Origin of the sequence: Streptomyces sp. DSM 15324 (assembly GCF_001514285.1) — a bacterium.
In the GTDB taxonomy this organism is placed as follows: domain Bacteria; phylum Actinomycetota; class Actinomycetes; order Streptomycetales; family Streptomycetaceae; genus Streptomyces.
Map to the genome: position 1 here is coordinate 1 of NZ_KQ949024.1, position 50,189 is coordinate 50,189.

Consider the following 50,189-nt stretch of genomic DNA (forward strand, 5'->3'; position numbering starts at 1 on the left):
CGACCCCTCCACCGCCGCCCTCGTGGCCGCGTACCGCGAACTCAGGAAGTAGTGAACTGACATGCAGCTCGGTCTCATCGGTCTCGGCAAGATGGGCGGCAACATGCGTGAGCGGATCCGCCGCGCGGGCCACACCGTCGTCGGATACGACCGCAACCCCGAACTCTCCGACGTCGAGGACCTCGCCGAACTCGTCGAGCAGCTCGAAGCGCCGCGCATCGTCTGGGTGATGGTCCCGGCCGGCGCCCCCACCCAGTCCGTCGTCGACGAGCTGGGCGACCTGCTCCAGGCGGGCGACGTCGTCGTGGACGGCGGCAACTCCCGCTGGACGGACGACGAGAAGCACGCGAGTGAACTCGGCGCCAAGGGCATCGGGTTCGTCGACGCCGGGGTCTCCGGCGGTGTCTGGGGGCTGCAGAACGGCTACGCCCTCATGGTCGGCGGCGACAAGGAGTACGTCGACCGGCTCCAGCCGATCTTCGACGCGCTCAAGCCCGAGGGCCCGTACGGCTATGTCCACGCGGGCAAGGTCGGCGCCGGGCACTTCTCGAAGATGGTCCACAACGGCATCGAGTACGCCATGATGCAGGCCTACGCCGAGGGCTGGGAGCTGCTGGAGAAGGTCGATTCCGTCACGGACGTGCGGGAGGTCTTCCGCTCCTGGCAGGAGGGCACCGTCATCCGGTCCTGGCTGCTCGACCTCGCGGTCAACGCCCTCGACGAGGACGAGCACCTCGACAAGCTGCGCGGCTGGGCCCAGGACTCCGGCGAGGGACGGTGGACGGTCGAGGCCGCCATCGACCACGCGGTGCCGCTGCCCGCCATCACCGCCTCCCTCTTCGCGCGGTTCACGTCCCGCCAGGACGACTCCCCGCAGATGAAGATGATCGCGGCGCTGCGCAACCAGTTCGGCGGCCACGCCGTCGAGTCGGCGAAGGAGTAGCCGGCCGTGGGGGATCTGCTGCTGGTCCGTCACGGCGAGACGGAGTGGAGCAGGTCGGGGCAGCACACCAGCTGGACCGACCTGCCGCTCACCGAGAACGGCGAACTCCAGGCGAAGTCGCTCGCCCCGTTCTTCTCCCGCCGGACCTTCTGCCTGGCCCTGACCAGCCCGCTCGGCCGCGCGACGCGCACCGCCGAACTCGCCGGCATCGGCGGGGCGGTCGCCGCACCCGACCTGCACGAGTGGGACTACGGCGGGTACGAGGGCATCACCACCGTCGAGATCCACCGCGACCGGCCCACCTGGGACCTGTGGACCGACGGGGTGCCGCCCGGCACCGACGGTCACCCCGGTGAGTCGCCGCAGGACATCGGGCGGCGTGCCGACCGGGTGCTGTCCCGGGTCGACGCGGCGCTCGCCGACTGCGGCGGGGACGCGGTGCTCGTCGCCCACGGCCATTTCCTCCGGGTCCTGACGGCCCGTCGGCTGGGACTGCCGCCCGGGCAGGGCCGGTTGTTCCAGCTGGCGACGGGAACGTACAGCAGGCTGTCCACGGAGCACGGGTGGCCCGTGATCGCGGAGTGGAACGTCAGGCCGTAACCGGTTGACACCGTTCAAAGGGCCCGCCAGAGTCGCGGCTGATGGAGATCGACGATCCGACACCGGCCGAACAGCGTGTCTGGCGGGCCTTCGCCACCGGCACGGAGGTGGACTTTCGCGACGGATCCGACGACTGGGGACCCGAACGGACCGTACGGGCCACGGTGTTGCGGGCCCTGCTCCTCAACGGCCCCCGGGAACAGGGGGAGACGGCGGCCCTCAAGGTACGGGGCGCCCGTGTCACCGGTGCGTTGGAGCTGCGGTACGCGAGCGTCGACAGCGTCGTCCATCTGACCCACTGCCGCTTCGACGAGGCGCCCGACCTCATCGGCGCCCATCTGCGCTACGTCAGCATGCGCGACTCGGACATGCCCGGGCTGTCGGTGACCCGGGCCCGGATCGACGGCAGTCTCCGGCTGACCCGCTGCCGTTTCGGCGGGCCGGTGCGCCTGGACGGGGCGCAGATCGCCGGTGCGCTGTTCCTGGAGGAGGCCGAGGCCGGCGACGCGGACACCGACCGGCCGGCCCTCCATCTGCACCGGATCGTCGTCGAGGACGACCTGTGCGCCCGCGGTCTGCGCGCCCGGGGCCTGATCCGGCTCGACGGGGCCGTCGTCGCCGGGTCGCTCGACCTTCAGGACGCCGAACTCATCAACCCGGACGCCCATGTCCTTCAGGCCGACGCACTGGAGTTGGGCGCCAACCTGCTCGGCCGGCGGCTGAGCACGCGGGGCCGGATCGACCTGCGCGGGGCCCGGATACCGGGCCGGGTGGACCTGTTGCATGCCCGGCTGTCCAACCCCGGCGGCACCGCCCTGCGGGCCAGCAGCTGTGTGATCGGCGAGCTGTGGCTGCGCCGGGGCCCGCGGGTGGAGGGCCTGCTGAATCTGCGGCGGGCCGAGATCACGCAGCTCAGCCTGGAACCGGAGATGCTCCCCGACCAGGTGCGGCTGCTCGACCTCACGTACACCTTCCTCACCCCGCACGTGCCCGCCGAGGACCGGCTGCCCATGCTGGAGCGGGACGGCCAGGGCTTCGACCCGCACGCATACGAACAACTGACGGCCGCATACAGGAGGACCGGCGACGACCACGCCGCCCGGGTCGTGCAGCTCGCCAAGCAGCGCCGCCGGCGGTCCACGCTCCCCTGGCACGGGCGGCTGTGGGGCCACCTCCAGGACGCGGCCGTTGGCTACGGGTTCCGTCCGCTGCGCGCCGCCGTCTGGCTGCTGTCCCTGCTCGCAGCCGGTTCGATCGTGTACGCGGGGCACCCTCCGCCGCCGCTCAAGGCGGACGAGGCGCCCGAGTTCGACCCCGTCTTCTACACCCTGGACCTGCTGCTGCCGGTGATCTCGTTCGGGCAGGAGGGCGCGTTCGCGCCGAGCGGCTGGTACCGGACGCTGTCGTACGTCCTCGTCGTCACGGGCTGGATCCTGGCGACGACGGTCGTCGCGGGCGTGACCCGGACGGTCAGCCGCCAGTGAGCCGTCCGCCGCGCGGCGGACGGGCAACGGGTCGGCGGCCGGGAGGCAGGCCGGCTTGTGACAGGTCAGCGGCGGCGGGTCAGCGGGCGGCCGGTCAGCGGGCGGTGTGCTGTGCGGCGAGCCGCACCGGCGCGTTAACGGCGCCGTAGCCCCGGTAGCCGCCGTCGCGCTGGACGAGTTCGAAGAAGACGCGGCCCACGGTGCGGGTGTAGCAGTGCCGGAAGGTACCGTGCGCGTCCCGGTCGTAGAGGATGCCGAGGTCCCGGTAGGTCTCCAGCTCTCCGTCGGCGAACTCGAAGCGGGCGGCGAGGTCGTCGTAGTAGTTCGCGGGGATCGGCAGCAGACGTCCGCCGGCCGCGGTGAAGCGGCGGGCGGCGGCGACCACGTCGTCGGTGGCCAGCGCGATGTGGCGGGCGTGCGCGGTGTCGTCGCCGGGGGCGGCACCGACGGTGAGCGGGAAGCGTACGGTGCCGTCGCCGCTGGTCACGGCCCGGCTGCGGAGCAGCCCGTAGGGGTCGGCGACGTCGACGCTCTCCTGCGCGTCGAGGCCGAGGACGCCGCGGTGGAAGAGGACGGCCTCGTCGAACTGGTGCCAGGGCTGGGTGAGCGCCACATGGTCGACGCGCAGGGCGCCGGGGGGTGCAGGGGTGTGCGGGTCGTCCTCGAAGTCGGCGCGCCAGTCGGGCAGGCCGGGGCGGTGTGTGGCGCACAGGAAGAGTTCGGTGCCGTCGGGGGCGGCGACGGCGTCGAGCGGGGCGTCGTCGGCGGCGCGGCGGCGGGGCAGGACGGGGGCGAGGAGGGCCTCGGCGCGGCGGGCGGCGGCGGCCGGGTCCGGGGACTCCAGGCCGATCGCGGCGAGGGTGGTGCCGTCGACGGGGGTCCCCCCGGGCGAGCGGAGCCGGGCATGGGGCAGGGCGGTCGGTCCGGTGTTGACGAGGATCCGGGCGTCGCCCTGCTCCCACAGGTCGACGGGCTTGCGCCGGTGGCGGGCGGTGCGGGCGAAGCCGAGGCGGCCGAGGAGCGCGCCGACGGGTTCCGCGTCGGGGGTGACCAGCTCGGTGAAGGCGATCCCGGTCGGGGTGGCCGGGGCGGGGAGGGCGGCGACGCCGACCTCCTCCTGGAGCAGCAGCAGGGAGCGGCGGGCGTCGACGGCGGTGGGGCCGGCCGCGGCCTGGCGGAGGACGTCGTTGAAGACTTCGAGCGAGAGCGGGCCGTCGTATCCCGTATGCAGTACACGGCGTACGAGATCCACCACGTCGAATCCACCCTGCCCCGGGAAGCAGCGGTGGTGGCGGCTCCACTGGAGCACGTCCATGCCGAGCAGCGGGGCGTCGGCCAGCTGTAGGAAGAAGATCTTCTCGCCGGGGATGTCCTCGATGCCCTTGGGGTCGGAGCCGCGGGACAGGATGTGGAAGCTGTCCAGACAGGTGCCGAGGGCGGGATGGCCGGCGGTGTCGACGATGTGCCAGGCGTGGTCGTACGTGCTGACGTGCCGTCCCCAGGCGAGCGCCTCGTAGGCGACCCGGACGCCGAAGTCCTGGGCGAGGTCGGCGAGCCGGGCGAGCTGCTCGGCGGCGAGGGCGTCGTCGTCCTCGGCGAGCGGGGAGACGCTGGAGCAGACCAGGACGGTGTCCGCGCCGAGCCGGCCCATCAGCTCGAACTTGTGGCGGGCGCGGCGCAGATTGCGGGCGAACTCGGCCTCGGGGACGGCCTCGACGTCGCGCATCGGCTGGTACAGGTCGATGCTCAGCCCGAGGTCCGCACAGCGGGCGCGCACGTCCTCGGGGGTGAGGGGGCTCGCGAGCAGGTCGTTCTCGAAGATCTCGACGCCGTCGAAGCCGGCGCGGGCGGCGGCCGCCAGCTTCTCGGTGAGGGATCCGCTCAGGGAGACGGTGGCGATGGACGTACGCACCTGGGCACCTCGTGGTTCGTTCTGGTCGTTTCGTGGGGGGCAGCGGCGGGACTGCCGGGAGACAGAGGGCAGGGAGGCAGGGGGCAGGGCGGCAGGGGCAGGGCGGCAGGGGGCAGGGAGGCCGTGGCTACTGCCGTGGCTACTTGGGGGCGGGGACGGCGCCGGCCAGTTCGGCGATGTCGGCGAGCATGCGGGCGCTGTCGGGTTCCCGCCCGGTGAACAGGCGGAACGCGTCCGCCGCCTGGAAGACGGCCATGCCGCCGCCGTCGAGGGTGGCGCAGCCGAGGGCGCGGGCGGTGTGCAGCAGTTCGGTCTCCAGGGGACGGTAGACGACCTCGGCGACCCACAGCTCCGGCCGCAGCAGCGCGGCGGGGAAGGGCAGGCCGGGGTGGGCGGCCATGCCGGTGGGGGTGGCGTGGACGACGCCGTCGGCGTGCGCGAGCAGTCCGGGCAGCCGGTCGAGTCCCGACGCGGCGGCCCGGCCCTCGCCGAAGTGACGGTTCAGGGCGTCGGCGAGCCGCTCGGCCCGCTCGGGCAGCGCGTCCGCCACGGTGACCCGGCCGGCGCCGAGGGTGAGCGTGGCGTGCGCGACGGCCGCGCCCGCGCCGCCCGCGCCCAGCTGCACGACCCGCTCCAGCGGGACGTCCGGCAGTCCGCGCGCGAATGACGCGGCGAAGCCGGTGACGTCGGTGTTGTGGCCCACGGCCCGGCCGCCGTCCTCGAAGACGACCGTGTTGACCGCGCCGAGCGCCTCGGCCTGCGGGGACAGCGCGTCGAGGTGCTCGATGACCAGCTGCTTGCACGGGTGGGTGATGTTCAGCCCGTCGAAGCCAAGGTCACGGGCGGCCCGCACCAGGTCGCCGACCGCCTGCGGCGCGGCGCCGAGGACGTCGAGGTCGATCAGCCGGTAGAGATAGCGCAGCCCCTGCCGGTCGGCCTCCCGTTCGTGCAGTGCCGGGCTGAGCGAGGGGCCGATCCCGGAACCGATCAGACCCACGAGATACGAGTCCTTGGTCACGTCCTTGGTCACGGAGGACCTCCTGAGCGGCTGGCTAATGTACGAACTGGTGAGTTAGTCATAGCACCCTGGCGGGCCCACGGGGAAGCCCCTCTCGCCTCACGGGACGGGAACGGCTCCTAGAATCGCTGCACCGCAGCCACGCCGCCCGAAGGAATCCGATGACCAGCGTCGACGAACCGGAACGATCCAACGGGCGCACACGCGATGCCGCCCGGACCCGGGCCGAGATCCTGGACGTGGCGACCCGGGAGTTCGCCCGCGTCGGCTACGCCGGCGCCCGCGTCGACGACATCGCCGCCCGCACCAGCACCACCAAGCGGATGATCTACTACTACTTCGGCGGCAAGGAGCAGTTGTTCACCGCCGTCCTGGAGCGCGCGTACGGCGTGATCCGCGAAGCCGAGCAACAGCTGGACGTCGAGCACCTGGACCCGGTGGCGGCGATCCGGCGCCTGGCCGAGCTGACCTTCGACCACCATGAGCAGCACCCGGACTTCATCCGGCTGGTCAGCATCGAGAACATCCACGAGGCCGAGCACATCGCCGCCTCCGAGGAACTCGGCCGGATCGGCTCCCCCGCGCTCGACGTCATCCGCCGCATCCTCGCCGCCGGCCGGGAGTCCGGGCTGTTCACCGCCGAGGTGGACGCCGTGGACCTGCACGCGATGATCAGCTCGTTCTGCTTCTTCCGGGTGGCCAACCGGCACACCTTCGGGGCACTGTTCGGGCGTGACCTGGTGGATCCGGCGCAGCGGGAGCACTACCGGGCCATGCTCGGGGACATGGTGATCGCCTATTTGACGGCGGAGCGGGCGGGGGGCTGAGGGCGGGGCGCCGACTGCTGACCGACGGAGGCTCGCCGGTCGCCCGCGGTCGCCCGCGGACGGGCGACGAGCCGCCGGCGGCGGTCGGCGGTCGGCGGTCGGCCGTCTTCGAACGACAGTTGGCCGACAGCGGTCGGCGGTAGCCGATAGCCCGCATACGGCAGATCGCATACCGCCGCCCCCCACTCACTTCCACCGAGACCTATTGACAGCGGCGAAACAACGGCGCAACATCACCACCCAGCCGCTACTAACTACCCAGTGGGTTAATTAGCCGGGACGATCGACCCGGCGCAGCCGCCCCGCACCCCAGGGATCCGGCCCTTCCCCTTCTCCCCTTCTCCCCTTTTGTCCCACTCCTGCGTACGTTGGAGTCCCCCGAAGGAGCACGCCGTGTCCGTCCCCGCCGCAGCACCCCCCGGCCAGCCGAAGAAAGCCGCCACCGCGGCGTGGATCGGGAGCGCCCTGGAGTACTACGACTTCTTCATCTACGGCAGCGCGGCCGCGCTGATCTTCCCGAAGGTCTTCTTCGACGAGTCGGACCCGGCCACCGCGACCCTGCTGTCGCTGGCCACGTTCGGCGTCGCCTATGCGGCCCGGCCGGTCGGGGCGCTCTTCCTCGGGCACTTCGGGGACCGTCTGGGCCGTAAGAAGATCATGGTGTTCACGCTCATCCTGATGGGCGTGTCGACGTTCCTGATCGGCTGTCTGCCCACCCGCGCCCAGGTCGGCTCCCTCGCCCCGGTCCTGCTGGTCCTGTGCCGTGTGCTGCAGGGGGTGTCCGCCGCCGGCGAGCAGGCCAGCGCCAACTCGATGACACTCGAACACGCGCCGCCGCACCGGCGCGGCTTCTTCACCAGCTTCACCCTGAGCGGTACCCAGGGCGGGCAGCTGCTGGCCACCCTGGTCTTCATCCCGGTGGCCGCGCTGCCCGAGGACCAGCTGCTGTCGTGGGGCTGGCGGGTGCCGTTCTGGATGAGCATCGCAGTCGCCGTGGTCGGCTATGTGATCCGGCGGAAGCTGGAGGAGACCCCGGCCTTCGAGGCACAGCAGGCCACCGGCGAGGTCGTGAAGCTGCCGCTGGCGGTGCTGCTGCGTGAACACTGGGCGGATGTGCTGCGGGTGATCGGGGGCGCGCTGATCGCCTCGGTCAGCACCGTCTTCACGGTGTGGGCGCTGGCGTACGCGACGAGCGACGCGGTGGGCATGGACCGTTCCTCGATGCTGTGGGTCGGCGCGCTCGCCAACCTGGTCGCGCTGGGTGCCATCCCGGCGTGGGCCACGCTCTCCGACCGCATCGGCCGCCGGCCGGTGTACCTGATCGGCGCGGTGGGCAGCGCGGTGGCGATGTTCGGGTACCTGTGGGCGGTCTCCACCGGCTCCTACCCGCTGATCCTGGTTCTCGGCATCGTCGCCTTCGGCGTGGTCTACAGCGCCGCGAACGGTGTGTGGCCCTCCTTCTACGGCGAGATGTTCTCGACCCGGGTGCGGCTGTCGGGCATGGCGATCGGCACCCAGATCGGTTTCGCCGGGGCCGGTTTCGCCGTCACCTTCGCGGCGCAGATCGCCGGCCCGAACGGGGACGACTGGTCCTCCGTCGCCCTGTTCACGGCGGCGCTGTGCGTACCGCCGGTGATCGCGGCGCTGTCGGCCCGGGAGACCGCGAGGATCCCCACCGAGCAGCTCGGCGAGCGGGGCGCCCGCGAGGTCCCCCAGCCGGAGAGGGTCACCGCCTGACCGCCTGACCTCACCCCCCGTCCCCCGGACCCCCGAGCCCCCGGACGCCGCCACGGCGCCGGGGGCTCGGCCGTGCCGTCGTGCCGTCGTGCCGTCGTATTCCGGCAGGTGTCGCCGGTGGCCACCAGGTGCAGCCGTCAGCCGGCGTCGGACGCCCGGGGGATGCCGTACGCCCGTTCCACCCTGAGCCGGACGACCAGGCGCCGGTCGCGGACCATGGCGGTGCGGAAGTCGTGCCAGTCGGGGTGTTCGCCGAGGACGTCGCGGTAGAGGCGGACGAGTTCCTCGACGGTGTCGTCGTAGGGGTCGGCGGCGACCGGCGTGAGGTCGGCGACGGCCTCGACCACGGTGTAGGCGCGGCGGTCGGCGGTCGTGACGTGGTAGGAGGCGCGGGGGTCGCGGCGCAGGTTGCGGGTCTTGGCGCGGTCGTCGGTGACGGAGACCCGGATCACGCCCTCGTCCGGGTAGTAGTGGTGGCTGACGTTCGACAGCTGGGGGCGGCCGTCGCGCTTGAGGGTGACCAGTACGCCGTTGCGGCCCTCGGAGAGCAGGGCGAGCAGTGCGGGTCGCGTCGTGTCCCGAGTCATGCTCCGTACAACCGGCGCACCACCGCGCCGCATTCCCCCGCCCGCACTCCGTCGCCGCACTCCAGGGAGCCCTGGGCCCACCGTAGACACTGTCTATCGTCGGGTGGTAGACAGTGTCTATGAGCCCATCCGAGAAGCCGGACCCCGACCTGCGGACCCGTCTCGTCGACGTCGGCGTGGATCTGGTCGCCCGGGAAGGGGCCGGTGCGCTGACCCTGCGGGAGATCGCCCGCCGGGCCGGCGTGTCCCACGGTGCGCCGCGCCGTTACTTCCCCACCCATCTGGAGCTGCTGTCTGCCATCGCCCGCCGCGGCTTCACCGAGCTGGGGATCCGGGTGACGGCGACGCTCGCCGACGGCGACGCGGCTCCGCGCGCCCAGCTGACCGAACTGGGGCAGGCGTATCTGCAGTTCGCCCTCGACAACGCGGGAATGTATGAGCTGATGTTCCGTCATGACTTGCTGGAGAGCGGGCATTTGCGGCTGCGGGACACCAGTCTTCCGCTGTTCGGCGTCCTGGTGGACCTGGTGGGCCGGGCCCGTCCCGGCGCCGACGCCCGTGCGGTCGCGGGCGCGCTGTGGGCGAACCTGCACGGCATCGCCCAGCTGTGGGGGTGGGGCAGCCTCCCACTCGCCACGGGAGCATCTGACTTCATGCCTCTCCTGCGGACCGCGCTCGACGCGTACCTCGGGCCGGAGGACGGCCGGTGAACCGTCCGCTGACACTGGCGAGCAGCGTGGCGGGTGCCGTGGTCGTCGCCCTGGACGGCACCGTGCTCACCGTCGCCCAGCCGGCCCTGCGTCATGACCTGCACGCCTCGCTCGCCCGGGCGCAGTGGACGAGCACCGGGTATCTCGTGGCCGTGGCGGGCCTGTTGGTGTTCGCCGGGCGGCTCGGCGACCGGTACGGGCACCGCCGTGCCTTCGGGGTCGGCATGCTCGGCTTCGGCGCCGCCTCGGCGGGCATCGCGGTGGCACCGGGCGTGGGCTGGGTGATCGGACTGCGCGTCGTCCAGGGGGTGTTCGGGGCGCTGCTGCAACCGGCGACGCTGGGGATGCTGCGGGCGTCGTTCCCACCGGACCGGCTGCGCACGCCGATCGCCGTGCGGACGGCGGCCATCGGGGTGGCGGCCGCGGCCGGGCCGGTGGTGGGCGGGGCGCTCGCCACCTCGTTCGGCTGGCGGGCCGTGTTCCTGCTCAACGTGGTGCCCGCGCTGCTGTTCGGAGTGCTCGCCCTGGCCGCACGGGAGGAGCGGCGCCCCCCGGCCGGCACCCCGCTGGACGTCCCCGGCGCCCTGCTGCTCGCCGTGGCACTGGCCTGTCTGGTGCACACCCTCGTCACCCTCCCGGGCGCGACCTGGTCCGCACCGGCCGCGCTGCTCGCCGCGGTCGCCTTCGTCCGGCACGAGCGGCGGGCGCCCGCGCCCCTGCTGCCGCCGGACGTCGTCCGCTCCCCCGCGGTCCGCGGCGCGATCGCCCTGCTGGTGACCGCCTCGGCCGCCCTCAACGGCGCCCTGTTCACCTGTGTCTACGTCCTCCAGGACGGCCTCGGGCTGACCGCCCTGCGCAGCGCGCTGCTCAGTCTGCCGCTGGCGGTGTGCCTGATCGGGGCGGCGCCCGTGTCGGCGGTGCTGCTGCGCCGGGCGGGTGCCCGGGCCGCGGTCACGGGGGCGACGGCGGTGCTCGGCACCGGTCTGCTGGTGCTGGCCCGGGCGCCGGGCGAGCCGGCCTTCGCCGCCGGGTTCGCGCTGGTGGGCGCCGGGTTCGGTACCGTGATGGTGGCGGCCACCCATGTCGTCGTACGGCAGGCTCCCGCCGCGTCGGCCGGGGTGGCGGGCGGGCTCCAGCAGACGGCGATGAACGTCGGGCCGGTGCTGGGCGTCGCCTCGGCGACCGTGCTGATGGGCCTCGGCCCGGACCGGACCCCGATGGCCGTGCTGGGCGTGGCGGCCTTCGCGGCGCTCCCGGCCTGCCGTGCCCTGCCGGGACGCCCCGCGCCCACCGGCTCCCCCGGGCCGGACGACACCGACATACCCGTCCCCACCCCAGCCGGCCCGGTGGTCGGCCGAAGCGACACACCCCACACCGCTCACGGCGTGGAAAGCGGTCCGTACGCCCGTTCCCTGGGCGACCATGAGCACTGAGGTCGTGCCGGAGGGGCAACCCGGACCGCACCTCGCACGAACGCACCGGAGGAGAACGATGGCACTGCTGCGACAAGAGGTCGACCCGAGCGAGGTCGGACTGGACGCGAAGGCGCTCGACCGCCTCGACCAGCACGTCGCCCACTACGTCGACGAGGGGCGGCTGCCCGGTTTCCTCCTGGCGGTCTCCCGGGGCGGCCGCGTCGCGCACCTGACCACGCACGGCCACCGCGACATCGCCGCCGGACTGCCCGTCGAGGCCGACACCCTGTACCGGATCTACTCGATGACCAAGCCGGTCACCTCCGTCGCCGCCCTGATACTGGTGGAGGAGGGCCGGCTGCGACTCGACGACCCGGTCGCCGACCACCTCCCCGCCTTCGCCGGCCAGCACGTCTACGCGAGCGGCTCGGGCACCGGCCTCACCACCCGCCCCGCCGAACAGCCGCTGCTGGTACGGCATCTCATGACCCACACCTCGGGCCTGACGTTCGCCTTCTACCACTGCCACCCCGTCGACGCCCTGTACCGCGAGGCCGGGCTGGAGTCCGCGGTGCTGCCCGGCTCCAACCTCGCCGAGACCGTGGAGGCGTACGCCCGGCTGCCGCTCCAGTTCGAGCCGGGCACGCAGTGGAACTACTCGGTGTCCACCAACGTCCTCGGCCGGATCATCGAGGTCGTCTCCGGGCAGCCCCTCGACGAGTTCGTCGCCGAGCGGATCCTGCGCCCGCTGGGCATGACCGACGCCGGTTTCCAGGTCAGCGACGAGCAGGCGCCCCGGCTGGCCGAGCTGTACGGCGGCACCGACGACGGCGGCATCGAACCGATCGCCGGCCTGCCCCTGTTCGGCCGCCCCCGCTTCCTGTCGGGCAGCGGCGGTATGGTGGCGACCGCATACGACATCCACCGCTTCAGCGAGCTGCTGCGCCGCCGCGGCGAACTCGACGGGGTGCGGCTGCTCGCCCCCGAGACCGTGGACCTCATGACCCGCAACCACCTCCCCGGCGGGGCGGATCTGCGCGCCTTCGGCAGCCGTCCGGCGCACGACGAACCGGGCAACGACGGTGTCGGCTTCGGCCTGGGCGTGTCCGTGGTCGTCGACCCGGACCGCACCCAGGCCCCGACGGGCCTCGGCACCTACGGCTGGAGCGGTGTCGCCACGACCACCTTCTGGATCGACCCGCAGCACGACCTGAGCGTGCAGTTCCTGACGCAGGTGCGGCCGAGGAGGTCGCTGAAGCTGTACCCCGATCTCAAGCGGCTGGTGCACGAGGCCGTGCTCGACTGACCGTCAGCCATCCCCGGTGCGGGTGAACTCCAGTCCCTCCGCGGCCAGTTCATCGAGCCACCGCGCCGACCGGGCCGCCGTCTCGGCCGCCCGGCTCAGCCCCGGCGGCAGCGCGCCGGCCAGGATCTGCCGGACGCCGAGCGCGAGCGTGCGCGAGACACACCGCGCCATCGCGCTCTCCGCCTCGTCGCCGACCAGGTCCAGCAGGTAACTCCCCGACCAGGACGCGCCCCCGCGGGCCGAGCCGGCCGACCCCTTCTCCACCGCAGGCGAGGCCGCGGAGGAGACCTCGGGAGACACCTGTGGGGACACCTCGAGGCGGACCTCCAGGACCACCCGGTCACGGTCGGTGTCCGTCGTCGGGTAGGCGGCCGCCAACTCCCGTGCCAGCGCGGCGATCCGGGCGTCGTCGCCCGCCTTCAGCTCCTCGAACACCGGCTGCCAGGCGTGCAGCCAGCCGTCCAGACGCAGGGTGCCGCGCACGAAACCGTCCGCTCTCCAGGCCGGCGGCAGCCCGTACTGCTCGACGAAGGGCACGCTGTCCCGGTTGGGGTACACCTCGAAGGGTTCCCCGTCGACGACGTGCCGCCGGGTCGCCTCCCAGGGCCGGGCGGCGACGGTCTCGGCCCCGTCCTCGATGTAACGGGCAGGAGAGCGCAGGGCGTTGAGGACTCCGAGGGGCGCCCAGCTGAAGCGGTAGCGGAAGTCGTCGGGGACCGCGGGGATGCCTCCGCAGTACGAGGTGAGGCGGTACGAGGCCGCCGTGTCCACGCCGATCGCCTCCCGGGCGCGGGCCACCAGGGCGTGGGCGAAGAGGTGATCGATCCCGGGGTCGAGCCCGGCCTCGGTGAGGACGACCAGACCCGACTTCGCGGCCGCCGGGACCTGCTCCAGCACCGCGTCCGAGACATAGCTGGAGCAGGCGAAATGGGCGTGCCGGGCGACGCAGGCGGCCAGCAGCGGGGCGTGGTCCGGGGCGGGCAGCATCGACACGACGACGTCACCGGGGGCGAGTTCGGCCGTGAGCGCGTCGAGTGTGTAGGCGCGGGGTGCGGCGCGTCCGGTCAGCCCCAGCCGGTCCAGGGCCTCGGCGGCGCGGTCCTCCGTACGGTGCCAGAGGCGGACGCCGTCGGTGCGTGCGCACAGGTCGGCGAGCCCGCTGCCCGTCGACAGTCCGGCGCCCACCCAGTGGACGGCACCGCTCGCGGGAACCACCACCGCCTCACTCATGGTCGAACTCCCGCCCCTCGATGCCGAGTTCACGCCCCGCCCGGCGGAACCGCCGCAGGCAGCGCGCCCATGCCTCCCCAGCGGGCAGTACCAGCAGCTGCGGCAGCAGGGCCGCCGAGAAGTCGGTGCTGGACTCGCGCGGCAGCAGCGAGGGCAGGTTGTCGATGGCGATCAGGTCCAGCGGGGGCTCCTTGCGCAGGGTGCGCACGGGATCCGTCCACTCCGTGGTGCGGTCGTAGACGGGCAGGACGTTGAGGGGGGAGCCGACGTCGCAGGTGACGTCGGAGAGGGTGCGCAGCCTGCGGGCCGGGTCGTCCAGGTCCTCCTCGCGCACGAACGGCGGCACGGGGGTGGTGGCCAGGACGCAGTTGACGAGCAGATCGTGGCCGAGGAGGGCACGACGGTCCAGGTCCCGGGTCTCGGCGAGGTCCCAGCACGTGGGCTCGACACCGGCCGTGGTGAGCGCGGCGCGGGCGCCGCGGCCGCTGCGGCCCAGGGCACCGACCACGAGGGCGGTGAACTCGCCGTCCTCGGGGCGCGGCCGCAGGATCTCGTCCAGCGCGTCCCGGTCGGTGGGGAGCAGCGGCGCGGAGAGCCGGCCCCGGTGGTGGAGCACCGCGAGGGCCGCGCCGAGGTAGCCGGCCCAGAACCCGAACGCGGCCAGCCTGCGGCCCTGTTCGTCGACCAGGTACTCCAGGTCCAGCAGCGCCCCTCCCCCGGCGGCGAACCGGCGGAGCAGACCGGCGGCACCGGGCTGCTGCTTGTAGGCGTGCCCGAAGAAGACATGGCGGTGGGTCAGCTCGGCCGGCTGGTCGGGGAGTTCCTTCAGGCCGAGGACGACCGTCTCGGGCGGCGCCGACACCCAGGAGCCCGCGGGGGCGACGCGGGCGCCCACCGCCTCGTACTCCTCGACGGGGAAGATCCGCTGCGGGGACTCCTCGACGGTCAGCCGCACTCCGGCCTCGACGAGGCGGCGGGCGTCGTCGGGGACGACCGGGGTGCGCCGTTCGGTGGAGCGGTCCTCGTGGCGCAGCCACAGGTGGGGGGCGGTCGGTGCCGTCATACGCAGTTGACCTCCGGACGCGGGGCGTCGGCCGCGAACCGGCCGGCGCTCAGGGGGGTGACGTCCACGAAGGGTACGCGGCCCAGGTAGAGGTCGCGGACGACCTCGCCGACGGCCGGTCCCTGGAGGAAGCCATGCCCGGAGAAACCGGTCGCATACAGAAAACGGGAGATCGAATGCGCCTCGCCGATCAGGGCGTTGTGGTCCGGGGTGATCTCGTACAGGCCCGCCCAGCCTCCCGTGCGGCGCAGCTCCAGGATGTCGGGGGCGCGGTGCTCCAGCGCGGCGGCGAGACGGGGGATCCAGCGGTCGTGGGTGTCGGTGGCGAAGCCGGGCCGCTCGTCGGGGTCGGACATCCCGACGAGCAGACCGGGGCCCTCGGAGTGGAAGTAGAGGGTGGTGCTGAAGTCGATCGTCATGGGGAGGTCCGGCGCGAGTCCGGGCACCGCCTCGGTGACCGCGATCTGGCGGCGCAGCGGCTGCACCGGCAGGTCCACGCCCACCATCGCGCCGACGGACCGGGACCAGGCGCCGGCCGCGCAGATCACCGTGTCGGTGGTGATCGGGCCGAGGGTGGTGGTGACGCCGGTGATGGTGTCGCCGCGGGTCTCGATGCCGGTCACCGCGGTCCGGCGCAGGATGCGCGCGCCGTACCGGCGGGCGGCGTCGGCGTACCCCTGGACGACGGCCTCCGGCGTGCAGTGCCCGTCGTCGGGCGAGAACGCGGCGGCGCGTAAGCCGTCGGTGGTGATCAGCGGGGAGAGCCGGCGGGCCTCCGCCGGGTCGATCATGCGGCTGGGCACCCCGAGCGCGTTCTGCAGCCGCACGCCCGCCTCGAACGAGGCGACCTCCTCGGGGGTGGAGAGCAGGAAGAGGTAGCCGACCCGGTGCAGTCCGATGTCGTGCCCGAACTCCTCGCCGAACCGCCCGAACGCCTCCAGGCTGCGCGCCCCGAGCTGGATGTTCAGCTCGTCGGAGAACTGGGCGCGCACCCCTCCGGCGGCCTTCGAGGTCGACCCGGCGGCGAGGTCGTCCCGTTCCACCAGCAGGACGTCCCGTACGCCCGCGGCGGCCAGGTGGTAGGCGATGCTGGTCCCGATCACTCCGCCGCCGATGACGACGACCGAGGCATGCGTGTTCACGCGAGCGGCTCCTTATGGTGCGGCGGCCCCGGCCCGAGTACCGAGGCCGGGGCTGTCACCTGCACGGACCGTCGTGATCCCTACCCGCCGGGCGGCGCGGGGATCCCGGCCAAGGGCGCTCAGGACCAGTGCGCGACGGCGTCCAGGTGCGGCAGCCGGTGGTCCATGCGCTCCCGCTTGGTGCGCAGGTAGGTGATGTTGTTCTCGCACGGTTCGATGAGCAGCGGCACCTCCTCGGCGACCTGGATGCCGTTGTCGACGAGCGCCTCGCGCTTGCGCGGGTTGTTCGACATCAGCCGCACGGACCGTACGCCGAGGTCGCGCAGGATGTCGGCGGCCACCTTGTAGTCGCGGGCGTCCACCGGGAAGCCGAGCGCCACGTTCGCCTCGACGGTGTCCAGCCCCTCCGCCTGGAGGGCCATCGCGCGCAGCTTGCCCAGCAGGCCGATGCCGCGTCCCTCGTGGCCGCGCAGATAGACGACGATGCCGCTGCCGGCGGCGACGACGGCCCGCAGCGCCGACTCCAGCTGGTCGCCGCACTCGCAGTGCTGGGAGCCGAACGCGTCGCCGGTCAGGCATTCCGAGTGCAGCCGGGTCAGCACGTCCTCGCTGCCGATCTCGCCGTACACCAGGGCGACTTGTTCGTCACCGCGGTCGTGGTCGAGGTAGCCCACCGCCTGGAATTTCCCGTACACCGTGGGCAAGGGGGCATTCACCACGCGTTCCACACCGGTGCGCTGCGCGGTCTGCTTGCCGAGTACGCCAATGTTCTCTGTCATGATCTGATTCCTAAGCGGAGACGAAAGGCCGGGAAAAGATGAGTGGTTCGGAGATAAGGACGGCGGCGACGGCGGGGGCGGGGGCGACGTACGGCCTGCTGCCCGCGGACACCACCGAGGACGTCCGCTCCCGGGGCGCGGGCGTCACCACGCAGGTGGCCGTCCTGCCGGTCGGCAGCTTCGAACAGCACGGTCCGTACCTGCCGCTCGCCACCGACACCCTGGTCGCGTGCGCCATCGCCCGGGAGATCGCCGGGGCGTACCCGGTGCACCTCCTTCCGCCGGTGACCATCGCCTGCTCGCACGAGCACGCGGGCTGGCCGGGGACCGTCAGCATCTCCTCCGTGACCCTTCACGCGGTGGTACGGGACATCGCGGCGTCGTTGCGCCGCTCGGGCGTCGAGGCCCTGGTGCTGGTCAACGGACACGGCGGGAACTACGTCCTGGGCAACGCTGTCCAGGAGTCCTCCGCCCGCGGTGAGCGGATGGCGCTCTTCCCGGCCCCGGAGGACTGGGAGGCGGCGCGGGAACGGTCCGGGGTGGTGACCTCGCTCCTCACCGACATGCACGCCGGGGAGATCGAGACCTCGATCCTGCTGCACGCCCACCCGGAACTCGTCCGGCCCGGTTTCGAGTCCGCCGATTTCACCGCGGACGACCGCCGCCATCTGCTCACGCTGGGAATGTCCGCCTATACCGATTCGGGCGTCATCGGCCGTCCTTCCCTGGGGTCCGCGGAAAAGGGGAAGGAACTCCTGGCGAGCCTGGCGGATTCCTTCGGCGCGTATTTCTCGCTGCTGACTTCGGAGGCCTCCGGAAACACCGGCTCCGGGAACACGGGGGTCAGCGGGGGGTCCGGCTCGCTGTAGGCCGCCCGGGGCGCTGGGCCGGAAACAGTCTCACCGGCCTCAGCAGGCTCACGGGCACCGGCCTCAGCAGGCTCAGCGGCCTCACGGGACTCAGCGGCCTCACCAGGCTCACGGGACTCAGCGGCCTCGTCGGCCCGTACGGCTGTGTACCAGCGCACCACGAGGACGACGGCCCCCGGCAGCGCGGCCACGAAGCTGAGCACGCCGTACACCACCGCCACCGACAGGCCGGTGTCCGCGCCGAGGCCGGCCGCGCCGAACGCCCAGGCGGTGACGCCCTCGCGGGGTCCCCAGCCGCCGACGTTCAGCGGCACGGCCATCGCCAGCAGGGCGAGCATCGCGATCGGCAGCAGGGCGAGCACGGAGGCGCCGGAGCCGGCCACCCGGGCGGCGACGACGAACATCGCGACGTACCCGGCGAGCACGACCAGCGACGACACGGCCACCCCGGGCCCGTTGCGCCGCGACAGCAGCCCCTCGCGCGCCTCCGCCAGCGCCCTGCTCAGGCGTCCGGCGGGGCGCGGCCGGGAGGAGTTCATGCGCAGCGCGAGCACCACGGCGAGTGCCCCCGCCCCGGCCAGCAGGACCAGCGGGGCGAGGCCGCGCAGCCGGCCCATGACCGGGGACGGCAGCACCAGCAGGACCGTTACGCCCGCGCCGGCCAGCGCGAGCTGTCCCGCCGTGCGCTCCAGCACGACCGCCCGTACACCGCGCCCGACGTCACCGGCGCTCTGCCCGTGCCGCACGGCGCGGTGCACGTCGCCGAGGATGCCGCCGGGCAGGGCCGCGTTCAGGAACAGCGCCCGGTAGTAGTCCGCGACCGCCGCGCCGAACGGCAGCCGGATGCGCAGCCCGCGGGCCACCAGCGCCCACCGCCAGGCGCTGAAGACGGTGGTGACGGCGCCGATGCCGAGCGCGACCAGCACGGTCGGCAGGTCGATCCGGCGCAGCCCGTCCAGGAACACGCCCGTCCCCATCCGCCACAGCAGCACCGTGAGGATGGCGACGCCGGCGACGCTCCCGAAGTGGGTGCGCAGGGCGCGCGAGGCGAACACCCTGCGCCACGCCGACGGCGTGCGGTGCGGCTCGGTCACGATGACCCCGATGCGGGTCTCGGACACGGCGGGGCCGGTGCGCACCGCCGACGGGGCACGCGGCGGCCGTACGGCCGGGGTGCCCTCGCTCCGCACCGCGGGCGCGGCCGTGCCGGCCCGCGCCCCCACCGTCTCGGCGCTCATCAGACGCGCCCCGTCGGCCGGGCCAGGGCGAGCAGGTCGCTGTGGTGGACGGTGACCCTGAGCTCGCCCGCCTGGCAGGCCGTGAGGCGCTTGGCGAGGTAGCCCTCGGCACGTTCGGCGAGGTCGGGGCGCTGCTCCACGGCCGCGCCGACCCAGCCGCGCAGCCACTGGGCGGTGAGCGCGGCCTGCTCGGGGCCGAGCCGCCAGGGGCTCGGGTGGACCTTGACGGTGGCGCCGTGGTCGGCGAACGCCTCGCAGGCGACACCCACCGCGTCGGGGCCGAGGAGGCCGCCGCGCCGCTGGTGGTCGTTGAAGGCGGCGGCGAGCTCCTCGTCCAGCGGGTCCGGCGCGGAGAACTCGACCCGGCCGGCGACCGACAGCGTGAGCAGCGCCGGGCAGCCGGCGCCCGCGCAGGCCGCGGCGAGCGTCTCGACCTCCTCGCGGGTCAGGACGTCGAGGAGGGCGGAGGCGGTGACGAGGGAGGCGCCGGTCAGGGCGTCCGGGGTGAGCCGGGCGACGTCGCCGCGCCGGGTCTCGACGGTGACCCGGCTGCCGTCGGCGGCCGCGCGCGGCGAGGCGACGGCCGCGAAGTGCAGCAGGTAGGGGTCGCGGTCGTGCAGGATCCAGTGCTGGCCGCCGTCCAGGCGGGGCGCGAGCCAGCGGCCCATCGAGCCGGTGCCGCAGCCCAGGTCGTGGACGGCGAGACCGCCGCTGCGTCCGTTCGGCAGGTTCGCGAGCCGGATCCGCAGCGGGTCCAGCAGGTCCACCGCCCGCGCCGCGGCGTCCGCGGGCTCACGCAGCTGGAGCCACTCGGGCGCGTACCGGGGCTGGTCCTCGGGTCCGGCCTCCCGCAGCCGTACGGTGGGCCGCTCGCCGGGACGGGTGACGGGGCCCGCGCCCGCTATCACCGCGTCGGGGTCGGCAGCGCCGTCCGGCACATCCAGGGCCAGGCGGTCCGTCGCATCCAGGGCCACGCGGTCCGTCGCATCCGGGGTCGCGCTGTCCGCCGCTTCCGGCGCCACGGTGCCGGTCGCGATGCCGGTCACGTCCTGGGCCATGGTGCCGGTCACGTCCTGGGCCACGGTGCCGGTCACGTCCTGGGCGACGGTGCCGGTCGCGATGTCCGTCATGGTGGAGGCCTCCTTCGGGCCCGGCTGGGTGGGGATGGCCCCCACGCGCCGCGCCATGTCCGCCGGGCTCGCCGTCGTCTTCCTCATGCCGCCCTCCGGGGTTCGCCGGGAAGCCGGCCCAGCACGCCGGCCAGGCTCTGGGCGGTGGACGCCCAGCCGTTCAGTGCCGCCCGGCGGCTGCGCGCGGCCGCCTTCAGCCGGCGTCGTACGTCCGCCTCGCCGAACCAGCCGCGCAGTTCCGCGGCGAGCGCGGCCGGGTTCTCCGGCGGGACGAGGATGCCGGGCATCCCGCCGTCGGGGGCGCGGCCGACGGCCTCGGGCAGCCCGCCGACGTCGGTCGCGAGGACCGGGATGCCGCGGGCGAGGGCCTCGGTGACCGCCATGCCGTAGGTCTCGGCGTAGGAGGTGAGGACCATCAGGTCGGCGGAGGCGTACGCGGCGTCGAGTTCGGCGCCCGCCTTCGGGCCGGCCAGCTCCAGCCGGTCCTCGAGGCCGTGGTCGCGGATGAGGCCGCGCAGATGGGCGACGTACTCCGGGTCCTGGGTCAGGCCGCCCACGCACACGCAGGACCACCTGAGGTCGGTCACCGCGGCCAGCGCCTCCACCAGCCGGTGCTGGCCCTTGCGCGGGGTCACGGCGGCCACGCACAGCAGCCGGGAGACACCGTCGGTGCCCGAGGCGAGGGGCGCGATGTCGGCGCCGGGGGCGGCGCAGTGCACCTTCTCCGGGGCCAGGCCGTGGTGCGAGACGAGGCGGCGCACCGCCCAGTCGCTGGTGGCGATCACCGCGGGCACCGCCCGCAGCACGGCGCGCTCCTTGGCATCGAGCTCGGCCGCCACCAGCGGTTCGAGGCCGGTCTCGTCGCCGAGCGGCAGGTGCACGAGGACCGCGAGCCGCAGCCGCTCCGCCTCGGGCACCACGATCTCCGGGACGCCGCAGGCGACGAGCCCGTCGAGCAGCACGACGGTGCCGTCGGGGAGGTCGGCCAGCGTGCGCGCCAGTTCGGTGCGGGCGGCGGTCTCCGGGCGCGGCCACAGGCCGTTCACCAGGTGCTTGTGGACCTGCCAGCCGAAGCCGGGCAGGTCCAGGCAGACCCGGCGGTCGTAGGCGTTGCCGCCGCTGGGGTTGGCGGTGTCGTAGACCCCGCCCGGCATGACGAAGTGCACGGAGCGCAGGGACATGGGGATGAGGTCACCCGCCTTCCGGGGCGTCGGAGCCGTGGGGGTCTTGGGTGCCGCGGTCTGGGCGGGCACGTAGGCGAGCGGGGCCTTCGCCAGGGTCACCTCGGTCACAGCGCACGCTCGTAACTCGCCCAGGCGATGTGCGACTCGTGCAGGGTGACGGAGAGCGAGGCGATACCGCGTGCGCCCTCGCCGAGGGCGCCCTTGTGGATGCGCTCGGCGAGCCGGTCCGCGACGACCTTGGCGAGGAACTCCGTGGAGGTGTTGACCCCGGCGAAGTCGGGCTCGTTGTCCAGGTTGCGGTAGTTCAGCTCGCTGACCACGGCCCCGAGCTCCTGGGTGGCCAGTCCGATGTCGACGACGATGTTGTCGTCGTCCAGCTGCTCGCGGCGGAACGTGGCGTCCACCAGGAACGTCGCTCCGTGCAGGCGCTGCGCGGGTCCGAAGACCTCGCCGCGGAAGCTGTGGGCGATCATGATGTGATCGCGGACGGTGACACTGAACAACGGACGACCCTCCAGGTGCGGCGCGTCTGGTCCCCCGGCCGTTGGCCGCCGGGGGATGCCGTGTAGTACGGCTCTCGACTTCCCCGTGTTCAGAGCGATCTCACTCTTTTCTCAGGTCAGGCGCTCATGCTGCTGTCCGACGGGTACCTGACACGGTGGCAGAGCGCGGGGATCTCGCCCGATGCCAGCGCCGGCATCACCTCCGGAAGCTCCTCGAACGCGCTTTCCCCCGTGACGAGCGCGTCGAGCGCCGGATCGGCCAGCAGGTCGAGGGCGAGCGCGAGCCGGTCGGCGTAGCTGCGGTCGGCGCGGGCCGGGGAGACGGTGCCGACCTGACTGCTGCGGATCACCAGCCGGCGCGAGTGGAAGGCCTCGCCGAGCGGCAGCGCGATCCTGCGGTCGCCGTACCAGCTCAGTTCGAGGACGGTGCCCTCCGCGCGGAGCAGTTCCAGTGACCGGGTCAGGCCCTGCTCGGTGGCGCTGGCGTGCACGACCAGGTCGCAGCCGCCGAGCGCGTCCCCGGGTAGCGCGAAGCCGACGCCGAGCGCCTCCGCGGTCTTCGCGCGCGCCGGGTCGGCGTCCACCAGCTGGACGCGCACGCCGGGGAAGCGGGCCAGCAGCGCGGCGACCGAGCAGCCGACCATGCCGCCGCCGACCACCGCGATCCGGTCCCCGACCAGGGGCTTCGCGTCCCACAGCGCGTTGACGGCGGTCTCCACGGTGCCGGCGAGCACGGCCCGTCCGGCGGGCACGACGTCCGGTACGACCGTCACGGCCGTCTCGGGGACGACGTACCGCGTCTGATGCGGATAGAGACAGAAGACCGTCCGCCCGACGAGCCGTGCCGGTCCCTCCTCCACCACCCCGACGTTGAGGTAGCCGTACTTCACGGGCGCCGGGAAGTCGCCCTCCTGGAACGGTGCCCGCATGACCGTGTGCTGGCTCTCGGGCACCTGTCCGCGGAAGACGAGGGTCTCCGTGCCACGGCTGATCCCGGAGTACAGCGAACGGACGACGACCTCGCCCTCAGCGGGCTCCGGCAGGGCCACGTCCCGTATCCCGCCGCGGCCCGGGGCGTCGATCCAGAACGCGCGTCCGCTGCGGTCCATCGTCATCCTCCTGAACGATCTGCTGAACGATCTGCAACCGGTGCACGTACCGAGGTGTGCACAGGTCGCGCACAGTACGCGGCACTGATCATCTCTGTCACCTGGCCGGAGGAATGTGCGGTGGCCCTGAACAACACTTACGACGCAAGGCTGGTCCAGCAGGAGACCGCTGTGGGGGCGGGCGTCCAGATCCTGCTGCTGGCCCTGCTCGGTTCGGCGATCGGCATGGGGCCGGCGGGCTGGGTCACCGGCCTCGTCTTCGCCGTCGCCACCTGGGCCGTCCTCTCCCGGGCACTGCACCGCTCACGACTGCGCTCCTTCGGCCCCGCCAACCGGGTCACCCTCGGCCGCGCCACCCTCGTCGGCGGGGTGACCGCCCTGGTCGCCGACTCCTTCGAGTCCACCCCGCCGGTGACCCTGCTGGTCGGCCTCACCGCCGTCGCCCTGATCCTCGACGGCGTCGACGGCAAGGTCGCCCGCCGCACCGGCACCTCCACCGCGCTGGGCGCGCGCTTCGACATGGAGGTCGACGCGTTCCTCATCCTGGTCCTGAGCGTGTACGTCTCCATGGCGCTCGGCCCGTGGGTGCTGCTGGTCGGCGCGATGCGGTACGTCTTCGTCGCCGCCGCCCGCGTCGCCCCCTGGCTCAACGCCCCGCTCCCGCCGAGCATGGCCCGCAAGACCGTCGCCGCCCTCCAGGGCATCTGCCTGCTGGTCGCGGGCGCGGACCTCCTCCCCCACAGCGGCAACGTCGCCGTCATGCTGCTGGCCCTCGGCACCCTGCTCTGGTCCTTCGGCCGCGACGTGCTGTGGCTGTACCGCACCTCCCGGGTCCGCGCGGCCCGTCCGGCGGAGCAGCGGGTGCTGGAACTCGCCTAGACCGCACAGGGGTTCACCCCTTCCTCCACCGCCCCCCACGGGAAAGGGCCCGCACCGTCACGGACGGTCCGGGCCCTTCCGTATGGCCTCACTGGCGGGTGTGTTCGGACTGGCGGGTGTGTTCGGCTGGGCAAGTCCTGTTCGGCTGGGCAGGTGTGTTCGGCTGGGCGCATGTGTTCGGCTGGGCGCTCGGGCAGACGCCTCGCCTGCGTCTACGGCCGTGGCGTGTCCGGTTGTACGGCAGTGTCGACGGCTTCGGCTGCGTCGGCTGCGTCGGCTGCGTCGGCTGCGTCGGCTGCGTCGGCGCGACGGTGTGGGCGGCCCCGGCCCGGCAGCAGGGCGATCGCGGCGACCGGTACCGCGGCCAGCAGCAGCCAGGGCACGGCCGGCGGGAGCCCGGTGTCGAGGAGTGTGCCGGTGGCCGCGCTGCCGAGCAGCACGATGAGCCCGGAGAGCGACGACAACGCCCCGGTGTACAGGCCGAGTCGGCCCCGCTCCGCGAGGTCGGGGACCCAGGCGCGGACGGCGGGGGCGACCAGCATCTGACCGAGGGTCAGCAGCACGGCGAACCCCACGGCGGGCAGCAGCCCCGTCGTCCCGGTCCGCCCGGCGGGCAGGGCCGCGGCGACCACCGTGAACCCCGCGGCGATCAGCCCCAGCCCGGCCGCCGCCGAACGGCGGGTGCCGATGCGTTCCCCCGCCCAGCGGGTGACGGGCAGTTGGGCGGTCACCACCAGCAGCGACGACAGCGCGAACAGCCAGGCCAGCGGCGCCTGCGAACCCGCCGCGCGCTCCACCTCGGCGGGCAGGGCGAGGTAGAACTGGTTGTAGGCGAGGAGGTAGGCGCCGTAGGCGCAGCACAGGGCGAGGAAGCTGCGGTTGCGCAGCAACGGGCCGATGCCGCTCCGGACTTCGACGCGCTCCCGGCCGGGCAGGTGCTGCGGCAGCAGCACGGCGTGCGCGGCGAGCACCAGGACGAAGACGCCGGCGCCGGCGAGGCACACGGCCCGGAAGTCGACCGACAGCAGCAGCGCGCCCAGCAGCGGACCGACGAACGCCCCGGCCTGTCCGGCGACCGTGAACAGGGCCAGCACCCGGGTGCGGGACCCGCCGCCCGCCTCCTCGTGCGCGACGGCCTGCCGGGCCACCTCGGACTCGACCGCCGGGGAGAAGAGCGCGGCGGCGAACCCGACGAGCAGCACGGCCCCGGTCACCGCCCAGGCCCGCTCGGCGTAACCAAGCCAGACGAACCCGGCGATCCGCAGCGCACAGCCGGCCAGGACGACGGGCCGCACCCCGTAACGGTCGGCCAGGGCACCGCCGACCACGAACAGCCCCTGCTGGCTGAAGGTCCGCAGCCCCAGCACGAAACCCACGAGCCATCCCGCCATCCCGACGGCCCCGCCCAGATGCTCGGACAGGAACGGCAGCACCGCGAAGAAGCCGATGTTGAAGGCGAGTTGGGTGAGAACGAGCAGCCGCAGGAGCGGCGGGAGCCGGAGCGGGTTCATCGGTCCTTCCCGACTCGCCTGTCGGCGGCTCCTGTTGCGGTGACCGCGAGGGCGCCCAGCAGGGCGAGGACGGTGGCGGGGGCCAGTACGGCCCAGGGGGCGCGTTCGACGTAGGGCTGGTTCTCGGCGAGCAGCAAACCCCATTCGGGGGAGGGTGGTTGGGCGCCGAGTCCGAGGAAGCCGAGCGATGCGAGCCCGAGGGCGATGCCGGGCAGCCGCAGCACGGCGTGGCGGACCACCGGCGGCACCACGGCGGGCAGGATCGCCCGGCGCAACAGGTACCAGCGCCCGGCGCCGAGAGCACGGGTGGCGGCCAGGTGCAGGGTGGCCCGCTCCTGCCGCAGCAGCGCGGAGGTGTGCGCGGCGAGCGGCGCCCACGCCACGACGGCCACCGCGACCGCGGGAGTCGTCTCACCGCCGCCCCACAACGCGGTGACGAGCAGCGCGGCCGCGACGGGCGGCACGGCGTTGACGGTGTCCACGAGCGGCCCGGACAGCCGGGGCAGCAGCCCGAGCAGCACACCCGCGACCAGGGCCGCCGCACTGACCACGACCGCCAGGAGGAGCGTGTCGAGAGCGCCGTGGGCGACGCGGGCGAGCAGGTCCCTGCCGAGGGCGTCGGTACCGAAGGGGTGGGTGGAGGTGGGTGCTTGGAGGCGGTGTGCCGTCTCGACGGCGAGGGGGTCACGGGGGAGACCGAGGGCGATGACGACGGCGAGGAGAAGGCCGTAGGCGCCGGCGGGGCCGTATGCGAGGGCGGAGCCGTATGCGATGGGCAGGATCCTGCGGGCGGTCGACGGCGGTCCGTGGACCGTATGCGATCGCCTGAGCAGTGCATACGGTGACCTGCCGCGTGTATGCGGCGGCCGGTGCACCGGATGCGGTGGCCGGTCGACTGCCCGCGGTGCACGGTGCACCGCAGGCGAGGTCCGGTCGACTGTCTGCGGTGGACGGTGCACCGCAGGCGAGGCCCGGTCGACTGTCCGCCGTCGCCGAGGTACCGCCTGCGATGGCCGGTGGAGTGTATGCAGCGCCCCGTCCCGCAACGCGGGACCGGCGAGCCGACCCACGGCGAGGCGGGCGGCGGCCGTCGTGACGGCGGCGAGCGCGACGAGCGCGAGCGTGCCGGCCTGGAGGACGGGGAGGTCCTGGGCGAGCGCGGCCTGGAGGATCGTGCGGCCCAGGCCGGGGATGTCGAAGATCTGCTCCACGGCGACGGCCCCTCCGGTCAGTCCCACGGCGAACAGCCCCAGGTTGGGCAGCAGTCCGGGCAGGCAGCGGTGCAGCGCGTGGCGGGCGACCTTGCGGCCGGGGAGGCCGCGCGAGGCGGCGGCCGTGGCCCAGGGTTCGGCGAAGGCGGCGGGCAGCTGGTCGTCGAGGAGGCGGCCGAGGACGGCGCCGGCGGGCAGGCCGAGGGCGAGGGCGGGGAGGACGGTCCACTGCGGGCCGTACCAGCCGAGGGCGGGCAGCCAGCCGAGGTGTACGCCGACGACGGTGGCGAGGACGGACGCGGTGAGGAACTCGGGCAGCGCGGCGAGAACGGCGGGGATCGACCCGCCCGGGGTCCGTCCGTGGAGCCGGCGCCGGGCGCCGAGGTGCAGCGTGCGGGCGCACACCGCGGCGGCCGTGCCGCAGGCGACGACGAGGGACACCGCCATCAGCAGCAGGGACGCGCCCAGGGCCTGGGTGACGGCGGGGGTGACCTCGGCGCCGGAGATCCAGGACCGTCCGGCGTCCCCCCGCCACAGCCCGCCGAGCCACCGCCACAGGAGCATCAACGGGCTTTCTTCCAGACCGAGTTGAGCACGTACGGCGGCCAGCGCCGCCGGGTCCGGGTCGCGGTCGGCGGAGCGGGCCTTGAGGACGGTGAGCGCCGGGTCGGTGTGGGAGAGCCAGGGCAGCAGCCCGATCCCGCACAGCAGCGCCGCCGTCAGTCCGGCCCGCCACAGCGGGGTGGCCGCCCTGCCCATCCTGCTTCCCATGCGGTTCAGCGCCGGGTGCCGGTGCCGACCAGGGTGCGCTCGTACGGGTCGAGGAGTACCCCGCCGACGGTGTCCGCGACCCCGGTGACGACACGCTGGTGGACCAGGGGGACCACGGCGTCGGTCGCCAGGATCTCGGCCTCCGCGGCCAGGGCGGCGTCCTGCCGCTTGCCGGTGTCGGCGACCGTCCGGGCCCGCTCGACGGCCCGGTCGACGTCGCTGTCGCACAGCAGGGCCAGGTTGTAGCCGCCGTCGCAGGTGAAGTCGCTGTCGAGCAGGGAGACCGGGTCGCCGGTGTCGAGGAGGCTGTTGCGGGCGCCGACGACGGCGTCGAACGTTCCGGCGAGCGCGTCGCTCTCCAGCCGTGCGTACTCGCGCACCTCCAGCTTCACGGTGAACCCGGCCTTCTCCAGCTGCTGCTTCAACACCTGGGCGGATTCGGGGAGTTCGGGCCGGTTGTCGTAGGTGGCGAGGGTGATGGAGGCGCCGTCGGGCCGCCCCGCCCGCGCGCGTCCGCCGGGGGTGACCCGCTTGGCCTGCGCCCAGGTGACGGCGGGGCCGAACAGCCCGGCCCCCGGGTCGGCGTGTCCTTCGTAGACGCCGTGGGCGAGGGCTTCGGTGTCGACGGCGGCCCGGGCCGCGGCGCGCAGTGCGGGGTCCTTGAAGGGGCCCGACTTCGTGTTGAGGTGGAGGCTGGTGGTGCGGGTGGTGGCGGTCTCGCGGCGGCTGTCGGGGTCGAGCGCGGCGGCCTGGGAGACGGGTATCGCCTCGGCGATGTCGACCTGCCCGGTGCGCAGGGCGTTGGCGCGGGCGGTGCCGTCGGCGATGAAGCGGGCGTCGATGCCGGAGGCGTGGGCACGGCCCGCCCAGTGGCCGTCGAAGCGGTCGAGGGTTGCGGAGGTGGTGCCGGTGATCTGGGTGAGGGCGAAGGGGCCGGTGGCGGTGCCGACCGGGTCGACCGTGTCCTCGTCCGCGTAGGCCTTCGGGGCCAACACGGCGAGGCCGGGCCCGGCCAGTCGCAGCGGCAGTGCGGGGTCGGGTGCGGCCGTGGTGATCCGTACGCCCGTCGCGCCCTGCGCACGGGCCGTGAGGGTGACCCCGGCCAGGGCGGCGGGGGCGGGCGCGGCGCGGCCGGCGCGGGTGAGGGCGGTGACCACGGCGGCGGGAGTGACGTCCGTGCCGTCCTGGAAGAGGGCCTCGCGCAGGGTGAACAGCCAGGTGCGGTCGTTCTCGCGGCGCCAGGAGGAGGCGAGGGCGGGGGCGGCGGAGCCGTTGGCGTCGAGGGCGGTCAGGCCCTCGGTCACGCCGAGGCGGCTGAGGATCGTGGCGTCGGCGCCGTACGGGGAGAGGTTCTGGGTGGGCGGGAAGGCGAGGGCGACGCGCAGCCGTGCGCCGTCCTTGCCGTCGGGCTTCGCCGCGGTGTCGCCGGTGGCGGCGAAGCAGCCGGTGAGCAGCGGGGCCAGCAGGAAGGCGGTGAGCAGGCGGGGGCGGGGAGTGCGCATGGGGCAGACCTAGGGGGTGAGGGAGGGCAGGGGGACCTCGAAGTGGACGACTGGCTGGCCGCCGCCGGGGTCCTCGCGTTCGTCGTGCACGACCTTGCCCAGCGACCGCCAGAAGCTCTCGGCTCCCTCGACGGTCGGGTCGGTGTGCAGGTAGACGGAGCGGTATCCGCCGTCGGCGGCGGCGAAGGCGAGGAGTTCCGCGACGAGCCGGCGGGCGAGTCCGCGCCGCCGGTGTGCGGGGCGGACGTAGACCCGGCGCAACTGCGCGCTCTCGCCGGACGGGAAGCGTGCGGCGACGTGTTTCGGGTTCGGCGGGTGGGCGGGCCCGCGGGAGTCCAGCGCGGCGGTGGCCACGACGTCGCCGTCGACGCCGTCCCGCGCCACCAGCAGGGTGTGGCGGACCGGGGTGAGGTAGGCGGCGGCCGGATCGATGATGTCGCCGTGCCAGCGGGGGACGTATCCGGTGCCGAAGTCGCGGTAGACGGTGTCGAGCATGACGACACGGGCACCGTCGAGGTCGTCGGGACCCGCGGTCTTTATGCAGTAGGTGTGCACTTGCAAATCATATGCATTAAGGCCTCCGCCGATGATCACCGCGCGACCCGACACGACACCGCACCCCCCCGACTCCCGACTTGACAGTGATCACGAGCGAGCCCTAAACCTAGCAACATGACATTCATTTTCAAAACGGTGGGCCGCTAGATGCGCGTCGCGTTCGTCGGCAAGGGCGGCAGTGGCAAGACCACCCTGTCGGCGCTGTTCGCCCGCGAACTGGCACGGTCCGGCGCACCTGTGCTGGCCGTCGACGGCGACATCAACCAGCACCTGGCCGAGGCGCTCGACCCCGGCGCCGGCCCGTTCACCGCTCCGCCCCTGGCCGCGCACACGGGTGAGATCAAGGACCTCCTGCGCGGCACCAACCCGCGGATCGCCTCCCGTGAGGCGATGGTCAAGACCACCCCGCCGGGCCGGGGTTCACGCCTGCTGCGCCTGCTGGGCGAGGACGCGTTGCACACCCGCCACGTCCAACGGGTCGGCGGCGTACCGCTGATGGTCACCGGCGCGTTCGACGAGAGCGACCTGGGCGTGGCCTGCTACCACTCCAAGCTCGGCGCCGTCGAGCTCTACCTCGGACATCTCGTCGACGGCCCCGGCGAGTACGTCGTCGTCGACATGACCGCGGGCGCCGACGCCTTCGCCTCGGGCCTGTTCACCCGCTTCGACATGACGTTCCTGGTGGCCGAACCCACCCGCAGGGGCGTCTCCGTCTACCGCCAGTACCGCGACCACGCGGCCGAGTTCGGCATCCCGCTCGCCGTGGTCGGCAACAAGGTGACCGGCGAGGACGATCTGCTCTTCCTCAAGGAGCAGGTGGGCGACGACCTGCTCACCCACCTGGCCCTGTCCCCCTGGGTCCGCTCGGCCGAACGCGGCACACCGCACGGTGAGTTGGAGGCGGACAACCGGCACGCACTCACCGTGCTGCGCGAGACGGTGGACGCCCGCCCCAAGGACTGGCCCACCCTCCACCGGCACGCCGTCGAGTTCCACCTGCGCAACGCCCGCGCCTGGGCGGACACGGCGACGGGCCACGACCTGGCGACCCAGGTGGACCCGGAGTTCGTCCCCGGCCCCGCGTCGCTCCTCTGACCACCCCGGCGGTTCCCCCGCCACAGGATCAACAGAAACAGGACACCCATGTCTCTCGACGTCTCCCCGAAGCTCCTCGCCGAGGCCGAAGCCGGTGACATCCGCGAGGCGGACTTCATCGACACCGTCCGCACGTCACTGCCGTACGCCTACGACCTCGTGGAGTCCCTCTCCGTCCGACTGCACGCCGGTATCACCGAGTTCACCGACAACCAGACCCCGCCGCCGTCCGAGCAGGAGCGCGGCCAGCTGCTGCGGGCCCTCGCCAGTGACGCGATCCGTGGCAGCCTGGAACGCCACTTCGGCGTGGCCCTCGCCTTCCAGAACTGCCACCGGGTGGCCGCGTTCCGCCCGGAGGCCCGCCACGGGCAGACCTACGCCCGGTTCACCTCCACCCGGGCACAGGTGCTGAACCAGTCGGCGGAGCTGCGGGACTGCTGACCGACGCAACCAGCGGCGGCGCTCGTGACGGGGCGCCCCGCACCCCTGTCGCCAGGGTCGCGCGGTGCGGCGTCACTCGGGGAACTCGTGTGCCACCACTTGACGTACGTCTTCGGGTAGTTGAAGCATTCAGCGAGGAGAGAGCGCTCTCAAGAACGCTGCCGTTAAGGACGTGTTCGTCCGGATCGGCGGCGCGGGTGCCGGCCTGGCAACCGCCAGCCTGGTCGTCAACAGCCGGCACACCATCGTCGACCACACCTGGGTCTGGCGCGCCGACCACAGCAACGGCGTCGGCTGGGAGACCAACCGCGCCGACTACGGCGTCGTCGTCAACGGCCACGATGTGCTCGCCACCGGACTGTTCGTGGAGCACTTCAACAAGTACGACGTGCAGTGGTACGGCCAGCGCGGCCGCACCATCTTCTTCCAGAACGAGAAGGCCTACGACGCGCCGAACCAGGCCGCTGTCCAGAACGGCCCGCTCAAGGGGTACGCCGCCTACAAGGTCGGCGACGACGTCACCACCCACGAGGCGTGGGGCCTGGGCAGCTACTGCTACTACAACGTCGACCCCACGATCGTGCAGCACCACGGCTTCGCCGCCCCGAACACCCCCGGCGTGAAGTTCCACGACCTGCTGGTGATCTCCCTCGGCGGCAAGGGCCAGTACGAGGCGGTGATCAACGACACCGGGGCGCCGACGTCGGGGGCCTCGACCGTGCCGTCGACGGTGGTGTCGTATCCCTGAGAGGTTTCCCGCATACCGCATACCGCATACCGCATACCGCATACCGCATACCGCATACCGCATACCGCATACCATACGGCTGACGATCGACTCCGATGTGGCCCTCGGGGGCTCCGTGTACAGGAGACAGAGGCCCCCGAGGGAGGCGGCAGGACCTACGGCGTCATCGCCGCCGCGGGCGCCGGGGCGTACCCGGTCGGCCGGGCCGTGAAGGTGCCGCGGCCCTGGGTTCGGCTGCGCAGCCCGGTGGCGTAGCCGAACAGTTCCGCCAGCGGGACGGTGGCGGTGACCACCGCGGACCCGCCGCGGACCACCGACTCGGTGACCCGGCCGCGGCGGGCGGCGAGGTCACCGAGGACTCCGCCGACCGCGTCCTCGGGCACGGTGACCGTGACGTCGACGACCGGTTCCAGCAGGACCATCGCACAGGCCCTCAGGGCTTCCCGGAGCGCGAACCGGGCCGCCGTACGGAAGGCCGTGTCGGAGGAGTCCTTCACATGGGTCGCCCCGTCGGTCAGGGTGACCCGCAGCCCCGTCACCGGGTGACCGCCGAGGGGGCCCTCGGCGAGGGCGTCCCGGCAGCCGGCCTCGACGGCCCGCACGTACTCCTGCGGCACCCGTCCGCCGACGACCGACGAACGGAACTCGAACCCGTCCTCCAGCGGCTCCACATCGAGCACGACGTGCGCGAACTGCCCGGCCCCGCCGTCCTGTTTGACATGCCGGTACACCACACCGGACACCCCGCGGCCCACCGTCTCCCGGTAGGTCACCCTGGGACGGCCGACGTTGACGTCCAGCCCGAGGGAGCGCCGGATCTTCTCCACCGCCACCTCCAGGTGCAGTTCGCCCATTCCCGACAGCACGGTCTGCCCGGTCTCGGGATCGGTCCGCACGACCAGCGACGGATCCTCCTCCGTCAGCCGGGCGAGCGCCGAGGCCAGCCGGTCGGTGTCGGTGCTCCGGGACGCCTCGACCGCCACCGACACGACCGGGTCGGCGACACCGGGCGGCTCCAGGACCAGCGGGTCACCGGGGGCGCACAGGGTCGAGCCCGGCCGGGCCGACTTCAGCCCGACCACGGCCACGATGTCGCCCGCGACCGCACGGTCCACCTGGGCATGCCGGTCGGCCTGCACCCGCAGGATGCGGCCGATCCGCTCGACCCGCCCGGTGCCGGACTCCCACACCGGGTCTCCCTTCTCGATCGTTCCGGAGTACACCCGCAGGTAGGTGAGCCGGCCGGTGGGGGTGGCGCCGACCTTGAAGGCGAGGGCGGCGAACGGAGCGGCCGGGTCGGCGGGGCGTCGCTCGCCGGCGGTGTGCGGCACACGGTCGACCGAACCGTGCATACGGTCGGCAGCAGGGTCCATATGGCCCGCAGCATGGTGCATACGGTCTGCGGCCGGATGGCTGCCGTCGACCGTCGCCCCACTCCGCCCGTTCCGCACACCGTGGACACCATCCCGGATCCCGCGTACCGCCGGCACGTCCAACGGCGACGGCAGATAGTCGACGACGGCGTCCAGCAGCGGTTCGATCCCTCGGTTCCGGTAGGCCGATCCGCACAGCACGACAACCCCGTCACCCGTGCGGGTCAGGTCCCGCAGGGCGGTGGTGAGGGTCTCGGCGGAGAGCGTCTCGCGGTCGCAGAACTCCTCCAGCGCGGCCGGGTGGCGTTCCGCGACCGCCTCCTCCAGGAGCCGGCGCCTGCGCAGCGCCTCCTCCCGCAGCCCTTCCGGCACCTCCCCCTCGACGGCGGTGTCGCTGCCGTCGCCCCAGGTCAGTGCCCGCAGGCGGAGCAGGTCCACGACACCGGTGAAGGTGTCCTCGGTGCCGATGGGGAGGTGGACGACGAGCGGGACGGGGTGCAGTCGGGCGCGGAGGGAGGCGACGGCGGTGTCGAGGTCGGCGCCCGCGCGGTCCATCTTGTTGACGAAGGCGATCCTCGGTACGCCGTGCCGGTCGGCCTGCCGCCACACGGACTCGCTCTGCGGTTCCACGCCGGCGACGGCGTCGAACACCGCCACCGCCCCGTCGAGGACCCGCAGGGCACGCTCCACCTCGTCGGCGAAGTCGACGTGTCCGGGGGTGTCGATCAGGTTGACGCGGTGACCGTTCCAGTCGCAGCTGACGGCCGCGGCGAAGATCGTGATGCCGCGGTCGCGTTCCTGGGGGTCGAAGTCGGTGACGGTCGTGCCGTCGTGGACCTCGCCGCGCTTGTGCGTGGTGCCGGTGGCATACAGGATCCGCTCGGTGACGGTGGTCTTGCCGGCGTCGACGTGGGCGAGGATGCCCAGGTTGCGCACGGCGGCGAGGTGACGGTGGTCGAGGTGGTTGCGCACGACCCTTGGCCTTTCGGATGTTCTCGGGGAACGGGCGGCGCGATGGGCTGATGCCGTGTCAGGGGCGCGCCGTCGGCTCGGGTGAGCGGACGGCGCGTCGGTGTCTTGGGACGGGCGTCAGCGCGTCCGGTGTCCGGCGCGCAGCGGACACCGGACGGACCGGGACACGAGGATCACCTCGTAGCGTGCGCGGGGAGCGACGGCGGCGGTACGGTCTCGCATGGCCGTGCTCCCTTCGTTCGTCATGGTGCGGTTCGTCCGGTGGCCGTGGCCCGGTCGTGGGCGGCGCTCGGCCTGCGGTGAGTGTAGGAGCGAGGCGGTGCGCCCCGCACCGCATTTACCTCACGCCGGTGGGGTGGACTCCGTGTAGAAGTGCCGTCGCACCCGGCGCAGCCAGGCCTCCGCCGCGCGTTCGTCGGGCTGTTCGGGCAGCACGCTCGGCGTGTCGGCGAACTTCTCCTCGAAGTCGCGCAGCAGCGGCTGGGCGGCCCCGGGGTCGGCGGCGACCTGGTCGCCGAAGCGGTGGTAGCTCTCCGGGTCGTCGACGCGGATCGTCAACCGGCCCTCGGCGTACAGTTCGTAGCCCTGGGTGCAGAGCCGCTTGAGGTGCCTGGCGTGCTTGGCGATGCGCTTCGTGGTCTGCTCGGTGGGTGTGCCCTCGCCGCGGTTGTGCAGTTTGCGGAACTGCTGGGTGGCGTAGCCGAGGTAGGCGTCGCGGACCCGTCGGGAGCCGAGCAACGTGGTGCGGATGTCGCGGAGTTCGTCGCCGAGTGGCGTGCGGATCTCGTACAACTCGTCGGGGAGCCAGACGAGTTCCATGACGGTCGGGTTGCCGGCGAGGGCGAGACGGCACCACTTGGCGGCCTCGTGCAGGGTGTGGTCGGGCGCGGTGGAGACGTGGGACTCCTTCGGCGTGTGCAGGCCGTGCAGGTCCTCGGTGGGGGCGGCGAACATACCGAGGCGGTCCACGTCGGATCCCGCGTGGGCGAGCCCGTAGGCGGTCGAGCCGACGACGCCGGACAAGAGGATGTTGCTGACGGTCACTGGTGCCCCCGTTGCTGGGCGCCCGGCGAGGTGCCCGGGCGTCGGAACCGCCATGATGCCCCGGCGCGCACTTCGCCCACCTCACCTTTTCGGCGTACGGCGACCGGCCCACCGCTCCGGCCGCGCTCGCGGCTCGGTCCGGGCCGAGCAAGCAGCCGCAGCCGCACCCCGGTTCGGCCTTCTTCCTCGCCGCAGCACCATGTGACATATTACTGCTGTGACCAAGCGACCTTGCGGTGACGTGGTGGTCGTCGGCGCCGGCATGGTGGGCGCCGCCTGTGCGCTGTACGCGGCCCGTGCGGGCCTCGATGTCGTCCTGGTGGACCGCGGCCCGGTGGCGGGCGGCACCACGGGAGCGGGCGAGGGCAACCTCCTCGTCTCCGACAAGGGGCCCGGTCCCGAACTCCGACTGGCCCTGCTGTCCCTGCGGTTGTGGGCGGAACTCGCCGAAACGCTGGGCGCTGCGGTGGAGTACGAGCCGAAGGGCGGACTGGTCGTCGCGTCCACACCGGAGTCGCTCGCCGCCCTGACCGACCTGGCCGCCGGACAGCGGGCGGCCGGGGTGGAGACGGTCGTCGTCGAGGCCGGTCGACTCCACGACCATGAACCGCACGTGGCTCCCGGTCTCGCCGGCGGTGTCCTGTATCCGCAGGACGCCCAGGTGATGCCCGCCCTGGCGGCCGCCCATCTGGTGCGGAGTTCGGGCGCGCGCCTGGAGACGGGCCGGACCGTGACGGGCGTCCTGCGCGGAGCCGACGGTGCCGTGCGCGGCGTGCGCACCGACCGGGGCGATCTCCTCGCGCCGGCCGTGGTGAACGCGGCGGGCACCTGGGGCGGTGAGATCGCCGCGCTGGCGGGGGCGGCCCTGCCGGTGCTTCCCCGCCGCGGATTCGTGCTGGTCACCGAGCCGTTGCCGCCCCGGGTACGGCACAAGGTGTACGCCGCCGACTATGTGGCGGACGTGGCCAGCGACTCCGCGACGCTACAGACCTCGCCGGTCGTCGAGGGCACCGCCGCCGGGCCTGTGCTGATCGGCGCGAGCCGGGAACGGGTGGGCTTCGACCGGTCGTTCTCCCTGCCGGTCGTACGGCAGCTCGCCGCCGGGGCGACCCGGCTCTTCCCCTTCCTGGCCGACGTACGGGTGATGCGCACGTATCTCGGCTTCCGCCCGTACCTGCCGGACCATCTGCCCGCGATCGGGCCCGACCCGCGGGTGCCGGGGCTGTTCCACGCCTGTGGTCACGAGGGCGCGGGCATCGGGCTCGCCACCGGCACCGGTCATCTCCTCGCGCAGGCGCTGACCGGCGAGAACCCGGAGCTGGACCTGACGCCGTTCCGTCCCGAGCGGTTCGCCGAGACGACCGAGGAGGCCGCACCGTGAGCACGCTCAAGTTTCCTGCCGGGGGCCGTACTTGAACCCGCTGCGGCTGGTGCGGGCCCGGCCCGGCGCACCGTTCACCGTCACCTTCGACGGCCATGAGATCGAGGCGCTGCCGGGTCAGACCCTGGCGGCCGTGCTGTGGTCCGCGGGCGTCACCGCCTGGCGCGGCACCCGGGGCGAGGGCCGGCCGCGCGGGGTGTTCTGCGGGATCGGCGTGTGCTTCGACTGCCTGGTCACCGTCGACGGCCGGCCCAACCAGCGGGCCTGCCTGGTCCCCGCCACGCCGGGCGCGGACATCCGTACCCAGGAGGGGACGGGCCATGACGACTGAACGCAGCCCGGTGCTCGCGGTGATCGGGGCGGGACCGGCCGGTCTCGCCGCCACCCTGGCGGCGGCCGCGCGGGGTGTCCGGGTGACGCTGGTCGACTCGGCCCCGGAGCCGGGCGGCCAGTTCTACCGGCAGCCCGCGCGCGGCCTCGGCGCCCGCCGCCCCGAGGCGCTCCACCATCGGTGGCGCACCTGGCGTCGCCTGCGCGCCGGGCTGGACGCACACATCGCCGCCGGACGGGTGACGCATCTGAGCGAGCGTCATGTGTGGTGTGTGGAACGGGAGTCGTCCGGTTTCACCGTCCACGCGCTGCTCGGCCCCGAGCAGCGGGAGTCCGTCGCGCTGGGTGCCGACGGGGTGCTGCTGGCGACCGGCGGATACGAGCGGGTCCTGCCGTTCCCGGGCTGGACACTGCCCGGTGTGGTGACCGCGGGGGGTGCGCAGGCGCTGCTGAAGGGCGGACTCGTACTGCCGGGCCGTACCGTGGTGGTGGCGGGGACGGGTCCGCTGCTGCTGCCCGTCGCGACCGGTCTCGCGGCGGCGGGCGCGACGGTGGCCGCGCTCGTCGAGTCGGCCGACCCGAGGTCCTTCGCAAGCCGCGCCCGTGCCCTCGCCGGGGCCCCGGACAAGCTCGCCGAAGGCGTCGGCTACGCCACTCAACTCGCGCTTGCCAACGTTCCTGTGATGGCCCGTCATACGATCCTGGAGGCGCGCGGCGTCGAGCGCCTGGAGTCCGTGACCGTCGCCGCGCTCGACTCCGAGGGGCGCCCGGTGCCGGGCGGTGCACGCCGTGTCCCCTGCGACACCCTGGCCGTGAGCCATGGGCTGCTGCCGCACACCGATCTCGCGGACGGCCTCGGCTGCGCCCTGGACGGGGGGACCGTGCGCGCCGACGAGGAACAGCGCACCGACGTCCCCGGCGTCTGGGCGGCCGGCGAAGCCACGGGGATCGGCGGCGCGGCGCTGTCGCTGGCCGAGGGACACATCGCCGGACGCTCGGCGGCGGCCCGGCTGCGGGGCAGCACCCCCGACCGGGGCGCATGGGCGTCGGCGGCCCGCACCCGTACCCGGCTGCGCGCCTTCGCCGCCGCGCTCGACGACGCCTACGCCCCTGCGGTCCACTGGGCGCAGCAGCTGACCGACGGGACGGTGGTGTGCCGGTGCGAGGAGGTCACGGCCGGGGCGGTCCGGGCGGCGGTCGGCTCGCTCGGCGCCGGTGATCTGCGCACCGTGAAGCTGCTGACGCGGGCCGGGATGGGCTGGTGCCAGGGCCGGATGTGCGAACCCGGGGTGGCGGGCGTGGCGGGCTGCGCTGCGACGCCGGCCCGTCGACCGCTGGCCCGCCCCGTCCCCCTCGGCGTCCTGGCCGCACCCCCGCCCGACCGTGAGCCGCCCCCGTCCTGAACCGCTCGCACCGGGCCCCGCCCGAGCGGTGAGCCGTACCGCGGCCACCGCCACTCCCCGGTGAGCCGTATCACGCCCACCGCCACTCCCCCTTCCCAGTGCCATGTCACATGCCGGCGGCGACACGACCAGAAGAGTGCCCTCGGCGAAACGACCGGAAGAGAGGCTCGTTCCATGACCAGCTCGGAGCACCGCCCCTGGCGAGGCGTCCTCGTCGCCACCGCGCTCCCCCTGCGCGACGACCTCTCCGTCGATCACGACCGCTACGCCGAGCACTGCGCCTGGCTGGTGGCGAACGGCTGCGACGGCGTCGTACCGAACGGCTCGCTCGGCGAGTACCAGGTCCTCACCGCGGAGGAACGCGCCCGGGTGGTGGAGACGGCGGTGTCCGCGATCGGCGGGGACCGGGTGATGCCGGGCGTGGCGGCGTACGGTTCGGCGGAGGCGCGGCGCTGGGCGGAGCAGGCGCGGGAGGCGGGCTGCGGGGCGGTGATGCTGCTCCCGCCCAACGCCTACCGCGCCGACGAGCGGGCGGTGCTCGCCCACTACGCGGCGGTCGCCGAGGCGGGGCTGCCGGTGGTGGCGTACAACAACCCGATCGACACCAAGGTCGACCTGGTGCCGGAGTTGCTGGCCCGGCTGCACGCGGAGGGGCTCGTCCGTGCGGTGAAGGAGTTCTCCGGCGATGTGCGGCGCGCCTACCGGATCGCGGAACTCGCCCCGGAACTCGATCTGTTGATCGGGGCGGACGACGTGCTGCTGGAGCTGGCGGTGGCCGGGGCGAAGGGCTGGGTGGCCGGCTATCCCAACGCGCTGCCGAGGGCCTCGGTGGAGCTGTACCGGTCGGCGGTCGCGGGGGATCTCACCACCGCGCTGCCGCTGTACCGGCAGTTGCATCCGCTGCTGCGCTGGGACTCGCGCGTCGAGTTCGTCCAGGCGATCAAACTGTCGATGGACGTGGTGGGCCGGCACGGCGGCCGGTGCCGTCCGCCGCGGGTCCCGCTGCTGCCGGAGCAGGAGGCGGCGGTCCGCGCGGCGACCGAGAAGGCCGTCGCCGCAGGTCTCGCCTAGCCCGGCGCGTCAGCACACCACAGCAGGGAGAAGGGGACAAGGGGATCTCATGCGCAGCAGACTCGTCCTGCACGCCGTCGACTCGCACACCGAGGGCATGCCCACCCGGGTGGTGACCGGCGGGATCGGCACCATTCCGGGCGCGACGATGAACGAGCGGCGGCTGTACTTCCGTGAACACCGCGACGACATCAAGCAGTTGCTGATGAACGAGCCGCGCGGCCACTCCGCCATGAGCGGTGCGATCCTGCAGCCGCCGAGTCGGCCGGACTGCGACTGGGGCGTCGTCTACATCGAGGTCTCCGGCTATCTGCCGATGTGCGGACACGGCACGATCGGGGTGGCGACCGTGCTGGTGGAGACCGGCATGGTCGAGGTCGTCGAGCCGGTCACCACCATCCGGCTGGACACGCCGGCCGGGCCGGTCGTCGCCGAGGTGGCGGTCGAGGACGGTGCGGCCACGGCGGTCACCCTGCGCAACGTGCCGTCGTTCTCGGTGGGCCTGGACCGCAAGGCGACCCTGGCCGACGGCCGGACGGTGACGTACGACCTGGCGTACGGCGGCAACTTCTACGCCATCCTGCCGCTGGAGGAGTTCGGGCTGCCCTTCGACCGGGCCCGCAAGGACGACATCCTCGCGGCCGGGCTGTCGCTGATGGAGGCGATCAACTCCGAGGAGGAGCCGGTCCATCCGGAGGACGCGTCGATCCGCGGCTGCCACCACGTCCACCTGTACGCGCCCGGCGCCACCGCCCGGCACTCCCGGCACGCGATGGCCATCCATCCCGGCTGGTTCGACCGCTCTCCCTGCGGTACGGGGACGAGTGCGCGGATGGCCCAGCTGCACGCGCGCGGTGAACTCCCCCTGCACACCGAGTTCGTGAACGAGTCGTTCATCGGCACCCGGTTCACGGGCAGGCTGCTCGGCACGACGGAGGTGGCCGGACGCCCGGCCGTGCTGCCCAGCTTCACCGGGCGGGCCTGGATCACCGGGACGGCACAGTACCTGCTGGACCCGACGGACCCGTTCCCGGCGGGGTTCGTCCTGTGACGCCGGGGACCCCACCGCCGTAGATACTGGTGGTCCGTGATCCGGTGATACGTGATATGGCACAGCCCTGACCGAGGAGATCCGCCATGGCCGCCCCGCCTCCGAGCAGCAGCCCGACGCCCGCAGTGCCGTCTCCGCTCTCGCTGCCCGTGCTCGGCGGCCGGCGCAGCAGCTACCGCGAGCGGGTCGCCGACGCGCTCAGGGCCGCGCTGATCGCCGGCGAGCTGCTGCCCGGCGAGGTGTACTCGGCGCCGGCCCTGGCGGCCCGCTTCGGGGTGTCGGCGACGCCGGTGCGCGAGGCGATGCTGGACCTGGCCAAGGAGGGCCTGGTGGACGCGGTGCCCAACAAGGGGTTCCGGGTCACGGAGGTCTCCGACCGGCAGCTCGACGAGTACACGCACGTCCGCGCGCTCATCGAGGTCCCCACGGTGGCGGGGCTGGCGACGACGGCCGACCCGGTGTCACTGGAGGCACTGCGGCCGGCCGCCCGGGAGATCGTGGCCGCCGCGGTGGCAGGTGATCTGATCGCCTATGTGGAGGCCGACACCCGTTTCCACCTGGGCCTGCTCGCCCTGGCCGGCAACGCCCATCTCGTGGAGGTGGTACGGGACCTGCGCGGGCGGGCCCGGCTGTATGGGCTGACCGCGCTGTCCGCGTCGGGCCGGCTGCTGGCCTCCGCCGAGGAGCACCTGGAGCTCCTGGACGCCCTCCTGGCCCGCGACGAGCAGGCCGTGCGCGAGGTCATGACACGGCATCTCGGGCATGTGCGGGGCTTGTGGGCGTCGGCCCACGGATGACCGGCTACCGGCCGGGGAGTGCCTGTGATCCTTGTCGCGGGCCGAGGGCGCGTGGCAGAGGCGCCGGATGGGCATTCACTTGCCCGTGCGTGAAAGGATGGCGTCTCATTTGTGGGGGAATTCGTGCGGTTGTGTGTGATCGGTGCGGGTCTGTCAGGTCTGGCGACGGCGCACGCCCTCAAGACCGCGGGGGTCGACTTCGTCTGCCTGGAGCAGGCGAGCGACGTCGGGGGGCTCTGGCGCCGGCCGGGGGCGGGCGAGCGCGGTCCCGGCTATCTGTCGCTGCACCTCAACACCGCGAAGGATCTCACCGGTTACGCGGACCATCCGATGCCGGCGTCCTTCCCGCTCTATCCGAGGCACGATCAGATCGCCTCGTACCTGGGCTCGTTCGCCGACTGGGCCGGTATACGGGACCGTATCGAGCTGGGGACGACCGTGGAGTCCGTACGGCGGGACGCCGACGGCGCGTGGACGGTGGTCAGCCGGGACGCCGAAGGCACGGTCTCCTCGCGCCGCTTCGCCCACGTGGTCGTGGCCTCGGGGCACAACTCGGAGCCGTCGATGCCGGAACTGCCCACGGGCGCGGACACGTTCACCGGGACGATCCGCCATTCCCTCGACTACCTCGACGGCAGTGAGTTCGCCGGGCAGCGCGTCGTCGTCGTGGGGCTCGGCAACTCGGCGGTGGACATCGCCGCGGACCTCTCCCGGCACGCCGGGCTGACGGTCCTCTCGGTGCGCCGCGGCCTGCACATCATGCCCAAGCAGCTGTTCGGCATGGCCCTCGACCAGATCGCCGAGGCCGCGTGGTGGGTCAGCATGTCCCTGACCGAGCAGCGCCGTTTCATCGAACAGGCCCTGCTGGTGGCCCGCGGCAAGCTGCGCGACCACGGACTGCCGGAGCCGGACCATCCGGTGTTCTCCTCCGCCGTGACCATCTCCGACGAGATCCTCAGCCGTATCCGCCACGGCGCGGTCACGCCGAAGCCCTCGATCGACTTCCTCGACGGCGACCGGGTCACGTTCACCGACGGGACGTCCGTGCGCGCCGACGCGATCGTGTACTGCACCGGGTACCGGATGTCCTTCCCGTTCCTGGAGCCCGGCTCCCCCATCGGCGCCCAGGGTCTCGTCGAGCTGTACAAGCGGGTCGTCCCGCCGGGCCTTCCGGGGCTGTACTTCGTCGGACTGGTCCGCCCCGTCGGCTCGATCACCCGGTTGGTGGAGGCTCAGGCCCAGTGGATCACTCGGCTCGTCACCGGAGAGGCCGTACTGCCGGACGAGGAGCTGATGCGCAAGGAGATCGCGACCTACCTGAGCGGTGTCGCGGGTCAGTACGGGCAGCGGGAGGGAGCGTCGGTCCAGGTCAACGTGGCGCCTTACCTCCAGGAGTTGAGGGAGGAGTACGCCTCCCGTTGACCGGCCCGGGACAGTGTCGGGGCAGGGGGGGTCCGGGGGAGGCAAGGAAATGCCCGCCCCGGGGGGCGGGCATCGTCTTCCCGTGGGTGCGGCCGGTGCTTCAAGGGGCCGGCGCGGCCACGGGGTGGCTCACTTGGTCAGCCAGTTGAGGAACTTGCTCCACACACCGGACTGCTCCGCCTGGCGGCCGCCGTGTGCGGCGGGGCGCTGCGGTGCCTGCACGGTGGTCTGCCGGACCGGCCGGGTCACCGGCCTGATCGGGGTGAACCGCGTGGGCAGCGTGACGAGACCACGGCTGAACGCGCCCGGACGCCACGACAGGCTCTGCTCGGGCACGCTGATCTCGACGTCGGGCAGCCGGTTGAGGAGGTTCTCCACGGCCGACACGACGATCTGCCGGGCGGGCTCCTTGGACGGGCAGGCGTGCGGGCCGGCGCTCCAGGCCAGGTGAGCGCGGTTGCTGCCGGCCTTGCGGGCCGCCGACAGCGTGGGACCGGTGTTGGCGGCGGCGATGCTGACCAGCATCAGGTCGCCGGCGGTGAGCTTCTGCCCGGCGAACTCCATGTCGGACACCGGGTAGTGGGCGGCGAAGTTCGTCATGGGCGGGTTCTCCCACAACGTGTCGTCCATGGCCTCCTCGATCAGGCCGCCCTCGTGGGCGTACCGGTCGTCGGTGAGGATCCGGTGCAGGGTGTTGCCGATGAGGTTGACCAGCGGCTCGGCACCCGCGCCGAGCAGCAGGGAGACCTGGTGGACCATCTCCTCGTCGGTCAGGGCGGTGTGGTGCTTCAGCAGCCAGGAGGTGACGTCCTCGCCGGGCTTGCGCCGCTTGAGGGCGATCAGCTCGCCGACGGCCTGGAACAGCACCTCGCTGGCCTGTTCGGCGTTGATTCCCTCGAACATGCCGGAGATGCCGAAGAAGACGCGGTCGCCGATGTCGGCGGTGCACCCGAACAGCTCGTTGAACACGAACAGCGGGAGCTGCTTGGCGTAGGAGCCGACGAGATCGGCCGAACCGCGTTCGCTGAACTGGGAGATGAGGAAGTCGGAGATCCGCTCCACGCTCTGGCTCAGCCGCATCGGGTCGATGCGCGCCATGCTGTCCGTGATGGACTGACGCAGCCTCAGGTGCTCCGCGCCGTCGGAGGACATGCAGTTGGGCCGGTAGGCGAGGACGGGGAGGACGGGGCTGTCGGGGGCGATGCGGCCCTCGTTGAAGTCCCGCCAGCGGCGCGCGTCCTTGCGGAACGACCCGGAGTCCTGGAGGAGTTGGAGGGCGGTGGCGTATTCGGTGACGAGGGTGGCCTCGACTCCCGGGGCTATCTCCACGGGCGCGGTGGGCCCGTAGTGCCGCAGGTAGGTGTAGTAGGCCTGCGGGTCTGCCGCGTACTCAGGCCCGTACAGCGGCACTCTGCCGCCGGGCTGGTGCGCCGGGCAACCCGGAGGGGGCACGGGGGCGGTGGGTTGGGCGTCCATTTCTGCTCCTAGTGGGCACGGTCCTGCAAGTGACGGACGAGGGTGATCAGCGCGTGCGCCGAGGACTTCTCGTCCCGTGCGTCGCAGGTGACGACGGGGGTGTCGTCGAGCAGGTCCAGTGCTTCGCGCAGGGCCGCCACATCGCGCGGGGGCGCACCGTCGAAGTGGTTGACGGCGATGGCGTAGTCCAGTCCGTACTGCTCGATCAGGTCGATCACGGCGAAGGAGTCGGCGAGCCGCTCGGGGTCGACCAGCACCAGCGCGCCGAGCGCGCCGCGTGCCATGTCCTCCCACATCTGCACGAAGCGCTGCTGGCCCGGCGTTCCGAACAGGTACAGCACGACGCGGTCGCTGATGGTGAGGCGACCGAAGTCCATGGCGACCGTGGTGGTGGTCTTGCCCTGGACTCCCTTGAGGTCGTCGACCGCTTCGGCCGCCCGCGTCATCGTCTCCTCGGTGGACAGCGGCTGGATCTCGGAGATGGCCCCGATGAACGTGGTCTTGCCCACCGCGAAGTGGCCGACCACGAGGATCTTCACCGCAGTCTGCGTCGCGCCCTCCCGGACGTACGCCGTCTCATCCAAACTTGGCCCTGAGACCATTCAGCACCTCCTCCAGGATCTCCCTGTCGGCGAGCGGGGCCCGCTGTACGGGCGGGCGGGTGACGAGGTAGCCGCCCTCGGTGAGAGCGGCGAGGAGGATCTTGACCACGCCGAGGGGCAGTTGGGTGTGCCCCGCGATCTCGGCGACCGAGAGGTAGCCCGCCGAGCACAGGTCGAGCAGGTTCTGCTCCTCCGGGGACAGCCGGGTGGGCCGCTGCTGCCGGTCGGCGACAGCGGTGACCAGGGTGATGAGGGAGAGCTTGTCCTCATCGGGCAGTCCGCGTCCCTTGGTGATGACGTACGGACGCACTAATTCCGGTGTCTGGGGTTCCAGTTCGTCGAAACCGGTCATGACCGTACGCCGAGGTTCTCGCGCGGCGGGGTGGTCAGGGCCTTGCCGAGCTGGCCGACGAGTTGCTGCATCCGGAAGGTGATGTCCTGCATGTCGACGTCGGGCGAGGCGGAGACGCCGAGGTAGGCGCCTTCGCCGGCGGAGATCAGGAAGACCCAGCCCCCGTCGAACTCGACGAGCGTCTGGCGCCACCGCTGGCCGGCGTCCTCGCAGAAGAAGGCGAGCGAGCGGCTGAGCGACTGCACACCGCTCATCGCGGCCGCCACCCGGTCCGCGTCGTCCTTGCCGAAGTCCTGCGTCCGTGCCATCAGCAGGCCGTCGGCGGAGATCAGGACGGCATGAAGGGCCCCGGGGATCTCCAGGGCGCTGTCAAGCATCCATGACAGGTCGTCGTTCACGAGAACTCATGCCCTTCGCTGCTTGCACCACGGGTGCTGCTCGACTGTTCCGCGGGGTCCGTCTGCGTGGCCCGGCCGGAGCGGGTGCCACGCTGGAAGGCGCCCATGATCGCTGCCGTCTCCGCGCCCGAGCGGGCGGGGCCGGTGCCGTTCGAGGCGCTGCCGGGCACGATGGCCATGGGCCGCTTGCGGCGCCGCTTGGGCAGCCCGTCGGCGGTGGTGGCCATGGTCAGCGGGGCCTCGGGACCTCCGGGGGCCGGCGCAGCGGTCACGGCGGGCGCGGCGGGGATCGGGTCCTTCTGCTCGGGTGCGGTGGTGAGCAGGTCGTGCGGCAGGAGGAGCACCGCGCGGACGCCGCCGTACGGGGAGGAGGAGTCCACGGACACCTCGAAGCCGAAGCGCTCGCTGAGCACGCCGATGACCGCGAAGCCGAACTGCGGCGGGTTGCCGAGTGCGGAGACGCCGGAGACACGCTCGCTGGACAGGAGCTTCTCGGCGCGGGCCCGTTCCTCGTCGTTCATGCCGACACCGGCGTCGTCGACGACGATGCAAATGCCCTTGGGCACGGTGCGGATGTTGATTTCGACGACGGTGTCCGGGCTGGAATAGCTGGTGGCGTTGTCGAGGAGTTCCGCGAGGGCCAGGGCGACCGGTTCGACGGCACGGCTGGTGATGCCGAAGTCGACCTGGGAGAGAATTTCCACCCGCCGGTAATGACGGACCCTGCCTTGGGCGCTGCGGACGACGTCGTAGACCGAGGCGACATCGCGCTGACGTCCGAGCCAGCCGTCGCACAGGACGGCGATGGACTGGGCACGCCGGCCGAACTGGGAGTTGGTGTGGTCGATCTCCAGCAGGTCCTGGAGGATGACGGACTCACCGTATTTGTTCTGCAGCCGGGAGACGATCAACTGCTGTTCCGCGGCGAGGCCCTGGAGGGTCCGCATGGCGGACTTCAGGACCGTTTTCGTAGCCTCTTCGGCTCTTTCCTGAGCTGCCTCGACGGATTTCGCGTACCCGTTCTCGAGCTCGGCATGGCGAGCCCGGACTTCTGCGAACTCCTGCCTTAACGTCCGCGCCGCCCTGCGCTGGCGAACAATGACGGCGACTGCGACGAGTACGGCGACGAGGAGAGCCCAGAGTACCGGGTTCTGTATGTAATCAGTCATAAGACTCTCTTCAGGCGGCCTCGACTGACGGCCAGTTGCTGAATTCCCGTCAATATGCGGGTGGACCGGCGGACCGCCCGCATCGGGGTTGCCGCCCGGACTGTCCCCGTAGTCGGAGATGTCGTCTTGCACCCATCCGCCCGCTCTACAAGCGAGCGTGATCGTATCACCACAAGATGGCGCTACAGACCGTCAATATGCCCACCCAGATGAACATTGACGGCCTGTCAGCCGTATCGGACTGCCGCCGCGCAACGACCCGCCCGGGGACAGCGACAGAACAAGTGATAAACGGGCTTCCACGACATTCGGGCAAGATGCAAACAATTCCTGCGCGACAGGAAGCGCCGGTGGCGACGGCAGTCGCGGGAGCCACGGCAGCCACGGCGGCGACCCGGAAACGGCCGGCCGGGTCGGATCCGGTCGGGTCGGGTCGGGTCAGGCCGAGGCGGTCAGGCCGGTCCGTGCGGCAACGAGAAAGCCCGTACCGGCAAGAGCCTGATACGGGCTTCACATACCCACCGAGCGGGATTCGCACCGCACGGAGAGTGAGAGTGTCCGAGGGGGGACTTGAACCCCCACGCCCGATAAAGGGCACTAGCACCTCAAGCTAGCGCGTCTGCCATTCCGCCACCCGGACAAGGTGTGTGTCGGCCTGCGGGACCTTCCCCGCGGCGACATGGACAACAATACCAAGCTTTCGGAGTGCGTTTCACCTGCATATCCGCACGCCAGACGGCCGCGGCGGGGGCCGGCCGGAGGTGTCACCCTGGGCGACGAGCCGGTGACGCGGGATGGTGGGCGCCGGCGCCCGGACGGGCGTAGCCGGATCGCGGCCTGCCGTGTCGTGGCAGGCCCGATCGGTGCGCCAGGGGAAGGAGGGATCAGGCTGTGGCGCGGACGTGGTACGAGCGCCGGGTGTGCTCCGTGTGTTCCCGCATCAGCCGGGCGGCGAGCTGTTCGTCGCGGTTGAGGATCGCGGTGATCAGGTCGCGGTGCTCGATCCAGGACTGCTCGCCACGCTGGCGGGCGACCGGCGTGTAGGACCAGCGCACGCGCCGGTCGACCTGGGCCGCCAGTTCCGCCAGGACCGCGTTGCCCGCCAGCTCCATGATCTTGGCGTGGAAGCGGGCGTCGAGGGCGACGGCCGCGTCCACGTCGTCGTCGGCCACGGCCTGCAGCCCGAGGGCCAGGATCTCGTCCAGGTCGTCGACGTCGTGCGTCTGTGCCTGCGTGGCCGCGAGGCGGGCCGCCTCGGCCTCCAGCAGCGCGCGGACGGTGAGGAGTTGGTCGGCCTCCTCCTCGGTCGGCTCGTGCACGAACGCGCCTTGGGCAGGCTTGAGGTCCACCCAGCCCTCGGTGTTGAGCCGCTGCAGTGCCTCGCGCACGGGCTGGCGCGAGACGCCCAGGTGGTTGGCCAGCTCGCTCTCGACGAGGTGCTGGCCAGGCTGGAGGGCACGGGTCGTGATGAGTTCGAGCAGCGCCTCGTAGACGCGGTCGCGCAGCGGGCCTGGCCGTTCGAGCTTGGGTACCGCACCCTGCGGCAGTCCTGTCGACACCATCGGTCGGATCCCCTCCTGGGCGGCGCCGGGCAGCAACGGCCGACCGGGACAGCCACGAATGCGAAAGACGTAGGAAGTCCGACTGTATGGGGCCAGACTGTATGAAGTCGGCTGTCCGGCGTGTGCTGCATACCGTCTACAGCCGACCGAGTATCGATGAGTGTCGATTGTTCTTCATCTACGTCTACGGCGCGCCGCGGCCGGCGCTCCCGGCCGTCGGACGCGTCACACCGCCGCCGACCGGGCCGTTCAGGGGCAGCGTACGACCTGACCGGCGTACGAGAGGTTGCCGCCGAATCCGAACAGCAGCACCGGATCCCCGGTGGAGATCGCGCCCTGCTCGACCAGCTTGGAGAAGGCGAGCGGGATGCTGGCGGCGGAGGTGTTCCCCGAAGCGGTGACATCGCGGGCGACCACCGCGTTGACGGCGCCGATCTTCTGGGCGAGCGGTTCGATGATCCGCAGGTTCGCCTGGTGCAGCACGACGGCGGCGAGGTCCTCGGGGCGCAGTCCGGCGCGCTCGCAGGCCTGGCGGGCGAGTGGCGGCAGCTGGGTGGTGGCCCACCGGTAGACGCTCTGCCCCTCCTGCGCGAACCGCGCCGGCTGGCCCTCGATGCGGACCGCGTGCCCCATCTCGGGGACCGACCCCCACAGCACGGGTGAGATCCCGGGCTCGACGCCGTCCGGACAGGCCTCGACGACCGCGGCGCCCGCTCCGTCACCGACGAGGACGCAGGTGGTGCGGTCGGACCAGTCCGTCACCTCGGACATCTTGTCGGCGCCGATGACCAGGGCGCGGGTCGCGGCGCCCGCCCGGACGGTGTGGTCGGCGGTGGCCAGGGCGTGGGTGAAGCCGGCGCACACGACGTTGACGTCCATGGCGGCGGGGCCCGGGATGCCGAGGCGGGCGGCGACCCGGGCGGCCATGTTGGGCGAGCGGTCGACGGCGGTGGAGGTGGCGACCAGCACGAGGTCGATGTCGGCGGGGGCGAGACCGGCGGCGGCGAGGGCCTTGGCGGCGGCGTGCGCGGCGAGCTCGTCCACGGGCTCGTCGGGGCCGGCGATGTGGCGGGTGTGGATGCCCACCCGGCTCCTGATCCACTCGTCACTGGTGTCGACCATGCCCGCCAGTTCCTCGTTGGTGAGCACCTTGGCGGGCTGGTAGTGGCCGACGGCGGCGATGCGCGAGCCGTTCATGTGGGGGTCCCCCTCGTTGCCTTGGGTAGCGGGATCCACCAGTCTGATCAGTGACTCGCGGGTACGGGGACAGGTGTTGCGACAGGAAACGGGCGCCGGGGTTGTCGGCTTCCCTCTAACCCTCGGACGCCGAACACTTCCCGAACGCCTGCCCATGAGCAGCGCGAACGGCTATCCGGTGAACAGTTTCGCCGCCTTCTGCACCAGCTCGTAGAGGCCGTAGGCGAGCGGGGCGCCCACCCACAGCCAGGCGAGCGCGATGAGCGGCCGGCGGTCCGGCTCAGGCGGACTCGGGCTGCTGTCGGGCTGTGACATCGGCGGCCTCCTTCGTCGAGGTGGGCAGGTGGTGGCGGGCGGCGACGGGGCGGACCAGCTCGTTGGCGACGAAGCCGACGGCGAGCAGCCCGATCATGATGAACAGGGACAGGGAGTAGAGGTCCGCGCCGTGCTTGCCGGCTTCTTCCTGGCGGTCGGCGATCCAGTTGACGATCAGCGGTCCGAGGACGCCGGCCGTGGACCAGGCGGTGAGCAGCCGGCCGTGGATGGCGCCGACCTGGTAGGTCCCGAAGAGGTCCTTGAGGTAGGCGGGGATCGTCGCGAAGCCGCCGCCGTAGAAGGAGAGGATCACAAGGGCGCACAGGATGAACAGCGGCTTGGAGGAGTCGCCGAACAGCGCGATCAGCGCGTACATGAGGGCGCCGACGCCCAGGTAGAGGCGGTAGACGTTCTTGCGGCCGATCAGGTCGGAGGTGGACGACCAGCCGATGCGGCCGGCCATGTTGGCCGAGGACAGCAGGGCGACGAACCCGGCGGCGGCCGTCACGGACACCGGGGTGGAGGTGTCGGCGAAGAAGTCCGTGATCATCGGGGCGGCCTTCTCCAGGATGCCGATGCCGGCGGTCACGTTCATGCAGAGCACCACCCACAGGCACCAGAACTGCGGGGTGCGCACCGCGGAGCGGGCCGATACCTGCACGCCCGTGCCGCCGCTCGCCCCGGCGCCGTGCCCGCCGGGCGGAGAGCCGCTGGGGCTGCTGCTCGCCTCCTCGGGGACCGCCTGGACGGTGCGGGGGACGCGGACGAGGAG

The 50,189-nt window shown here is 72.7% G+C and carries 45 protein-coding genes, 1 tRNA gene and 2 pseudogenes; 20 read left to right on the forward strand and 28 right to left on the reverse strand.

Features of this window, described 5'->3' with window-relative positions; all coding sequences use genetic code 11:
* The first annotated feature begins 61 nt into the window (after positions 1–61).
* From gnd to AQJ58_RS06240, 3 genes are read left to right on the forward strand one after another with little or no spacing between them, the layout of a single operon-like run.
* Positions 62–943: a phosphogluconate dehydrogenase (NAD(+)-dependent, decarboxylating) gene (gene gnd / locus AQJ58_RS06230; RefSeq protein ID WP_067245869.1), complete on the forward strand. Its 882-nt coding sequence runs from the start codon at positions 62–64 to the stop codon at positions 941–943.
* 6 nt (positions 944–949) lie between these two features.
* Positions 950–1,543, forward strand: coding sequence for a histidine phosphatase family protein (locus AQJ58_RS06235; protein ID WP_067245872.1), 594 nt, complete (start codon positions 950–952; stop codon positions 1,541–1,543).
* 41 nt (positions 1,544–1,584) lie between these two features.
* Entirely contained in the window at positions 1,585–3,027 is a 1,443-nt protein-coding gene (locus tag AQJ58_RS06240) for a pentapeptide repeat-containing protein (protein ID WP_067245875.1), read from the forward strand.
* 94 nt (positions 3,028–3,121) lie between these two features.
* Here AQJ58_RS06240 and AQJ58_RS06245 read toward each other — a convergent pair whose 3' ends face one another.
* Positions 3,122–4,939, reverse strand: coding sequence for a bifunctional sugar phosphate isomerase/epimerase/4-hydroxyphenylpyruvate dioxygenase family protein (locus AQJ58_RS06245; protein ID WP_067245878.1), 1,818 nt, complete (start codon positions 4,937–4,939; stop codon positions 3,122–3,124).
* 139 nt (positions 4,940–5,078) lie between these two features.
* Complete coding sequence (locus AQJ58_RS06250) at positions 5,079–5,957, reverse strand: shikimate dehydrogenase (RefSeq protein ID WP_067247609.1); 879 nt, start codon at positions 5,955–5,957, stop codon at positions 5,079–5,081.
* A gap of 161 nt (positions 5,958–6,118) precedes the next feature.
* Here AQJ58_RS06250 and AQJ58_RS06255 point away from each other — a divergent pair, with 161 nt between their 5' ends.
* Complete coding sequence (locus tag AQJ58_RS06255) at positions 6,119–6,784, forward strand: TetR/AcrR family transcriptional regulator (RefSeq protein ID WP_067245881.1); 666 nt, start codon at positions 6,119–6,121, stop codon at positions 6,782–6,784.
* A 393-nt stretch (positions 6,785–7,177) separates the two neighbouring features.
* Entirely contained in the window at positions 7,178–8,521 is a 1,344-nt protein-coding gene (locus AQJ58_RS06260; protein WP_067245883.1) for an MFS transporter, read from the forward strand.
* Positions 8,522–8,658: 137 nt separating this feature from the next.
* On the opposite strand, the gene AQJ58_RS06265 is transcribed toward AQJ58_RS06260, so the two are convergent.
* Positions 8,659–9,108: a TIGR03618 family F420-dependent PPOX class oxidoreductase gene (locus AQJ58_RS06265; RefSeq protein WP_067245886.1), complete on the reverse strand. Its 450-nt coding sequence runs from the start codon at positions 9,106–9,108 to the stop codon at positions 8,659–8,661.
* Positions 9,109–9,227: 119 nt separating this feature from the next.
* Here AQJ58_RS06265 and AQJ58_RS06270 point away from each other — a divergent pair, with 119 nt between their 5' ends.
* The 3 genes from AQJ58_RS06270 to AQJ58_RS06280 are packed head-to-tail and all read left to right on the forward strand — an operon-like array spanning position 9,228 to position 12,539.
* Positions 9,228–9,818, forward strand: coding sequence for a TetR/AcrR family transcriptional regulator (locus tag AQJ58_RS06270; protein ID WP_067245889.1), 591 nt, complete (start codon positions 9,228–9,230; stop codon positions 9,816–9,818).
* Positions 9,815–11,251 carry an MFS transporter gene (locus AQJ58_RS06275; RefSeq protein ID WP_067245891.1) on the forward strand — a complete coding sequence of 479 codons (1,437 nt, stop codon included), beginning with the start codon at positions 9,815–9,817 and terminating at the stop codon, positions 11,249–11,251. Before AQJ58_RS06270 ends, AQJ58_RS06275 begins: the two co-directional genes overlap by 4 nt.
* Before the next feature lie 58 nt (positions 11,252–11,309).
* On the forward strand, positions 11,310–12,539 hold the full coding sequence (locus AQJ58_RS06280) for a serine hydrolase domain-containing protein (protein ID WP_067245894.1): 1,230 nt from the start codon (positions 11,310–11,312) through the stop codon (positions 12,537–12,539).
* A 3-nt stretch (positions 12,540–12,542) separates the two neighbouring features.
* On the opposite strand, the gene AQJ58_RS06285 is transcribed toward AQJ58_RS06280, so the two are convergent.
* From AQJ58_RS06285 to ribA, 4 genes are all read right to left on the reverse strand, one after another.
* Positions 12,543–13,769, reverse strand: a complete 1,227-nt coding sequence (locus tag AQJ58_RS06285) for a saccharopine dehydrogenase family protein (protein ID WP_067245897.1) — start codon at positions 13,767–13,769, stop codon at positions 12,543–12,545.
* Complete coding sequence (locus AQJ58_RS06290) at positions 13,762–14,832, reverse strand: saccharopine dehydrogenase (protein WP_067245900.1); 1,071 nt, start codon at positions 14,830–14,832, stop codon at positions 13,762–13,764. The genes AQJ58_RS06285 and AQJ58_RS06290 overlap by 8 nt, the downstream gene beginning before the upstream one ends.
* On the reverse strand, positions 14,829–15,974 hold the full coding sequence (locus tag AQJ58_RS06295; protein WP_067245902.1) for an NAD(P)/FAD-dependent oxidoreductase: 1,146 nt from the start codon (positions 15,972–15,974) through the stop codon (positions 14,829–14,831). Before AQJ58_RS06295 ends, AQJ58_RS06290 begins: the two co-directional genes overlap by 4 nt.
* A gap of 119 nt (positions 15,975–16,093) precedes the next feature.
* Positions 16,094–16,753 carry a GTP cyclohydrolase II gene (ribA, locus tag AQJ58_RS06300; RefSeq protein ID WP_067245904.1) on the reverse strand — a complete coding sequence of 220 codons (660 nt, stop codon included), beginning with the start codon at positions 16,751–16,753 and terminating at the stop codon, positions 16,094–16,096.
* 38 nt (positions 16,754–16,791) lie between these two features.
* Here ribA and AQJ58_RS40450 point away from each other — a divergent pair, with 38 nt between their 5' ends.
* Complete coding sequence (locus AQJ58_RS40450) at positions 16,792–17,622, forward strand: creatininase family protein (protein WP_079078737.1); 831 nt, start codon at positions 16,792–16,794, stop codon at positions 17,620–17,622.
* 233 nt (positions 17,623–17,855) lie between these two features.
* Here AQJ58_RS40450 and AQJ58_RS06310 read toward each other — a convergent pair.
* From AQJ58_RS06310 to AQJ58_RS06330, 5 genes and pseudogenes are all read right to left on the reverse strand, one after another.
* Positions 17,856–18,860, reverse strand: a pseudogene (locus AQJ58_RS06310) (lysylphosphatidylglycerol synthase transmembrane domain-containing protein); the annotation flags it as partial.
* Positions 18,860–20,077, reverse strand: coding sequence for a trans-aconitate methyltransferase (locus tag AQJ58_RS06315; RefSeq protein WP_324613737.1), 1,218 nt, complete (start codon positions 20,075–20,077; stop codon positions 18,860–18,862). The gene AQJ58_RS06315 and the pseudogene AQJ58_RS06310, both read right to left, overlap by 1 nt.
* On the reverse strand, positions 20,074–21,282 hold the full coding sequence (locus AQJ58_RS06320) for a glycosyltransferase family 4 protein (protein WP_067245909.1): 1,209 nt from the start codon (positions 21,280–21,282) through the stop codon (positions 20,074–20,076). Before AQJ58_RS06320 ends, AQJ58_RS06315 begins: the two co-directional genes overlap by 4 nt.
* Positions 21,279–21,677 (reverse strand): 6-pyruvoyl trahydropterin synthase family protein, encoded by a 399-nt coding sequence (locus AQJ58_RS06325; RefSeq protein ID WP_067245912.1) that lies wholly within the window; start codon positions 21,675–21,677, stop codon positions 21,279–21,281. The genes AQJ58_RS06320 and AQJ58_RS06325 overlap by 4 nt, the downstream gene beginning before the upstream one ends.
* Positions 21,678–21,793: 116 nt before the next feature.
* Complete coding sequence (locus AQJ58_RS06330; protein WP_067245914.1) at positions 21,794–22,786, reverse strand: zinc-dependent alcohol dehydrogenase; 993 nt, start codon at positions 22,784–22,786, stop codon at positions 21,794–21,796.
* A 120-nt stretch (positions 22,787–22,906) separates the two neighbouring features.
* Here AQJ58_RS06330 and AQJ58_RS06335 point away from each other — a divergent pair, with 120 nt between their 5' ends.
* A complete protein-coding gene (locus tag AQJ58_RS06335; RefSeq protein ID WP_067245917.1) occupies positions 22,907–23,665 on the forward strand; it encodes a CDP-alcohol phosphatidyltransferase family protein in 759 nt (252 codons plus the stop codon).
* A 212-nt stretch (positions 23,666–23,877) separates the two neighbouring features.
* Here the strand turns inward: AQJ58_RS06335 and AQJ58_RS06340 are convergent, their stop codons facing one another.
* From AQJ58_RS06340 to AQJ58_RS06360, 4 genes are read right to left on the reverse strand one after another with little or no spacing between them, the layout of a single operon-like run.
* The gene (locus AQJ58_RS06340) at positions 23,878–25,176 is read right to left on the reverse strand and encodes an MDR family MFS transporter (protein ID WP_079078738.1); all 1,299 of its coding nucleotides are present in this window, start codon (positions 25,174–25,176) and stop codon (positions 23,878–23,880) included.
* Complete coding sequence (locus AQJ58_RS44245; RefSeq protein ID WP_079078739.1) at positions 25,173–27,158, reverse strand: ABC transporter permease subunit; 1,986 nt, start codon at positions 27,156–27,158, stop codon at positions 25,173–25,175. The genes AQJ58_RS06340 and AQJ58_RS44245 overlap by 4 nt, the downstream gene beginning before the upstream one ends.
* Positions 27,159–27,163: 5 nt before the next feature.
* Positions 27,164–28,660 carry an ABC transporter substrate-binding protein gene (locus AQJ58_RS06355; protein WP_067245920.1) on the reverse strand — a complete coding sequence of 499 codons (1,497 nt, stop codon included), beginning with the start codon at positions 28,658–28,660 and terminating at the stop codon, positions 27,164–27,166.
* A 9-nt stretch (positions 28,661–28,669) separates the two neighbouring features.
* On the reverse strand, positions 28,670–29,155 hold the full coding sequence (locus tag AQJ58_RS06360; RefSeq protein ID WP_079078822.1) for a GNAT family N-acetyltransferase: 486 nt from the start codon (positions 29,153–29,155) through the stop codon (positions 28,670–28,672).
* 210 nt (positions 29,156–29,365) lie between these two features.
* On the opposite strand from AQJ58_RS06360, the gene AQJ58_RS06365 reads away from it, so the two are divergent.
* The 3 genes and pseudogenes from AQJ58_RS06365 to AQJ58_RS06375 form a co-directional block, all read left to right on the forward strand.
* The gene (locus tag AQJ58_RS06365) at positions 29,366–30,313 is read left to right on the forward strand and encodes an ATP-binding protein (RefSeq protein WP_067245925.1); all 948 of its coding nucleotides are present in this window, start codon (positions 29,366–29,368) and stop codon (positions 30,311–30,313) included.
* Between the two features lie 48 nt (positions 30,314–30,361).
* Positions 30,362–30,754: an SCO5389 family protein gene (locus tag AQJ58_RS06370; protein WP_067245927.1), complete on the forward strand. Its 393-nt coding sequence runs from the start codon at positions 30,362–30,364 to the stop codon at positions 30,752–30,754.
* Positions 30,755–30,917: 163 nt separating this feature from the next.
* Positions 30,918–31,502: pseudogene (locus AQJ58_RS06375) on the forward strand (coagulation factor 5/8 type domain-containing protein); the annotation flags it as partial.
* A 155-nt stretch (positions 31,503–31,657) separates the two neighbouring features.
* Here AQJ58_RS06375 and AQJ58_RS06380 read toward each other — a convergent pair.
* Together AQJ58_RS06380 and AQJ58_RS06385 are read right to left on the reverse strand one after the other, a co-directional pair.
* On the reverse strand, positions 31,658–33,847 hold the full coding sequence (locus AQJ58_RS06380; RefSeq protein ID WP_067245929.1) for an elongation factor G: 2,190 nt from the start codon (positions 33,845–33,847) through the stop codon (positions 31,658–31,660).
* 342 nt (positions 33,848–34,189) lie between these two features.
* Positions 34,190–34,891, reverse strand: a complete 702-nt coding sequence (locus AQJ58_RS06385; protein WP_067245932.1) for a nucleotidyltransferase domain-containing protein — start codon at positions 34,889–34,891, stop codon at positions 34,190–34,192.
* A gap of 217 nt (positions 34,892–35,108) precedes the next feature.
* On the opposite strand from AQJ58_RS06385, the gene AQJ58_RS06390 reads away from it, so the two are divergent.
* The 7 genes from AQJ58_RS06390 (at position 35,109) to AQJ58_RS06420 (ending at position 42,346) form a co-directional block, all read left to right on the forward strand.
* Positions 35,109–36,272, forward strand: coding sequence for an NAD(P)/FAD-dependent oxidoreductase (locus AQJ58_RS06390; RefSeq protein ID WP_079078740.1), 1,164 nt, complete (start codon positions 35,109–35,111; stop codon positions 36,270–36,272).
* 31 nt (positions 36,273–36,303) lie between these two features.
* A complete protein-coding gene (locus tag AQJ58_RS06395) occupies positions 36,304–36,603 on the forward strand; it encodes a (2Fe-2S)-binding protein (protein ID WP_067245934.1) in 300 nt (99 codons plus the stop codon).
* Positions 36,593–38,005, forward strand: a complete 1,413-nt coding sequence (locus tag AQJ58_RS06400; RefSeq protein WP_067245937.1) for an NAD(P)/FAD-dependent oxidoreductase — start codon at positions 36,593–36,595, stop codon at positions 38,003–38,005. The genes AQJ58_RS06395 and AQJ58_RS06400 overlap by 11 nt, the downstream gene beginning before the upstream one ends.
* Before the next feature lie 174 nt (positions 38,006–38,179).
* Positions 38,180–39,076, forward strand: a complete 897-nt coding sequence (locus AQJ58_RS06405; protein ID WP_067245940.1) for a dihydrodipicolinate synthase family protein — start codon at positions 38,180–38,182, stop codon at positions 39,074–39,076.
* A gap of 49 nt (positions 39,077–39,125) precedes the next feature.
* Entirely contained in the window at positions 39,126–40,127 is a 1,002-nt protein-coding gene (locus AQJ58_RS06410; RefSeq protein ID WP_067245943.1) for a proline racemase family protein, read from the forward strand.
* 86 nt (positions 40,128–40,213) lie between these two features.
* Positions 40,214–40,924, forward strand: a complete 711-nt coding sequence (locus AQJ58_RS06415; RefSeq protein ID WP_067245946.1) for a GntR family transcriptional regulator — start codon at positions 40,214–40,216, stop codon at positions 40,922–40,924.
* Between the two features lie 123 nt (positions 40,925–41,047).
* Positions 41,048–42,346, forward strand: coding sequence for a flavin-containing monooxygenase (locus AQJ58_RS06420; protein WP_067247617.1), 1,299 nt, complete (start codon positions 41,048–41,050; stop codon positions 42,344–42,346).
* Positions 42,347–42,475: 129 nt separating this feature from the next.
* Here the strand turns inward: AQJ58_RS06420 and AQJ58_RS06425 are convergent, their stop codons facing one another.
* The 10 genes from AQJ58_RS06425 to AQJ58_RS06465 form a co-directional block, all read right to left on the reverse strand.
* The gene (locus AQJ58_RS06425; RefSeq protein WP_067245948.1) at positions 42,476–43,822 is read right to left on the reverse strand and encodes a cytochrome P450; all 1,347 of its coding nucleotides are present in this window, start codon (positions 43,820–43,822) and stop codon (positions 42,476–42,478) included.
* A gap of 8 nt (positions 43,823–43,830) precedes the next feature.
* A complete protein-coding gene (locus tag AQJ58_RS06430; protein WP_067245951.1) occupies positions 43,831–44,424 on the reverse strand; it encodes a GTP-binding protein in 594 nt (197 codons plus the stop codon).
* Positions 44,399–44,776, reverse strand: coding sequence for a DUF742 domain-containing protein (locus AQJ58_RS06435; protein WP_055639149.1), 378 nt, complete (start codon positions 44,774–44,776; stop codon positions 44,399–44,401). The genes AQJ58_RS06430 and AQJ58_RS06435 overlap by 26 nt, the downstream gene beginning before the upstream one ends.
* Positions 44,773–45,174: a roadblock/LC7 domain-containing protein gene (locus AQJ58_RS06440; RefSeq protein ID WP_055639150.1), complete on the reverse strand. Its 402-nt coding sequence runs from the start codon at positions 45,172–45,174 to the stop codon at positions 44,773–44,775. The genes AQJ58_RS06435 and AQJ58_RS06440 overlap by 4 nt, the downstream gene beginning before the upstream one ends.
* The gene (locus AQJ58_RS06445; protein ID WP_067245954.1) at positions 45,171–46,343 is read right to left on the reverse strand and encodes an ATP-binding protein; all 1,173 of its coding nucleotides are present in this window, start codon (positions 46,341–46,343) and stop codon (positions 45,171–45,173) included. Before AQJ58_RS06445 ends, AQJ58_RS06440 begins: the two co-directional genes overlap by 4 nt.
* A gap of 555 nt (positions 46,344–46,898) precedes the next feature.
* A tRNA-Leu gene (locus AQJ58_RS06450) sits at positions 46,899–46,983 on the reverse strand.
* Between the two features lie 244 nt (positions 46,984–47,227).
* The gene (locus AQJ58_RS06455) at positions 47,228–47,905 is read right to left on the reverse strand and encodes a GntR family transcriptional regulator (protein WP_067245957.1); all 678 of its coding nucleotides are present in this window, start codon (positions 47,903–47,905) and stop codon (positions 47,228–47,230) included.
* 249 nt (positions 47,906–48,154) lie between these two features.
* Entirely contained in the window at positions 48,155–49,102 is a 948-nt protein-coding gene (locus AQJ58_RS06460) for a beta-ketoacyl-ACP synthase III (RefSeq protein WP_067245959.1), read from the reverse strand.
* A gap of 171 nt (positions 49,103–49,273) precedes the next feature.
* Positions 49,274–49,417, reverse strand: a complete 144-nt coding sequence (locus AQJ58_RS43760; RefSeq protein WP_167738980.1) for an MFS transporter small subunit — start codon at positions 49,415–49,417, stop codon at positions 49,274–49,276.
* On the reverse strand, positions 49,383–50,189 hold an 807-nt coding region (locus AQJ58_RS06465), incomplete at its 5' end, for an MFS transporter (protein ID WP_234359973.1). The genes AQJ58_RS06465 and AQJ58_RS43760, both read right to left, overlap by 35 nt.

What these genes read in the sequence shown, in the direction of transcription:
- gnd (WP_067245869.1), top strand. Translation starts at nt 62, where the DNA reads ATGCAGCTCGGTCTCATCGGTCTCGGCAAGATGGGCGGCAACATGCGT.
- AQJ58_RS06240 (WP_067245875.1), top strand. Translation starts at nt 1,585, where the DNA reads ATGGAGATCGACGATCCGACACCGGCCGAACAGCGTGTCTGGCGGGCC.
- AQJ58_RS06255 (WP_067245881.1), top strand. Translation starts at nt 6,119, where the DNA reads ATGACCAGCGTCGACGAACCGGAACGATCCAACGGGCGCACACGCGAT.
- AQJ58_RS06265 (WP_067245886.1), bottom strand. Translation starts at nt 9,108, where the DNA reads ATGACTCGGGACACGACGCGACCCGCACTGCTCGCCCTGCTCTCCGAG.
- AQJ58_RS06270 (WP_067245889.1), top strand. Translation starts at nt 9,228, where the DNA reads ATGAGCCCATCCGAGAAGCCGGACCCCGACCTGCGGACCCGTCTCGTC.
- AQJ58_RS06280 (WP_067245894.1), top strand. Translation starts at nt 11,310, where the DNA reads ATGGCACTGCTGCGACAAGAGGTCGACCCGAGCGAGGTCGGACTGGAC.
- AQJ58_RS06285 (WP_067245897.1), bottom strand. Translation starts at nt 13,769, where the DNA reads ATGAGTGAGGCGGTGGTGGTTCCCGCGAGCGGTGCCGTCCACTGGGTG.
- AQJ58_RS06290 (WP_067245900.1), bottom strand. Translation starts at nt 14,832, where the DNA reads ATGACGGCACCGACCGCCCCCCACCTGTGGCTGCGCCACGAGGACCGC.
- ribA (WP_067245904.1), bottom strand. Translation starts at nt 16,753, where the DNA reads ATGACAGAGAACATTGGCGTACTCGGCAAGCAGACCGCGCAGCGCACC.
- AQJ58_RS40450 (WP_079078737.1), top strand. Translation starts at nt 16,792, where the DNA reads ATGAGTGGTTCGGAGATAAGGACGGCGGCGACGGCGGGGGCGGGGGCG.
- AQJ58_RS06315 (WP_324613737.1), bottom strand. Translation starts at nt 20,077, where the DNA reads ATGAGGAAGACGACGGCGAGCCCGGCGGACATGGCGCGGCGCGTGGGG.
- AQJ58_RS06330 (WP_067245914.1), bottom strand. Translation starts at nt 22,786, where the DNA reads ATGGACCGCAGCGGACGCGCGTTCTGGATCGACGCCCCGGGCCGCGGC.
- AQJ58_RS06340 (WP_079078738.1), bottom strand. Translation starts at nt 25,176, where the DNA reads ATGAACCCGCTCCGGCTCCCGCCGCTCCTGCGGCTGCTCGTTCTCACC.
- AQJ58_RS44245 (WP_079078739.1), bottom strand. Translation starts at nt 27,158, where the DNA reads ATGGGAAGCAGGATGGGCAGGGCGGCCACCCCGCTGTGGCGGGCCGGA.
- AQJ58_RS06355 (WP_067245920.1), bottom strand. Translation starts at nt 28,660, where the DNA reads ATGCGCACTCCCCGCCCCCGCCTGCTCACCGCCTTCCTGCTGGCCCCG.
- AQJ58_RS06360 (WP_079078822.1), bottom strand. Translation starts at nt 29,155, where the DNA reads ATGCTCGACACCGTCTACCGCGACTTCGGCACCGGATACGTCCCCCGC.
- AQJ58_RS06365 (WP_067245925.1), top strand. Translation starts at nt 29,366, where the DNA reads ATGCGCGTCGCGTTCGTCGGCAAGGGCGGCAGTGGCAAGACCACCCTG.
- AQJ58_RS06370 (WP_067245927.1), top strand. Translation starts at nt 30,362, where the DNA reads ATGTCTCTCGACGTCTCCCCGAAGCTCCTCGCCGAGGCCGAAGCCGGT.
- AQJ58_RS06400 (WP_067245937.1), top strand. Translation starts at nt 36,593, where the DNA reads ATGACGACTGAACGCAGCCCGGTGCTCGCGGTGATCGGGGCGGGACCG.
- AQJ58_RS06405 (WP_067245940.1), top strand. Translation starts at nt 38,180, where the DNA reads ATGACCAGCTCGGAGCACCGCCCCTGGCGAGGCGTCCTCGTCGCCACC.
- AQJ58_RS06410 (WP_067245943.1), top strand. Translation starts at nt 39,126, where the DNA reads ATGCGCAGCAGACTCGTCCTGCACGCCGTCGACTCGCACACCGAGGGC.
- AQJ58_RS06415 (WP_067245946.1), top strand. Translation starts at nt 40,214, where the DNA reads ATGGCCGCCCCGCCTCCGAGCAGCAGCCCGACGCCCGCAGTGCCGTCT.
- AQJ58_RS06425 (WP_067245948.1), bottom strand. Translation starts at nt 43,822, where the DNA reads ATGGACGCCCAACCCACCGCCCCCGTGCCCCCTCCGGGTTGCCCGGCG.
- AQJ58_RS06430 (WP_067245951.1), bottom strand. Translation starts at nt 44,424, where the DNA reads ATGGTCTCAGGGCCAAGTTTGGATGAGACGGCGTACGTCCGGGAGGGC.
- AQJ58_RS06435 (WP_055639149.1), bottom strand. Translation starts at nt 44,776, where the DNA reads ATGACCGGTTTCGACGAACTGGAACCCCAGACACCGGAATTAGTGCGT.
- AQJ58_RS06445 (WP_067245954.1), bottom strand. Translation starts at nt 46,343, where the DNA reads ATGACTGATTACATACAGAACCCGGTACTCTGGGCTCTCCTCGTCGCC.
- AQJ58_RS06455 (WP_067245957.1), bottom strand. Translation starts at nt 47,905, where the DNA reads ATGGTGTCGACAGGACTGCCGCAGGGTGCGGTACCCAAGCTCGAACGG.
- AQJ58_RS06460 (WP_067245959.1), bottom strand. Translation starts at nt 49,102, where the DNA reads ATGAACGGCTCGCGCATCGCCGCCGTCGGCCACTACCAGCCCGCCAAG.
- AQJ58_RS43760 (WP_167738980.1), bottom strand. Translation starts at nt 49,417, where the DNA reads ATGTCACAGCCCGACAGCAGCCCGAGTCCGCCTGAGCCGGACCGCCGG.